Source organism: Methylorubrum extorquens, assembly GCF_024169925.1.
Classification (GTDB): Bacteria; Pseudomonadota; Alphaproteobacteria; order Rhizobiales; family Beijerinckiaceae; genus Methylobacterium; species Methylobacterium extorquens_A.
The window spans coordinates 4,398,562-4,454,727 of sequence record NZ_JALJXF010000001.1 but is presented as its reverse complement, the minus strand read 5'-3'; the positions used below and the strand labels follow the sequence as shown (position 1 = coordinate 4,454,727).

The window sequence follows — 56,166 nt, the reverse complement described above, 5'->3', positions numbered from 1 at the left end:
AGCATCGACCGGACGGCGGCGCTGGCGGTGCCCGGCGTGGTCGCGGTGCTCACCCACGAGGACGCGCCGCGCCGCCGCTTCTCGACCGGGCGGCACGAGAACCCCCTGGACGACGCCGCCGACACGGGCGTGCTCGATTCCGTGATCCGATTCCACGGCCAGCGTGTCGCGGCGGTGGTCGCCGAGAGTGCGGCGGCGGCCGCCATGGGCGTGCGGGCGCTGCGGGTGGCGTACGACGTGCGGCCCGCCGTCTTCGACCCGGAGGCGGCTTTGCGCCCGGACGCGCCCCTCGTTCACGATCCGGCCGACCGCGACCCGCCGCGGCCCGGCGACGATGCGCCGCCGCTCCTCGCGCACCCGAACCTCGCCGCCGAGGCGCACGGGGCGATCGGCGATGTCGAGGCGGGCTTTGGCCAAGCTGACCTGATCCACGAGGCGGAGTACGTCTCGCAGCGGGTGCAGCACGTGCATCTCGAAACGCACGGCGCGCTCGGCTGGCTCGACGCTGAGGGCCGGCTGACCCTGCGCTCCTCGACGCAGGTGCCCTTCCTGACCCGCGATGCCCTGTGCCGCCTGTTCGATCTCGACCGGGACCGGGTGCGCGTGCTCTGCGGCCGGGTCGGCGGCGGCTTCGGCGGCAAGCAGGAGATGCTGACCGAGGATCTCGTGGCGCTCGCCGTGCTGCGGACCGGTCGCCCGGTCTCCTACGAGATGACCCGCGAGGAGAACTTTTGCGCGGCGACGACGCGCCATCCGATGCGGGTGCGGGTCAAGGTCGGCGCGCGGGCCGACGGGCGTCTCACCGCGCTCTCGCTGAACGTGCTCTCGAACACCGGCGCCTACGGCAACCATGCCGGCGGCGTGCTGCACCACGGCTGCAACGAGAGCATCGCCGCCTATGCCTGTCCGAACAAGCGGGTGGAGGGCTACGCCGCCTACACCCACACCCTGCCGTCCGGGGCCTTTCGCGGGTACGGCCTGAGCCAGACCATCTTTGCCGTGGAATCGGCGCTGGACGAACTCGCCCGCGATCTTGGCATCGACCCGTTCGCGATGCGCCGCCTCAACGCGGTGCGGCCCGGCGACCCGATGGTATCGACGAGCCTGGAGCCGCACGACGTCGTCTACGGCTCCTACGGCCTCGACCAGTGTCTCGACCGCGTCCAGGCCGCCCTGGCGGACGGCGGCGGCGAGGCGGTGCCGGGACCGGACTGGCGCGTCGGCGAGGGCATGGCGATGGCCATGATCGACACGATTCCGCCGCGTGGCCACGTCGCCCATGCCCGCATCCGCCTCGAGCCGGACGGAACCTATGCCCTTGCGGTCGGCACCGCCGAGTTCGGCAACGGCACCAGCACCGTGCACGGGCAGATCGCCGCCGAGGTGCTCGGCACCACGCCCGAACGCATCCGCCTGACCCAGGCCGACACCGACGCCGTCCGGCACGATACCGGTGCCTACGGCAGCACGGGCACCGTGGTCGCGGGCCAAGCGAATTTCCGCGCGGCCACGGCGCTTGCAGATCGGCTTCGCACGGCCGCCGCCGAGCGGGCCGGCGTCGCCCCGGCCGATTGCCGCCTGACGCCCGACGGCGTCGAGACACCCGCCGGCCGCATCGCCCTCACCACCCTCGCGCAAGGCGCCGCTTTTGAGGCCGCGGGGGAGGCGGACGGGACGCCGCGCTCGGTCGCCTTCAACGTCCAGGCCTTTCGCGTGGCGGTGCATCCGCAGACCGGCGAGATCCGCATTCTCAGAAGCGTCCAGGCGGCGGATGCCGGCCGGGTCATCAACCCGATGCAGTGCCGCGGGCAGATCGAGGGCGGGGTGGCGCAGGCGCTCGGCGCGGCCCTCTACGAGGACTATCGCTTCGACGCGGCGGGCGCGGTCGTCACGCGGACCTTGCGCAACTACCACATCCCGGCGATGGCAGACGTTCCGGTGACCGAGGTTCTGTTCGCCGACACCCACGACACGGTCGGGCCGCTGGGCGCCAAATCGATGAGCGAGGCCCCCTACAACCCCGTCGCCGCCGCCCTGGGCAACGCGATCCGCGACGCTACCGGCGTGCGGCTGACCGCGACGCCGTTCGCCCCCGACCGAATTTTCCGACAGGTCATGGCGGCAACGGAGGATGCGGAACGGGAGACCGAAGACGCATGACGGCGGCACCGGCCCGGATGCGGGCGATCCGCGGACAGGCGGTGAGCCTGACCGGCAACCCCTTCCTGAGCGAGGGCTGTCTCCAGCACGTGGCCGATGCCCTGATCCTGATCGAGGACGGGCGTATCACCGCCTTCGGCGACTTTTCCGACCTGTCGGACCGCATCCCGGCGGGCGTCGCGGTCACGACCTACGAGAACGCCCTGATCCTGCCCGGCCTGATCGATACCCACGTCCATTATCCGCAGCTGCAGATGATCGCCTCCTACGGCGAGCAGCTGCTGGCCTGGCTCGAGAAATACACCTTCCCCGCCGAGTTGCAGTTCGCGGATCAGGCCCATGCCGAGCGGGTGGCCAAGCTGTTCTTCCGCGAGATCCTGGGCGCGGGCACCACCACGGCGGTGGTCTACTGCACGGTCCATCCCGGCTCGGTCGAGGCGTTCTTCGCTGAATCGGCCCGCTTCAACACCCGGATGATCGCCGGCAAGGTCCTGATGGACCGCAACGCCCCGGCCGGGCTCCTCGACACGGCGCAGCGGGGTTACGACGAGAGCCGGGCCCTGATCGCCCGCTGGCACGGGCGCGGGCGCCAGCATTACTGCGTCACGCCGCGCTTTGCCCCCTCCTGCACGCAGGCCCAGCTCGATGCCGCCGGCACCTTGATGCGGGAGCACGACGACCTCTTCCTCCAGACCCATCTGTGCGAGAACACTGACGAGATCGCCTGGGTGCGCGAGCTGTTCCCCGACCGGGCGAGCTATCTCGACGTCTACGTGCAGTCCGGCCTCGTCGGCCCGCGCACGGTGCTCGGCCATGCGATCCACCTCTCGGAGGAGGATTTCTGCACCTGCCACGCCAGCGGCGCGGCGATCGCCCATTGCCCGACCTCGAACGGCTTCCTCGGCAGCGGCCTGTTCCGGCTGTTCGACGCCCTCGATCCGCGCCGCCCGGTGCGGGTCGGGCTCGGCACCGATGTCGGCGCCGGCACCACCCTGTCGCTGCTGAAGACGCTCGGCGAGTCCTACAAGGTCGCCGCGTTGCGCGGCACCCGGCTCGACGCGGTCCGGGCGTTCTGGCTCGCGACGCTCGGCGGCGCCGAAGCGCTGCGGTTGGACGACCGGATCGGGCGGATCGCGCCGGGGCACGATGCGGATCTCTGCGTCCTCGACCTCGCCGCGACGCCGCTCCTGGGCTTTCGCACCGGCACCTGCTCCAGCATCGAGGAGTTGCTGTTCGTGCTGATGACGCTCGGCGACCACCGCACGGTGCGCGCGACCTGGATCGCGGGCGAGGCCGTCTACGACAACCGGCGCGCGGGTGACCCGCTGGTCTATCCGGCGACGGATGGGGCGGTCCGCTCGGGCGCCTGAACCTCTTCGCTCGTCAGGCCGCCCGCGCCGCGGCCTCGCGCTCCGCCTGCTCGACGAAGCGGCGGATCAGCCAGCGCCCGGCCGGTCCCGGGGGATGGCCGGTGCGGTAGATCACCGTGAGCGGCAGCCGGCGGCGCCGGACGTCGGGTAGATCCAGCTCGACGAGGCGGCCGGCGGCGATGTCCGCCTCGACCATGTGCGCGGGCATGCTGCCCCATCCGATTCCGGCGAGCAGCAGCGTGTGCTTGGTGCTGAGGTCCGACAGCCGCCATGTGCGGTTGGCGACCACCCCGAATTCCTGATCCTGCGACAGCGGCGAGCGGTCGGTGATGACGAGCTGGACATGATCGCGCGCCGCCCCCGGCATCAGGCCGGCCGCCCCGGCAAGCGGATGGTTCGGCGCAGCGACGGGCAGCATCTCGACCTCGCCCACGGAGATCAGTTCGAGCGGATCGCTGTCGCGGGTCCACAGTTCCACGGTGATCCCGAGATCGGCCCGGCCATCCGTGACGAGTTGCTGGGCTGCCCCGAGCGCCTCGACGTTGAGGCGCAAGGACACGGTCGGGAAGGCTACCTGGAACGCGGTGAGCGCATCGACGAGCCGGGCGCCGGGCATCAGCACGCTCGACACGAAGCCGAGTTCGGCTTCGAGACCGCCGAGCAGGCCGCTCACCTTGGCTCGCAGCGTGTCGATGCCGTGGGCGACGGTGCGGGCCTCCGCCAGCACGGCCCGGCCGCCTTCGGTGAGCTGGGGCCGGCGCGTCGCCTCGCGATCGAACAGCGGCAGACCGAGCTGAAGCTCCAGATTGGCGATCGCGTAGCTGATGACCGAAGTCGCGCGGTTGAGACGGCGCCCGGCCGCGGCGAAGCTGCCGGTCTCGACCACGGTGAGGAACACCCGGAGCTGGTCGAGTGTCGGCGTCCCCGGTCCCTGCATGCGCTTATGCCCCCAACCCGGCCTCCCGCCGCGGCGAGAACACCCGACAAGCAAGCGCGAAGCCGCAGCCGAAAACGACCGAAAGCCGGCCCCCTCGCGAGGGCCGGCTTCGGGATGCGCGCGGATTTTGGGACCGTCAGCGCGCGTGATGCGTCCGCCCCACCGAGCCGGTGGTCAGGTTGGCGTCCGCCGGCAGGGTTCCGAGGCGGGTGTCGCGCACCGTCGGGCGCTGCACGCCGCCGACATCGTCGACGAGGCCGCCCGGGGCGGTGACGGTGGGGATGCCGGCCGGGGCGTTGTAGCTCTGGGCCGAGGCGGCGGTGGTGAGGGCAAGGGCGAGGACGGAAGCGGCGAAGATGCGGGACATGGGACACTCCATCAATGGGCGGCGGTGACGGCCGGTTCGTCCGTCATCTGATGAAGCGAAGATGGACCTGCACGAGCTTTCCGAAAACTGGAATAAGATCGAACGAAACGTTCGAGAAAGTCGAAAAGCTGGAGATGAGCTTCCGGCCGGCATGAGGCAGGGCCCGTTCGTGCCCTGGCCTGGATTCCATGGAAAAGGGCCGGCTGCGGTAATGCGCGGCCAGCCCTTCGGACCCTTGAAACGGCGGTTGTCGGACCATCCGGATGCGTCATGCCAAATCCGGTTGATCCCTTCGGGATGACGGATTTGGGCCTCGGCGGGATCCCCTCGCGCTGGCGCGATGGGGACTCTCCTCAGGCGCCGCGTGGGCTGAGCGATACGGTCCCCGCTTGGATCAAGCGGAAACCGGATCAGCGCCCGCGAACGGTGTGGGTGCCCCGGACAGTGGAGCCGGTGGTGTAGACGCCATCGACGGACACGGTGCCGTGGCGGCCGTCACGGTCCAGGTAGCGCTCGACATTGCCCGGACCGGCGATGCCGACGAGGCCGCCCGGAGCGGTGACGGCGGGGATGCCGGCCGGGGCGTTGTAGCTCTGGGCCGAGGCGGCGGTGGTGAGGGCGAGGGTAAGGGCCGCGCCTGCAACGATGCGTGAGATCATGTCGTCAATCTCCGAGATTGGTTTCGGCGTCGCGATCAGACCAAGCGACGTCGCATGTCCCACAAACTGAGCACCGATGCCTTGTAAAACAACATGAACTGCTTTGGGCTTGTGCACATAGATACGGCACAGCCGAGATGAAGGCTCAACGCCGTTTGGTCGATCTCGCCCGAAAAGACCAGTTTCGACTGAGTGTTAGCATGAGATTGCAGATTTTTTTGACAGAGTGCGTCTTCTGGCACGCCTCTTTCTCCGCGAGTGCTGTTGCGCACCAATCCCCGCTTCCCGCGCCCGTCTACGAGGGCGCGGCGGCCTCATCGGTCAGGGCGTCGTAGGGCAGCAGATGCGTCGCGACGGGCTAAACCCCCATTGTCGAGACGCACGAGGCGCGCGGCGTCTCGTGCGCCAACCCACATATCGACACGCTGGAGGACGGCCCCCGGCACAAGCGGGCAGAGACCGACCAACTCGGCTTCGAGCGACTCATCGATCCCGTCGGCCCGATGAACCCGTGAAAGGCGCGGACCTTCACGCCCATCGACGCTGCGACCTGAGCGGCTTGTTTCACGTGAAACGCATTCTTTACCTTTGCTGCCGCCCTCAATCCGGAGACGGGGGGCGACCGCGGCGATGCAGGCGCAGGGGATCGGGTGCGCCTTCCGCAACGGCACCGAGCGACCGTTGCGGCAACTGCTGCCGGTGCTCGGGCGAGCCGTTCGATCGGTCCCGGCGGCACGGCCCTTGCTGAAGCCAGCCGTGCAAACGGTGGCCGGCACGGCCCGACGGGAGCCTCGACGATGCGCGCGAAACGGGCCTTTCTCGGCCTCAGCCTACCTCTCCTCGCTTGGTTCGTCGCAGCCTTCTGCCTCGGCAGCGGCGTCGCCACGGCTCCCGGCGCCCGTGCGCAGGGCACGGTGACGCCGCCGGCCGGCCAATCGCGCGTCACCGCTCCGGGCGGACGGCGCGGCAAGGCCGCCCGTTCGCACCGGAAGCGTCATCGGTGAGACGCAAGCCAGGATCCCTGCCGCCCGGCGACATCGCGCGCCCTCTTCTCCGCAACCGGAAAGTCCGTCCCATGCGTCTCATCACGACAGCCACGCTCGCTCTGAGCGTCCTCGCGGGCCTGGGCGGTGCGGCCTTGGCCCAAGGGTCGACCGGCGCCCCGGCCGGCAGCCCAGGGGCGACCGCGCCAGGCGGCACGGAGGGAGCGGCGGCCCTCCCGAACGAGCGGGAGGCGTTCCGTTCGGGCGAGGCGATCCCGGCAGCGCCCGGCACAGGCGTGCCGGTGGAGACCGCCCCGCACCCGGCCGGAGAGCGCCGCCTGCCGCCCCCGCCACGTCCCTGACCGGCATCGAAACGCGAAGAGGCGCCGCCGGATCGCTCCGGCGGCGCCTCCATTTCCGGGGTGCCCACCCCTACTGCGTCAGCCGGTCGTCGATCCCCTTCACGTACCAATTCATGCCGAGGATCATCGGATCGGGGGCGTGCTCGCCCTCCTTTACCGCGACCGAGCCGTCCTGCTTGAGCACCGGCCCCTGGAACGGGTGGATCCTGCCCTCGACGATCCCTTTTTTCGTCTCCTCGGCCAGCGCCTTCACGTCGTCGGGCATGTTGGTGAAGGGTGCCAGCACGACCATGCCGTCCTTGATGCCGGCCCAGGTGTCCCCGCTCTTCCAGGTGCCATCGAGAACGGCCTTGGCCTCCGCGATGACGTAGCCGTTCCAATCGTCGACGATCGAGGTGAGCTGCGCCTTCGGGGCGAAGCGGTACTGGTCGGAGGATTGGCCGAAGGCGAGCTTGCCGGCCTTCTCCGCTTCCTGAAGCGGCGCGGCGGAATCGGTGTGCTGGGTCAGGATGTCGGCGCCCTGCGCCAGCAATGCCTTGGCGGCCTCCGCCTCCTTGCCGGGGTCGAACCACGTGTTCACCCAGACGATCTTGATCTTGATGTCCGGGTTGACCGATTGCGCGCCGAGCATGAAGGCGTTGATGCCGCTCACGACTTCGGGGATCGGAAAGGAGGCGATGTAGCCGACGGTGCCCGATTTCGACAGCTTGCCGGCAATCTTCCCGCAGATGTAGCGGCCCTCGTAGAAGCGGGCCGAGTAGGTGGAAACGTTGTCGGCCCGCTTGTAGCCGGTGGCATGGGCGAACTTCACCTTGGGGAATTTCCTGGCGACCTTCAGGGTCGGCTCCATGAAGCCGAAGGAGGTCGTGAAGATCAGGCTGGCGCCCGAGCGGGCGAGCTTCTCGATCGAGCGCTCGCTGTCGGCTTCGGGCACGTTTTCGAGGAAGGTCGTCTCGACTTGGCCGGGCAACGCCTCGGCCAGCGCCTTCCGGCTCAGATCGTGCTGGTAGGAATAGCCGTAATCGGCGACCGGGCCGACATAGACGAAGCCCACCTTGAGCTTGTCCGCCGCCCGCGCCGGAGCCGCCGCGACGGCCGCGCACAGGAGTGCCGCGGCCACGCGCGTGACGATGTTGCCCATCATGAGTGTCTGCCCCTTTTCGACGGCGTTGTCCGCCGCGGCTTGCCGACGCCGCGCATGGGCGCCCGAGGGGATTTCAGAGCAAGACCAGGGCCAGGAGGGCCGCGGGAGCAGGAAGCGTCAGACCGGTTCTGGGTTCGGAACCTGACCAGATCGACCATGTGACAGGTTGCTGAGCGTGGAAGGCGGCAGTTCCCTCATCGCTCAAGAGAGGCCGTTCGATTGCGCAGCCTTCCTGGTCGACCGCGATTCGAGATATCGCTGGCGTGGCTCACGTCACGGCGTCCGCTTCGGCGGGCATCATGGCCAGGACGATCAAGCTGATGAGGACCATGATCGGCAGCGTGATACAGCCGAAGGCCAGATAGGCGATCCCGAAGGCTCCGCACAGGGCACCCGCGGCGAAGGTCAGAATGGCAGGCAGCACACGCAGCAGACGCGCGCGCGTCTGAGCGGGGTTGCCGGATGTTCTGAGGGCGAGATCCGTTGCATCGATGACGGCCTGGCTTACGCTCACGGTCATCACCGTGGTCGGGGCGAGATGGCCGAGCGAGAGACGACCGATCGCGTTCTGCACACCCATGGCCGCGACGGCGAGCATGCCGACGACCAGAGCCGGGGCACCGTCCGGCGCATCCAGCGGCGACAACAGAGACCCGCACAGGCCGAAACCCACGAGGAAGGCCGCCTCAACGGCGAGCAGCCAGGGCAGCGGGTCGGCATCCCCTTGCTCCAAGAGCAGCACGAGGATGCGGGCCCCTGCGACCGCCCCCATGAAGACGGGCAGCGCAAGAAGCTTCGCCAGCACACCCGTCGAACTCGCAACCAATTCGGCACCGATCAGGACGAAGTTTCCGGTGACATGCGCCGTGAACAGACCTGTCAGCGCGATGAAGGCCGCGGCATCGACGAAGCCTGCGACAAAGGCGAGGGCGTTTCCAGCGGACGTACCGCCCCTTGTGATCTTCAGCTTCACGAGGCTTTCTCTAGGTTGGTGGCGAGTAGGTTGCTGCGATGCATCAATTTTCGGGCGATGTTTCAGTCATGGCGATCGATATTTGGGGGCTGGTGTAGTAATCTGGCCAGTGATCGCAAAGGAACATGATCCCAGTGACCAGCAGCAGGGTCGTCAGAAGGAAGACGAGCCCTTCCGTGATCTGATGCGCCCATCTCCCGAATGTCGGGATCGCGACGAAGCCGCTGATGAAGATCATGGCTATGGCAACGGGAGCGGTCATCGGGAAAGCTCGACGAAAAGGCTCGTGAGGAGGGTCGGCCTGAACCCTAGGCCTGCCGGGCTCCAGAACGGGAAGGATATCGGCTATCACGAAGCATGATGAGCAGCCTGAGCGTCGATCAAATCCGCTCCTTCCTAGTCGTGCTCGAGAGCGGCAGCTTCACGGCCGCAGCGCAGACGCTCGGCGTGCGGCAATCCACGATCAGCGGACACATCGCGCGGCTGGAACAGGCGCTCGACCGTTCCCTCCTCATGCGGGATACTCATAGGGTCGCCCCGACGCCGGACGGCCAAGCCATGATCGGCTTTGCGCGCGACGTGCTGGAGGCGCACGACCGGCTTCGCGCCTTCTTCTCGCCCAGTGGCCTACGCGGCCGCATCCGCCTCGGCGTCTCCGAAGACTACACCCTGACAGCCCTGGCACAGGTTCTGGCGCGTTTCGCGGATCGCCACCCGTCCGTGGATCTGCAACTGACCGTCGGGCTCAGCCGGGTCCTCTACCAGGGCTACGACGCGGGCGAACTGGACGTGATCTTCTGCAAACGCCGACGCGGCGATCCGCGCGGCGAGCTGGCATGGGCCGAAGAGCTGATCTGGGCGGGCCGGCCCGGCTTCGTTCCCGATCCGGCGCTGCCGTTGCCGTTGGTCCTCTATCCGCCACCGTCGATGACGCGCACCCTGGCGCTCGATGCCCTCGAAGCGGCGGGCCGCTCTTGGCGGATCGCCTGCACCAGCGGCAGCCTGATGGGGCTGCGCGCAGCCGTCGAAGCGGGCCTGGGCATCGCGCCGCACTCGGCCAGAGTGATGCCGCCGGGACTGACCCCTGTCCCGAAGACGGCCGGATTGCCTGCGATCGGCGATGTCGAGTTCGTGGTGCTCGGCTCAGGCCGCCAGCATCCCGTTGCGATGGCGTTACAGGAGACGATCCTGGGCAGCACGGCGGAGCTTCGAACCGTCTCCGTCAGGTGAGCGCTTTGCTGTCGAGCACCGCCCCGAACATCCACAGTCGGCAAGCACGGATCGCCGGAGCTGTCGTCGGGTTTCCGGCCAGGATCCACCACGACGCGAGGTAGGATGCCCCCCGACCTCGAGCATCATCCCGAAAGCTGATTGCCGGCTTTCGGAAAAGACGATGCAAAGATAAGAGTTCAAAGCATCGTCCTGGATCCGATGTCCAGGACGATGCTCTAGTGATGCCCAGCCATGTGGCGGCCGATCACCCCGGCCTCCGCCGCGGCGGCCGGGGTCTCGTAGACGAGCCGCCCGTCCGACATCACGCAGATGCGGTCGGACAACTCCAAAATCTCGTCGAGATCCTCGCTAATCAACAGCACGGCGGCGCCGCTGTTGCGCGCCGCCACGATGCGGGAGCGGATCTCGGCGACCGCCGCGAAATCGAGGCCGAAACAGGGATTGACGACGATCAGGAGATCGACCGGGTCGGTGAGTTCGCGCGCGAGCACGGCGCGCTGCACGTTGCCGCCCGAGAGCGTGGCGATCGGCGCCTCCGAGGAGGCGGTCTTGACCTTGAAGCGGGCGATCAGATCCTTGGCTCGCCGGCTCATGGCGCCCCGGTCGAGCCAGAGGGTCGGCGGGGCGGCAGGATCGTCGCCGCGCCGGTCGAAAGCGCGGAAGGCGAGGTTCTCGGCCACCGACATCCGCGGCGCGCAGGCGTTGCGCAGGGGCTCCTCGGGGATGAAGCGCACCCGGTGCCGGCGGCTCTGCGCCCGCGTGCCGGCGTAGGGCTGGCCCTGCACCGCGACCCGCCCGCCCGTCGCGCGGATCTGGCCTCCGAGCACGTCGGCGAGTTCCTTCTGCCCGTTGCCGGAGACGCCGGCGATGCCGACGATCTCATGGGCGCGCACCCGCAGATCCGCGACATCGATCCGCCGCAGGCCGGAGACGTCGGTGGCGGTCAGGCCCTCCACTCGCAGGATCTCGCGCGCCGGGTCGGGCTCGCCGACCCGCGCGGCGACCGTCCGCACCGTGCGCTCGCCTACCATCATCGCTGCCATGTCGTCCCGCGACAGCGCGCCGACCGCGCCGCCGCCGACGAGCCGCCCGCGCCGCAGGACGCTGAGGCTGTGGGCGAAGGCTTCGACCTCGCGGAACTTGTGGCTGATCATCAGCACCGTGAGCGCACCCGCATCGGCCATGTCCCGCAACAGGCCCAACATCTCCTCGGCCTCGGCCGGGGTCAGCACGGAGGTTGGCTCGTCGAGGATCAGGAAGCGGGCCTTGAGGTAGAGCTGCTTGACGATCTCGAGCTTCTGCCGCTCGCCCGCCGCGAGTTCCGCCACCGGCCGATCGAGGTTCAGCCGGAACGGCATCCGCGCCATGAAGTCGGCGAGCGCCGCCCGCTCGGCCTTCCAATCGAGGATCGCGGGCGCGTCGGCCCGGCCGATGACGAGGTTCTCGGCGCCGGTCAGCGAAGGCACCAGGGTGAAGTGCTGGTAGACCATGCCGAGGCCGCGTCCTTGCGCGCCCTTCGGCCCGATGATCTCGGCCTCGCGTCCGTCGATGAGGACCGAGCCGGCGGTGGGGGCGTAGAAGCCCATCACGCATTTGACGAAGGTCGACTTGCCCGCCCCGTTCTCGCCGAGCAGGGCGTGGAAGCCGCCGGCCTCGATCTTCATCGAGACGTCGTCGAGGGCGGTGAAGCCGCCGAAGCGCTTCGTCATGCCGATGGTCTCGACAGCGAGGGCGCCGGAACGGGCGTCGGACAGGACAGCGTGCGCGGAAGCCGCCATGATGATCTCAGCCCATCGCCGCCAGGATCGCCTCGGACGCGGCGACCGCGCCGAACACGCCGCCCTGCATCGTCACCATCTTCAACGCCGCCTCGTGGTTGCCGGGATCGGTGGCGGCGGTGCCGTCGGAGACGATCACGCATTCGAAGCCGCGGTCGTTGGCCTCGCGCATGGTGGTGTGGACGCAGACATCCGTGGTGATGCCGGTGAGGATCAGGTTGCGGATGCCCCGCGTCGTCAGGATCAGTTCGAGGTCGGTGGCGCAAAACGAGCCCTTGCCCGGCTTGTCGATCACCGGCTCGTCTGGACGCGGCGCCAGCTCGGGGATGATCTCCCAGCCCGGCTCGCCGCGCACCAGCACCCGCCCGCAGGGACCGGGATCGCCGATGCCCGCCCCGATCCGGCGCGAGCGCCAGCGCTTGTTGGCGGGGAGATCCGCGAGATCCGGCCGATGGCCCTCGCGGGTGTGGATCACGGCGTAGCCGCCCGTCCGCGCGGCGGCGAGAAGCCGCGCGATCGGTTCAATCGGCGCGCGGGTGAGGGCAAGGTCGTAGCCCATGGCATCGACGTAGCCGCCCTTGCCGCAGAAGTCGGTCTGCATGTCGATGATGACGAGCGCCGTGGTCTTCGGGTCGAGCGAGCCGTCGTAGGGCCAGGGATAGGGCTCGGCGGCGACGAAGCGCCCGCCCCCGGCCGACTCGGCCGAGGGGAAGGGGATGACGCTCACTCCGCCGCCTCCCGAACCGCCGACGTCTGGCCCTCGCCATAGGCGCGGGTCGGGGCCGGAAAGCCGCACGAGGTGCCGTCCGTCACCTTCACCGTCTCCTCCCACGGCAGGCGGTAACGGCCCGCGGCGAGGTCGTGCATGTAGGTGTAGGGGCAGTCCCCCGCGCCGCCCTTCACCGCCGTGTAGCCGCGGTGACCGAGCTGGTAGATGTTGTTCTCGACGCCCCAATGCGCCCGCGCCTCGCGCACGAGGTCCGGCCGCACCTCGGCGGTGATGATCTCGTCGACGCGGCCGGTGGTGCCGTGGGCGATGATGGTGCCGTCGAAGTTGACGATCATGCCTTCGCCCATCGAGTCGAAGGTGCCGTCCGAGCCGCACATGCAGACGTTGGCGGTCACCATCAGGTTGCAGAAGGCGTTTCCCTGGTTGGTGAAGCGCCAGGATTCGCGGATCGGCGCGGTGTAGCCGGCCGTGCGGATCATGATCTCGGCGCCCTTGTAGGCGCATTCGCGCGCCATCTCCGGGAACATGCCGTCGTGGCAGATGATGAGGCCGATCTTGGCTCCCTTCGGCCCCTCGATCACCGGGATGCCGAGATCGCCCGGTTCCCAGGGCTCGACCGGTACCCAGGGGTGCATCTTGCGATAGTAGAGCTTGAGTTCGCCGGTCTCGTCGATGATGAGACCGGAATTGAACGGGTTGCCGTTCGGGTTGGCCTCCATGATCGAGAAGCAGCCCCAGATCCGGTTGTCGCGGCAGGCCTGTTTGAAGGCCGCGACCTCCGGGCCGTCGAGGGTGCACAGGATCTCGGGACGCGTGTCCATCGACAGGCCGTGCAGGGCGTATTCGGGGAAGACGACCAGATCCATGCTCGCCATGTTGGCGCGCGCCTTGGCGACCATCGCGACGATGCGCTCGGTCTGCGCGGCCACGTCGGCCCGCGTGGCGATGGTCGGCAATTGAAGCTGGACGAGGCCGATGACGACGCCGTTCGGGGATTTGTTCAGCCCACCGAGACCATTCATGAAGCGACCTTACTTGAGGGACAATTCGCCCGGCGCGCCGGTCAGCGCCCGGTCCGGCGAGGAGGTGGCGATCAGAAGCGCCAGGGTGAGGACGTAGGGCGCGGCGTAGAACAGGTAGTAGCCCTGAGAGATGCCGACGGATTGCAGGGCGGGTCCGAGTGCCCCGGCGCCCCCGAACAGCAGGGCCGCCCCGAAGCAGGCGAGCGGGTTCCAGCGGGCGAAGATGACGAGCGCCACCGCCATCAGACCCTGTCCGGACGAGATGCCCTCGTTCCACGAGCCGGGATAGTAGAGCGAGAGATAGGCGCCGCCGATCCCGGCGAGCACGCCGCCCGCGGCGGTCGCCAGGAGCCGCACGCGGTCGACGTCGTAGCCCATGGCGCGCGCCGCCTCCGCGCTGTCGCCGACCACGCGCACGATCAGACCCGCCTTGGTGTTGCGGAACGCCCACCACAGGAACAGCGCCAGCGCCGCGCCGGCCAGGAACAGCACGTTGACGCGGAGCGCCGCCTGGACCTGTGGCAGGTCGGACCAGAAGCCGAGAGGGATCGCCGGCAGCGGCGGGGCCGAGGGTTGGATGAAGGGCTTGCCGAGAAAGAAGGCGAGGCCCGATCCGAACAGCATCAGTGCGATGCCGATCGCCACGTCGTTGACCCGGGGGAAGCGGCAGATGAAGCCGTGCAGCCCGCCGAAGGCGCCGCCCGCGAGCCCCGCGACCGCCACGCCGGCCCAGGGACTGCCCGTCTGCACGGCGGTGGCGTAGGCCGACATCGCCCCGAAGACGAGGGTACCCTCCAGCCCGAGATTGATCCGCCCCGAGCGCTCGGTGATGGTCTCGCCGAGGCTCACGAACAGGAACGGCGTCGAGACGCGGATCGCCCCGCCGATCACGGCGAGCAGCACGGTTCCCAGTCCGAGATCGTCGCTCATCGCCCGTCCTCGATACCGGCTCTCACGGGGCCACCCCGCGCTTTCCCGCCCAGAGATGCGGGCTGAAGGGCTTGAAGCGCCCGTAGAGCGTCTCGCTGACGAGCACGACGAGGAAGAGCAGTCCTTCGAGCACGAGGACCGTGGCGTCGGGCAGCTGCATCCGGCGCTGGATCAGCCCGTTGGAGGCTTCGATGCCGCCGAGCAGGAAGGCCACCGGCAGGATCGCCAGGGGATTGTGGCGGGCGAGGAAGGCGACGAGGATGCCGGTATAGCCGAAGCCCGCATTGAGCGAGGCGTTGGCGTTGCCGTGCACCGCCGCGACCTCGAAGAAGCCGGCCAGCGCCGCGCAGGCGCCGCCGAGCGCCGTGAAGCCGACGACGAGCCGCCCGACCGGCAATCCCTGGATCTGCGCGGCCCGCACATTGCCGCCCGCGATGCGCGCAGCGAAGCCGATCGTCGTGCGCTCGGTGAGCCCGTAGGCGGCCAGGCAGGCGAGAATGCCGATGCCGAGGCCCCAGTGAACCTCCAGGCCCGGTAGGAGGCCGACCGCGAACGCCTCGCCGATCGGCCATGTGGAGGGCTTGTTGAGGCTGCCCGGATCGCGCAGCAGACCCTCGATCAGGTGGTTCGAGAGCGCGATGGCGATGTAGGACATCAGCAGGCTGGCGATAGTCTCGTTGACGCCGCGATAGGCGCGCAGCGCGCCGACGGCGCCGATCCAGGCCGCTCCGGCCCCTGCTGCGGCAAGCGCCATCAGCGGCACCGCGAGCATCGGGGAGAAGCCCTGGAGCGGCTGCGCTGCGGCCGCCGCGGCTACGCCTCCCAGCACGATCGCGCCCTCGCCGCCGATCACCACGAGGCCGAGCCGGGCGGGCAGAGCCACGCAGAGCGCGGCGAGCAGCAGGGGCGCGGCGCGCTGCAGGCTGTTCTGGATGGCGAAGGGCGAGCCGAAGCCGCCGCGCCAGACGAGGTCGAGGAAGGCGAGCGGGCTCTTTCCGAGGGCGAGCAGGAAGAGGGAGAACAGCAGGAAGCCGGCAATGACCGCACCGGCCGGGATCGCCAGGGCCTCGGCCCGGCGCGCGAGCCAGGCCCGGGCCTGGAGCGAGGCCGGCGGATGGTCCGGGCCGATCACGGCGCTCTCCACGAGCGGCCGTGCGGGGGCAGTGGTGTCAGCGGCCATCGCTCAGTCCTCGCCCGCCGAGCGGCAGAAACCGTGCCAAGCCGTCCCTCACCGCCCCGCCCCGAAGCGCAGGCCCGCCCGCGCCGTGCGACGGCAGGGCGGATGGTGCGCGGCAGCCGCTCTCGGGTGGAGCCCAGGATCCGCCGGCATCCGGCGGGATGGCGGGGGCCGCATCAGGCCGAGCCTTTCACGCCCTCGACGAGGTAGTTGGTCTTCTCCAGCTCGATCGCGTTCTCGGCGAACGCCTTGCCGGGGCCGGCGATCTCGTTGCCCTTGTTGTCCTTGAGCGGCCCCTTGATGATGGCAAAGCCCCCCTTCATCATCTCCGCCTTGACCGCGTCGGCGTTCTTGCGCGCCGCCTCGGACACGGCGGGTCCGTAGGGGCTCATCTTCACGAACCCGTCCGGCAAGCCGCCGCGCACGAAGTTCGGGGGCGCCTTGCCCGCCTGCATGTCGGCGACGAAGCCCTTGTAGATCGAGGCCCAGTTCCACTCGGCGCCGGTGAGGTACTTGTCCTTGGCCAGCGCCGACTGGTCGGCGTGGTAGCCGCAGACGAAGGCCCCGCGCCGCGCGGCGGTCTCGACCACGACCTTGGGGCCGTCGACGTGGCAGGTGATCACGTCGGCCCCGGCGTCGATGAGTGCGTTGGTCGCCTCCGCCTCCTTGACCGCGAGCGACCACTCGCCGGTGAAGATCACCTGCAGGGTGATGGACGGGTCGACGCTGCGCGCGCCGAGCAGGAAGCCGTTGACGTTGTTGAGCACCTGGGGGACCGGCTTGGCCGCGACGAAGCCGAGCCGCTTCGACTTCGAGGCGTGGGCGGCGACGATGCCGTTCAGGTACTGTCCCTGCGCGATGTAGCCGAAATACGAGCCGGCGTTCTTCGGGTTCGCCTCGGTCCAGAGGCCGCCGCAATGGCGGAACTGCACCTTCGGGTTCTTCTTGGCCTCGATCAGGACATGCGGATCGAAGTAGCCGAACGAGGTCGGGAAGACGAGGCTCGCGCCGTCCAGGTTGATCATGCTCTCCATGGTCTTCTGGACGTCGGTGGTCTCGCGGACGTTCTCCTCCTCGACGACCTGGAGGCCGGGGAGCGCCTTGAGGGCGGCCGCCCCTTGGGCGTGGGCTTGGTTGTAGCCGTAATCGTCCTTCGGCCCGACATAGATGAAGCCGATGGTGAGCGGGCCGGCGGCCCGGGCGCGGCCGAAGGGCAGCGCGCCGAGCGAGAGGGCGGCCGCTCCGCCGAGCAGATGTCTGCGGGAGAAAGGATGGGCTGACACGAGGCGCGATCCGTCTTTCCAGGCCGTCTGCACAAGCTTGGCAAGCATCGATCCTGTTCCGTGCAGAGAAAAGAGCAAAGTTTCAGCATCGGAACGCTGGTCAGCTGGCAGGGAAAACCCTGTCGAATTGGATGGCACGCCTAAAAACATATCTGCGGATGCTTGCTTTCGCGCCAGCCTTCCTCCGGAGACGCCTCATCGACTCGGGGCGAAGACGCGGCCGAGCGCCGCCGGTGCCAGCGAGCCGCCCCGACGCCGGCCGAGCGACAGCAGGACGAGGGCCAGGATGGTGGCGAGATAGGGGGCCGCCGAGAGCAACTGGCCCGGCAGGCCGAGACCCGCGGCCTGGGCGTGGAGTTGGAGCACGGTCGCCCCGCCGAAGAGCAGTGCCCCCGCGGCCACCCGCAGCGGCTGCCAGGAGGCGAAAACCACGAGTGCCAGGGCGATCCAGCCCCGTCCGGCCGTCATCGCCGGCGCCCAGAACGGCGTGTAGGCCAGCGACAGGTAGGCGCCCGCCAGCCCCGCGCAGGCACCGCCGAACAGCACCGCGAGGAAGCGGACCTTGCGCACCTTGAGCCCGAGGGCGTGGGTCGCGGTGTGATCGTCGCCGATGGCGCGCAGGGTCAACCCGGCGCGGGTGCGCCAGAGAAACCACCACACCCCCGCAACAATGAGGAGGGCTGCGTAGACGAAGGCGTCGTGTCCGAACAGCAGCCGGCCGATCCCGGGGAGGTCGGTGAGGCCGGGCAGATGAAGATGGGGCGCCGGATCGCGCTTCATCCCGACATAGCCGGCGCCGACGAGGCCGGAGAGCCCCAACCCGAGGATCGTCAGCGCCAGTCCCGAGGCGACTTGATTGGCCGCCAGCCCCACGGTGAGAATGCCGAAGAGCGCGGCAAGCAGCAGGCCCGCCCCGGCCCCGCCAAGGGCACCGAGCCCGGTCGATCCGGTCTCGGTCGCGACGGCGAAGCCGGCGGCCGCGCCCAGCACCATCATGCCCTCGACGCCGAGGTTGAGCACGCCGGCGCGCTCCACGACGAGTTCACCGATGGCGGCCAGGATCAACGGGGTCGCCGCCGTCAGCACCGTGACGAGCACCATCTGGACGATGTCGAGGCTCATGGTGTCACCCGTGTGCTCGCGCCGCCCGGCACGATCCGAACGTGGTAGCGCGTAAGCACGTCGGCCCCGAGCACGAGGCAGAGCAGCAGCCCCTGGAAGGCGCGAGTCAGGTCAAGCGGCAGTTTCAGGTCGATCTGAGCCCCCTCCCCGCCGATCGTCGTCAGGGCGATGACGAGCGCTGCGAGCAGGATGCCCGGCGGGCTGAGACGCCCCAGGAAGGCGACGATGATGGCGGTGAAGCCGTAGCCCGGTGAGATCTCCGGCTGAAGCTGGCCGATCCGTCCGGCCACCTCGCAGATGCCGGCGAGCCCCGCCGCGCCGCCGGAGATCGCGAAGACCGAGAGCGTCAGCCGCGCGTCCGAGAAGCCGGCAAAGCGGGCTGCCCGCGGACTCGCGCCGACGGCGCGCACCTCGAAGCCGAACAGGGTCCGCGCCAGGACGAGGGCCGCCAGCACGATTCCCAGAAGCCCGATGAGCACGCCCGCGTGGAGCGACTCGCCCTCCATCAGCAGAGGCAACCGGGCGGCGTCGGCGAAGCTGACGCTCTGCGGGAAGTTGTAGCCCTGCGGATCGCGCAAGGGCCCGCGCACCATGTAGTCGAGCAGCAACTGCGCGACGTAGACGAGCATCAGGCTGGTCAGGATCTCCGAGACGCCGAGCCTGACCCGCAGCAGCGCCGGTATCATCGCGTAGGCGATGCCGGCACACGTGCCGGCGATCAGCATCGCGGGCAGGATCCAGACGGTGGGCCCCTGGAAACCGTGCGCGGCAACCGCGACCCAGCCCCCCGCGAGGCCGCCGGCTACGTACTGGCCCTCCGCCCCGATGTTCCACAGGTTGGCGCGGTAGCAGAAGGCGAGACCGGTCGCGATCAGGGCGAGCGGCGCGGCCTTCAGCGCGACCTCCTGCAGCGACCAGACCTCGCTCAGGGGCGCGACGAAGTAGGTGAGGAAGGCCTGTTCCGGCGCCACGCCGAGGGCCGCGACCGCGATCCCGCCGATCAGGACCGCGGCGAGGAAGGCGAGCGCGGGCGCGACCAGGTCGAGCCAGGGCGACCGGCGCGCGCGGGGGAGGAGATCAAGGCGCATCGCGCATCCCGTTCATTCCTGGCTGGCTTCTCACGCTTGCGGGGCGGATCAGGGTGGGTTCAGGACACGGGCGCGACGGCTCGGGCCGCGGGCACCGCCGGAGGCTCGCCGGTCTGCGGCTCCGGCTCGCCGGCCCCGCCCATCAGCAGCCCCAGGGCCGCGCGGCTGGTCGCAGCGGCCGGGACGGGCCGCGAGAGCGCGCCGGCATGCAGCACGGCGATGGAATCGGCGATCTCGAACAACTCGTCGAGATCCTGGCTGATCACGATCACCGCGCACCCTCGGCCGGCGAGATCGAGCACGGCCTGCCGGATATGGGCGGCGGCGGCGGCATCGACGCCCCAGGTCGGCTGGTTGATGACGAGGATGCCCGGCTCGGCCAGGATCTCGCGCCCGACCACGAATTTCTGCAGGTTGCCGCCCGAGAGCGTGCCGGCCGCCGGGTCCGGTCCGGCCCCGCGGACGTCGAAGGCGTCGATCACCCGCCGGGCGAGCGCCCGCGCCGCGACGAGTCGCAGCAGGCCCAGCCAAGTGAGCGACGCCGTGGCGTGGCGGGAGAGCAGCGCGTTCTCCGACAGTGTCATCGACGGGACGGCGGCGTGGCCGTTGCGCTCCTCGGGCACGAAGGCGGCCCCGAGCCGGCGCCGGGCATTGATGCCGAGATGACCCGCCGCCCGGCCGTCGAGGCGCACGGCCCCGGCCGCCGGGGCCCGGCTCTCGCCGGACAGGGCGTCGAACAGCTCCGCCTGCCCGTTGCCGGCGATCCCGGCGATGCCGAGGATCTCGCCGCCCGCGACGCGGAGCGCGATGTCCCGCAGCGGCGTCCCGTGCAGGCCGGGCGCGGGCAGTGACAGGCGCTCCAGCACCAGGCGCTCGGGGCGGCCCGCGCGGGCCGCCTTCGGCCGCACCTCGCTCACCCCCGCGCCGACCATCATCGCGGCAAGCGAGCGGGCGGTCTCCGCCTGCGGATTGCAGGTGCCGACGACCCGGCCACCCCGCAGGATCGTGGCCCGGGTGCAGAGGCGGCGCACCTCGTCGAGCCGGTGGGAGATGTAGAGCAGGGCGCGACCCTCGTCGCGCAGGCGTTCCAGCACCGAGAACAGCACCTCCGCCTCGCCCGGTGTCAGCACCGAGGTCGGCTCGTCGAGGATCACGAGCTTCGGGTTCTGGAGCAGGCAGCGCACGATCTCGATGCGCTGGCGCTCGCCCGCCGAGAGCGACCAGACCGGCCGCGCGGGATCGAGATGCAGGCCGTAATCCGCCCCGAGCCGGGCGATCCGCTCCGCCAGCGCCCGGCCCGTCAGCCCGGCGGGCATGACGAGGGCGATGTTCTCGGCGACCGTCAGGTTCTCGCACAGCGAGAAGTGCTGGAACACCATGCCGATGCCGAGCGCCCGCGCGGCCTCGGGGTTCGCCAGCCGCACGATGTCGCCCTGATGCGTGACGACGCCCTCGCTCGGCTCCAGGAGGCCGTAAAGGATCTTCATCAGGGTCGATTTGCCGGCGCCGTTCTCGCCGAGCAGGGCGTGGATTTCGCCGGCGCGAATCTCCAGATCGATGCCGTCATTGGCGGTGAAGGCGCCGAAGCGCTTGACGATGCCGTAGGCCCCGAAGAGCGGGGTTGGGCCTCCCCGCGGACCCGGCGCAGCGGATGCGGTAGCCATCACGCCGTCCCGAACAGGCTGCGGGCCAGCCGCGAATGTTCCTCGCGCAGGCGCCTGGTCTCGAGGCCGAGCGGCTGCCCGTCGATCACCCGCCATGCGCCCGCGACCATGACCCGGTCGGCCCGGTGGGCGCCGCAAAGGACCAGCGCCGCGAGCGGGTCGTGGGCGCCGGAGAAGCGCAGTTCGTCGAGGGTGAACAGCGCCAGATCCGCCTCCCGGCCCGGCTCGATCCGGCCGATGTCGTCGCGCCCGAGGCAGGCGGCGGAGCCTTCCGTTGCCCAGCGCAGGGCGTCGAGATGGGTCACGGCCTCCGCGCCGTAGGTGAGCCTATTCATCATCAGGGCGTGGCGCACGCCCTCGATCAGGTTGGAATTGTCGTTGGAGGCCGAGCCGTCGACGCCGAGGCCCACGGGCGAGCCCGCCGCCTCCAGCTCGCAGGTCCGGCACTGGCCCGAGGCCAGCACCATGTTCGAGGTCGGGCAGTGGCACACGCCGACGCCGGCCGCGCCGAGGCGCCTCACCTCGTCGTCGTTGAAATGGATTCCGTGGGCGAGCCAGGCCCGCGAGGTCATCCAGCCGACCTCTTCGAGATAGTCCACCGGGCGCTGTCCGAAGGCCTCCAGGCAGAAGGCGTTCTCGTCGAGCGTCTCGCCGAGATGGGTGTGCAGGCGGCAATCGTGGCGCTCGGCGAGCGCCGCGCTCTCGCGCATCAGGCGCTTGGTGACGTTGAACGGCGAGCACGGCGCGAGCCCGATCTGCACCATCGCGCCGGGCGCGGGATCGTGGAACAGGCGCAGCACCCGCTCGCTGTCGGCCAGGATCGTGTCGTCGTCCTGCACCAGCGACTCGGGCGGCAGGCCGCCGTCCTTCTCCGACAGGCTCATCGAGCCGCGGGTGACGAAGGCGCGGATGCCGAGGGAGCGCGCCTCCTCGACTTGGATGTCGACGGCGCTCTCCAAGCCCTTCGGGAACAAGTAGTGATGGTCGCCCGCCGTGGTGCAGCCCGAGAGCAGCAGTTCCGTGTAAGCGAGCCGCGTCGCCAGCCGGAAGGCGTCCGGGGTCAGCCTCGGCCAGACCGTCGAGAGCGCCTTGAGCCAGGGGAAGAGCGGCTTGTTGATCGCGACCGGATGGGCGCGTGTCAGCGTCTGGAAGAAGTGGTGGTGCGTGTTGACGAGGCCGGGGATGACGACGTGGCGCGAGGCATCGACGATCTCGTCGACCGGGCTCGCGGGCCGGGCGCCCGCGGCCACGACTTCGGCGATGCGGGTGCCCTCCACCACGAGCCCGCCGCCGGCCCCTGTTGCGAGGATCGCCAGCGGATCGCGCAGCCAGAGACGGCGGGGGCGAGGGCTCGATTCCATCATCCGGCTTCGCTTCCTGTCGGAGATCAGAAGATGTGGAAGGCGACGCCGGCGAGGAAGCTCTTCTCCTCGGTGCCCTTGAAGGTCGCCGTCTCCTGGTTGCCGAACTTGTTCAGCCAGTACTGGAAGCCGATGAAGACATCGACCTTGTTGGGCTGATCGTAAACGAGCTTGCCGAGATCGAGCACGAGGTTGGTGCGCGACAGGAATTCCAGCCCGCGCGGCGGGTTGAAGGCGAAGGCGGCGGGGTTGTTGCTGATTCCGCGGCCCTTGGGCAGGACGATGTTGTTGAATCCGGCCAGCGTCAGCGGCAGGCCGGTGAAGGTCAGCGGCAGGTTATAGACGATCTCGAATTCGGGGACCGTGTTGAAGCTCTGGTCGCGGTCGGGCTGGGTGTTGAAGCCGTTGCGGTTCCATTCCTTGTAGGCGTGGACCGACAGGTTCAGGAAGCCGGCCGGCACGTCGAAGGCGAAGTTCAGGCCGCCGACGACGTCGCGCTTCTTCGAGCCGAAGGCGTCGTTCTGCGAATTGGCGTCGAAGCCGAAGGAGAGCGAGACTTCCTTGACGATGCCTGGGAAGGCGAAGGCCTTGGTGCCGGTCAGGGCGTTCAGGCTGAGCGTGCCGCGGTAGAGGCCGTAGGCTTCGGTGTTGCCGTAATCGGCGAAGGTCGGAACGCCACCGGGGGTGTTGGTCGTGCCGGCGGGGAACTGCGACCCGGACTTGAGGATGTCGAGGGAGAAGAAGTTCGTGCCGTAGGCCCAGGCATCGGCGTGCGAGATGTTGAGGATGTGCTTGGGCGCCTCGCGCGAGCGGAAACTGCCGTCGGGGCGCTGGATCTGGATGCCGGGCGTGACGGTCGGGAATTGCCAGCGGTAACTGACCTGCGTGTCCGCGAAGAGGAAGAACGGCACTTCCTTCGCGGCCACCGCCTCGGGGGCCCGCTTCTCCCCGAGATCCGCCGCGACCGCCGTACCGACCGTGAAGAGCGACAGCGCAACGGCCGCGAACCCCCGAACCGACATTCTTGTTCTCCTCGTCCTTCCGTTGGTCGGACGGCAGCAACGGGGGTGCCAACGCTCAACAGACTGCGTCCTCCGGGTGCCTGCGCGGCGGCATAAGTCACAAATACGCAACACTTTCGCGCGGCCGCCGGCCGGATCGCCCGTGTATGGCGGGAGCAAGGCTCCTTTTGAGATCGGCAGACGTGGGAGGGCGCGCCTTCGTCGCTCCGAGGTGAGGAGTGGAAACCGTATCCCGTCGGCTTGCCGCCCGGTCATCCTGCGCACGGAATGGACATGATGCCGGCAAGAACCCGGTGCGGGAGAAGTTTGCGGGCCTAGCGGCTCGCGCCGCGCGACCGACGCCGGCTGCGTGCCACCGCCGGATGCCCAGGCCGGCGCCAGCCTGACGACACTTCGTGCATCGAAGACGATGATCGGGCACGATTTTTCGGAAGCCGGCCGCCATCATCGCGGCGGCCCGGACGCTCTCCGGGCTCCGGCCCCGTGCGATCGCTTCGAGGTAGCCCATGCCCGCCCCGCAGCCCCTTCTCGACGCCGAGCCTGCGCCCCTGCCGTTCGATCCGGCCCGGACGGCCCTCGTCGTCATCGACATGCAGCGCGACTTCCTCGAACCCGGCGGCTTCGGCGAGAGCCTGGGCAACGACGTCTCGCTCCTCGCCGCCGCGGTGCCGGCCGCCCGCGCCCTGCTGGCCGCCGCGCGTGCGGCCGGCCTCCTCGTCGTCCACACCCGCGAGGGACACGCACCCGATCTCTCGGACGCCCCGCCGGCCAAGCTGGAGCGCGGCGCGCCGACGGCGCGCATCGGCGAGCCGGGCCCCATGGGCCGCATCCTGATCCGTGGCGAGCCCGGCCACGACATCGTTCCCGAACTCGCCCCCCTCCACGGCGAGCCGGTGATCGACAAGCCGGGCAAGGGCGCCTTCTACGCGACCGGCCTCGCGGCCCTGCTGGAGGCGCGCGCCATCGAGACCCTGATCGTCTGCGGTGTGACGACGGAGGTCTGCGTTCACACCACCGTGCGCGAGGCCAACGACCGCGGCTATCGCTGCGTCGTCGTCGGCGATGCCTGCGGCTCGTACATCCCGGCCTTCCACGAGGCGGGCCTTGCCATGATCAAGGCCCAGGGCGGCATCTTCGGCTGGGTCTCGCACTCCGCCGCGGTGATCGCTGCCCTCGGTCGGGCGTGAGGCGCGCCTGAAGGGCGGAACGGCCGCGGGCGGGCCGGCCGTGGCGCGGCCATTGCAGCGGCTGCCAAGCGCCCGATCCTCAGGGGGGAACCGATGACCGATCACGCTGCGCCCACGCCGATGCCCGATCTCGACGCCTATGCCGCGGCGGCGGCCGCCCTGCTGGGCCTCGCCCTCGATCCGGCCTGGACCGGGGCGATCGTCGCCAACCTTCGGGTGCTCCACGCGGCGGCAGCCCTCGTCGGCGGGTTCCCGCTGCCCGACACCGCCGAGGCGGCCCCGGTCTACACGGCGTGAGCGCGACGACGGATTGGAGCCTCGCCTCGGCCTCCGACATCGCCGGGGCCGTTTCGACGGGGAGGGTGGGCGCCCGCGACGTGGTCGCCGCCGCGTTCGACCGCATCGCCCGCATCGATCCGGCGGTGAACAGCTTCACCGACCGCCTGGCCGCCCGCGCCATCGCCCGCGCCACGGACCTCGACGCCGCGCGGGCCCGCGGGGACGCTCTCGGCCCCCTCGCCGGAGTGCCGTTCGCGGTCAAGAACCTGTTCGACGTCGCCGGGCTTCCGACGCGGGCGGGCTCGCGGATCAACCGCGAGCGGGCGCCGGCCACCCGCGACGCCGCCCTGGTCCGGCGGCTGGAGGCGGCGGGCGCCGTCCTGGTCGGGACCCTCGGCATGGGTGAGTACGCCTACGATTTCACCGGAGAGAACATTCACGACGGCAACACCCGCAACCCGCACGCCCTCGACCACATGTCCGGCGGCTCGTCCGGCGGGTCGGGTGCGGCGGTGACGGCGGGGCTGGTGCCGGTCGCGTTGGCTTCGGACACCAACGGCTCGATCCGCGTGCCCGCCGCCTTCTGCGGCTGCTTCGGGCTCAAGCCCACCTATGGCCGGTTGAGCCGGGCCGGGAGCTTCCCCTTCGTCGGCAGCCTCGACCATCTCGGCCCGATGGCACGCTCGAGCCACGATCTCGCCCTGGCCTACGACGCCATGCAGGGGCCCGATCCCGAGGACCCCGCCGTGGCGCCTCGCCCGGTCGAACCCGCGGTTCCGGACCTCGACCGGGGCGTCGCGGATCTGCGCATCGCGGTGGCCGGCGACTACTTCGCGCAAGGGGGCGACCCGGAGGCCTTCGCCGCCGTCGCGCATGTCGCCCGTGCCCTGGGCGTGACCCGCAGCGTCACGATCCCGGAGGCGGCCCGGGCGCGGGCGGCGGCGTACCTCATCACCGCGGCCGAGGGCGCCGCGCTGCATCTCGACCGGCTGCGTGCCCGCGCCGGCGACTTCGATCCGGCGGTGCGCGACCGGCTCATCGCCGGGGCGATGCTGCCCGCCCCCTTCGTGGAACGGGCGCAGATTTTCCGCCGCTGGTATCGCGACGCCGTGCTGGAACTCTTCCGCGGGGTCGACGTGATCCTCGCGCCGAGCACGCCGGTCCGGGCGCCGCGCTCCGGCCAGACGACCTTTGTGCTGGACGGCGTCGCGTTGCCGGTGCGGCCCAATATCGGCGTGTTCACGCAGCCGATCTCCTTCATCGGCCTGCCCGTGGCCGCGGTGCCGGTCTGGCTCGACGGCGGCCTGCCGCTCGGCGTGCAGGTCATCGCCGCGCCCTGGAACGAGGCGCTCTGCCTGCGGGTGGCGCATCACCTCGAACGCGAGGGCGCGGTCCGGGCGCCGGTCGCGACCTTGAAGGACACGTGATGTTCATCGACGATCCCGCGGTGAAGGCCGAGGTCGAGCAGGTCTTCGCGACCTACGAGGCGGCGCTCGTCAACAACGACGTCGCGACGCTCGAACGCCTGTTCCACGACGATCCCCGCACGATCCGCTACGGTGCGGCGGAGAACCTCTACGGCATGGACGCGATCCGCGCCTTCCGCCGGGTGCGGCCCGCGCAGGGCCTCGCCCGCGACCTCTCGGGCACCGTTATCACCACCTTCGGCCGCGACTGCGCCGTGGCGATGACGCTGTTCCGGCGCGAGGGCGCCCCCGGCCGAGTCGGACGCCAGAGCCAGACCTGGCTGCGCTTTCCCGACGGTTGGAAAGTGGTGGCGGCCCATGTCAGCGTCATCGACGACGCTCCCGGTGAGGGCGCGAGCGGCGCCTGACGCGTCACCGCGCGCGGTGCAGGCCGGGCGGCCGTTTCAGGCCCTCCGATCCATGCCGGCGACAGGCGGCTCGGCCCCCGCGCGGCGGTCAGGGGTCTGACGGCTCGCCGCCGGCCCGCGGTGACGTCAGTGGGCCTGCGCGACCTCGGCCTGACGGATCGCCGCCTCACGGGATGCCGCCTTGTCGCCGAATCCGTTGAAGAACAGGTTCAGCCCCACCGCCGCGATCGCGGCGAGCAGGATGCCTGATTCCAGCAGCGGATGCAGCGCATGCGGCATCTGCTTGAAAAAGTTCGGCGCGACGAGCGGGATCAGGCCGAAACCGACCGAGACCGCGACGACGAACAGATTGTTGCGGTTGCGCGCGAAATCGACGCCGCCGAGGATGCGCGTGCCGGTCGCGCCGACCATGCCGAACATCACGAGGCCGGCCCCGCCGAGAACGCATTGCGGCACGGCCTCGACCAGAGCCGCGAGCTTCGGCACCAGACCGAGGCCGAGCATGATGAAGCCTGCGGCCACCGTCACCCAGCGCGAGCGGACGCCGGTGACGCCGACGAGCCCGATGTTCTGCGAGAACGAGGTGTAGGGAAATGTGTTGAAGATGCCGCCGATGACGGTGCCGAGCCCGTCCGCGCGCAGGCCTCGCGTCAGCCGCCGCTCATCGACCGGATCGGCGGTGATCTGCGACAGCGCCAGGAACATGCCGGTCGATTCGATCATCACGACGATCATCACGAGGCACAGGGTGACGATCGAGACCGGGTCGAAGCTCGGCCAGCCGAAGGCGAAGGGGCGCACGAGGTCGAACCAGGGTGCCGCGGCGACGCGGTCGAGTTCCACCAGACCGGCAAAACCGGCCAGGACCATGCCGAGCGCAATCCCGATCAGCACCGAGGCCGAGGCGACGAAACCCGTGGCGTAGCGGGTGATGGCGAGGATCGCGCAGAGCACGAAGGCGGCGATGCCGAGATAGACGGGGGCGCCGTAATTCGGGTTGCCGACGCCGCCGGCGGCCCAGTTCACCCCGACCCGCATCAGCGAGATGCCGATGACGAGGATGATGGTGCCGGTCACGACCGGCGGGAACAGCGGCAGGAGACGCCCGATCAGCGGGGCGACGACGAGGCCGAACAGGCCGGAGGCGATGACGGCGCCGTAGATGCCGGTGAGGCCGATCGCCGGATTCGCCCCCATGGAGAGCATCGGGCCGACGGCCGCGAACGTCACGCCCATCATCACCGGCATGCGGATGCCGATGCCGGGCAGGCCCCAGCTCTGGATCAGCGTAACGATCCCGCAGGCGAACAGGTCGGCGCTGACCAGCATGGCCACCTGCTCGGGCGGCAGCTTGAGCGCGCGGCCGATGATGAGCGGGATCGCCACGGCGCCCGCATACATCACGAGCACATGCTGCAAACCGAGCAGACCGAGGGCCGCGCGGGGAACCCGTTCCTCGGGCTCAAGGGGCACGCGATGCTCGGTCCCGGCCGCGGAAGCCGGCGGGGAAGACGCCATTGACACCATGGGAGACCGGCTCCGAATATCCGGTCACGCCTGCAGGTGTCATGCCAAAAGCGATCACGGCCGGTGCCTCCTTCGACGGGCGGAAGACCTCCTTTCGTAGACACTCGTCGTGCCGTGCGAGGTTGAAGCTCTCGCAAGACCCGCTCTCCCGCGGCAAGCCCGGCGCGGTGTCGTGGATCTGCGGCCGAGTCTGAGCGGCCGACTTGCGCAGCGCCTTCGCGATCGTCTCAGGATCATCGTCGCAGCGGATGTGCTCGGGGATGCCGCCCAGGCACATCGCGTCAGCCAGCGCCTCGATCACGCCGCGACCATTGATGCGCCGTGCCACCTTCAGTCTGTTTCGTCAGGAAGGAAGGGGTGCTCCAGCCGACGCCTCGACGGCCAAGTGCCGGGCCGCGTCCTCGACGGAGTGGCTAGAGCGCATTCCGGCGAAGTGGAAACCGGTTCCAAAGGTGAAAGCAAGGGAACGCAGCCGGTCAGCTCGCGGGAGACGTCCGGGTCCCAGGTGCCAGACCGTGCCGGGCTTCGGCTTCCGCCAGTGAAAGCTCGATGTACTCGACCTGGGCAGGGGGAAGAGTCCGCCACCACGCATCAGGCGCGTTGAAGGCGTCGTAGGCGAACCGCAGCACGGCCTCGGGCTGCAGGTGCGACGGGTCGACAGCGCCGCGCGCCGCGTTCCGAGCGAGAAGCACCTCCCAGGGCACGTCGAACACCTTCCACTCGACGGCAAGGCCGTGTCGTTCGACGACATCAAGCTCGTCCTCGAACACGGAGCGGGTCAGGTGGGTGTCCGCCATCACCACGCTGAAGCCCTGAGCGAGGGCGGTGTCGAGAGCGGCGACCTTCACCGCATGGAGGAGCCGCTGGGCCTGCCGGTCCCGGCCGCCGCCGCGCACCGCCCAGTAGACCTGTCGGTCCGGTGGCCAGAGCGCCTGCCGAAGGTCGTCCAGCGTCAGGTGCACCCAGCCATCCAGCGGGTCGAACCGACGCGCGTAGGTCGTCTTGCCCGCTCCGGGACAGCCGATCAGTCCGACCACCCGCTGACGGCCAGGGTCAGGCATGGTCGGCGGCGGCCTCGTCCTCATCGGCCTCGTCCTCATCGGCCTCGGGATCGGCCTCGATGACCTCGCCGCGGAGGAAGCGGGCCTGGATCTCGGCCACGCGACGGGCCGCTTGGGCGTGACGGCTCGACACTTGGCTGTCCGGATGATGCTCCCCGCCACGCTTGACCGCGAGCAGGTCCGGATCGCCCCAGCGGTCGAGCAACTCCTGGAAGTCCGCATGCCGGCTGGCGTCGAAGGCGATCCGCTGGCCCATCATGTCCTTGTAGGGGTGGGCTGGGTGGAGGGCAGCGCAGGGCACCCAGCCCGCCGGGATCGGCGTCGTCGCCGCATGCGTGCGCCCGCTGCGCAGGAGCTTGGGCAGGACGTGGGTGTGCGGACCCTCCGGGCTCGTGCCGCCAGGTCCCGGGATCGGGGCGTAGACCTCGATGCGCCCGAGCCGCGCGAGGAAAACGCGATGCGGACTCATGGCGACGAGATGCCGACCGATGGGGTTGGCGGGATCGAACAGGGGCCGCCCGGCCCCCGACCGAAGGCAGGAGATGGCCTCCGGGTCGCTCGTGCGCACGCAGGCGTCGACCGCGAGCAAATCCAGGCCCAGGTCGAACAGGATGGCATTCCGGTCCGTTTCGCGGGCGGCCTCCCGGTCGGGACCGAGCTCCGTCACCACGCCGCGCCGGGTCATGGCGCAGGTCGCCTCCGGCAGACATAGAGCGACGGCGTGGTTCCAGCCGGACGCGACCGAGGTCTCGTAGGCGACGGGGCGCAGGTCGGGACAGGCGCTCAAGGCGATGGCGCCGCGTTCGGTCGCCATGCCGAGACGGTCGTCCGGCAGGGCCGAGACCGCCTCGTCCGGATCGCGCATGAACTCGGCGATGGCGCCGAAGCTGCCGAGGCTCCAGGCGGTGCCGGGGGCCGCCAAGGCTTCACGCAGCAGGTCCGTGACCGCATCAGCCTGGGATGATGGCGCCATCGCTCTTCTCCTTCGTCGCCCCGGAACGCGCCCAGGGCAGGATGTATCGGGTTCCGTCCGCGGCCTCGCCCCGCTCCGCCGTGACGCCGAACACGCGGGCAAGCAAGGAATCGGTCAACGCCTCCTCCGGCCGCCCGTCCGCGACCAGCCGGCCGCCGGACAGCACGACGATCCGGTCGCAGAACCGGGCCGCGAGGGCGAGGTCGTGTAAGACGGCGACGACCCCGACGCCGTCGCGCGACGCAGCGCGCAGCAGGGCCATGGCGTCGAGCTGGTGGGCGGGGTCGAGGGCCGTGACCGGTTCGTCGGCCAGCAACCAATCGGCCTCGACCGCGAGCGCCCGGGCGAGCAGCGCGCGCATGCGCTCGCCCGACGACAGGGTCGGCTCGGTCCGGTCGGCGAGGTGCCCGATGTCGGTACGCTCCATCGCCCGCGCAACGGCGACCGCGTCGGCGTCCGAGAACCCCGCGAAGGCACGGCGGTGCGGCAGGCGGCCGAGCGCCACGATCTCGCGCACGCGCATCGGCCAGCCGATGCCGGCACCCTGGAACAGGGCGGCGACGCGGCGGGCCCGTTCGTCGCGGTTCAGGCTGGACAGCGCTCGGCCTTCGAGGATGACGCGGCCTCGGGCCGGCGCGACCAGCGCCGCCAGGACGCGCAGGAGCGTGGTCTTGCCGGCGCCGTTCGGCCCGACCAGCCCGACGAAGCGGCCGCGCTCCAGCACAAGGTCGATGTCCGACAGGATCGTCCGGCCATCCAGCGTGACCCGGACGTCGTGGAGACCGAGGCTCATGCCGGCCTCCCGCGGTTGCGCAGCAGAAGGACGATCAGGAATGGCGCCCCGACGAGCGCGGTCACCACGCCGAGCTTCAGCTCGGGCCGGGTGGCGAGCAGGCGCACGCCGATGTCGGCGGCGAGCACGAGGACAGCGCCGGCGAGGCCGCTCGGCAACAGGTTGGCGCCGGGCCGGGCCCCGACGAGCGGACGCATCAGGTGCGGCACGACGAGGCCGACGAAGCCGATGGCGCCGGAGACCGCCACCCCGCTGCCGACGGCGAGCGCCGCGCCGGTGACGAGGCGCAGGCGGACTGAGACGAGGCCGATCCCGAGGCTCGCCGCGGTGTCCTCCCCGAGCGTGAGAGCGTCGAGTGCGGAACCGGTCGAGAGCATCAGGCCCCAGCCCACCACCATCAGCGGCAGGCAGAGGAGGACGTGGTCGAGGCTGCGGTCGGCAAGCGAGCCCATCAGCCAGAACACGATCTCCAGGGCCGCGTAGGGGTTCGGCGACAGGTTGAGCGCCAGCGCGGTCAGGGCGCCTGCCAGGCTCGACAAGCCGACGCCGGCCAGGATCAGCCCGAGCGTGGAACTGCCGCGGGCGGCGAGCACGTTGAGGAGCAGCGCCGCCACTGCCGCGCCGGCAATGCCGCCGAGCGGCAGGGCCAGGCTCAGCGAGGCGGCAAGCCCGCTGTAGAAGACCAGCACGGCCCCCAAGGCGGCAGCCGAGGAGATCCCGAGGATGCCGGGGTCGGCCAGCGGGTTGCGCAGGTAGCCCTGCATCGCCGCGCCGGTCAGGCCGAGGCTGAACCCGACGAGGCCACCGAGAAGCGCTCGCGGGACACGCAATTCCCACAGCACCATCGCGGGCAGTGTGGTCTGACCGGCAACGAGGTCCGCGAACGCGGCCGGCACGTCGAAGGGTGCATAGCCGATCGCGACCGAGGCGAGCGTCAGGGTGAGGATCGCGACGCCGAGGACGGCGACGACGGCACCGCGGACGCGCAGCGTGTCCGGGCGTCGCGAGACGGGATCGGCGATGGTCCGAACGGGCGCGTTCATGGCCGAGGCGCCCGCGCGTTCGCGGCGGCCGCCAGCTGCGCCACGACCTCGGCGACCTGAGGGCCCGGACAGGTCCAGAAGCGGTTCGGGATGGAGACGGTCCGACCCCTGCGCGCGAGAGCCCGGAAGACGGGATGGTGCAGAAGCGTGTCGGCGAGCGAAGGCATGCCCGGCGTTCCCTCGTCGGTCACGATCAGGTCGGCGTTCGCGAGCGCGGCGGCTTCGAGCGGCACCTGCCCGAACCGGTCGCGGCCCATCTCGGCAGCCATGTTCACGAGGCCGGCGGCGCGGATGAGCGCGTCGCCAAGGCCGCCGGGCGCGACCGTGAAGGCGTTCGGGCGCATGACGAGGGCCCGCAACGGCCGTGTCGATGGGGTAACCGACGCGAGCCTGGCATCGAGGTCTGCGACCAAGGCCTCCCCCCGCTCGGGGTGCCCGAGCGCTCGCGCGACCTGCCGGATCTGGGAACGCACGCCGTCGAGGTCGGTCGGCACGCCGAGTTCGAGCACGGGCGAGCCGACGCGCTTGAGCATGCCGACGGTCGCGCGCGTCGTGAAGGCGCCCGCGATGACGAGGTCTGGCCGGAGCGCGACAACCTCCTCGGTAAGGCCGCGCGTCACCGGAACTCCGGCGGCCTCGGCTGAGACCGTCGATCCGCGTGGGTCGCCGGCGAGATAGGTGACGGCCAGCACCTGGTCGCGGTCGGCGAGCCGCAGGACGAGCTCGTCCGCGCACAGGTTCATCGAGACCACGCGCACCGGCGCCTCGGCCATGCCGGCGGCCTGGGCCGCGGGCACGGCGGCCAGGACCGCCGACAGAAAGGTCACGGCTCGTGACGGCATCGTCACCTCAGAAGCTGGTCAGGCGCACGCCGCCGTAGACGGCGAGCCCCGGCCCGAGGAACCCCGTCGGATTCTCGTAGCGACGGTCGAACAGGTTATCGATGCGCCCGAACACGCTGACCGTCTCGCTGACATCGTAGTTGACCGCGAGGTTGACGAGGGTGAAGCCAGGGTTCTTCAGGCGTGGAACGGAGAAGTCCCGGTTGCCGTCGACGAAGGAACCGAGCACGATCACCGTGCCGCTGAAGCTCAGGCCCGGCGAAGGGTTCCAGAACGCCGTGGCGCTGCCCTTGTGTCGCGGTCGGCGCAGAAGCTCCTGGTTGGTGATCTCGTTCTTGGTGACCGTGTTGGTGTAATCGACGCGGCCCGACAGCGTCTCCGTGAACCGGACCGAGGCGAACGCCTCCGCACCGTAGGATACGGCCTTGCCGACGTTCTCGTTCGAGGTGAAGCTCGCGTTGGTGTTGATGAGGTTGGTGAAGTCGTTGCGGTAATAGGTGGCTCCGACCAGAACCCGGTCGCCGAGCGGCTGCTCGAAGCCCGCATCGTAGCCGAGGCTCTCCTCGGGCTTGAGGTTCGGGTTGGCGAAGAAGTTGAACGCCGGGAAGCTCTGGTAGAGTTGGCTCAGCGTCGGCGCCTTGAAGCCCGTCCCGACGCTGCCCTTCAGGCGCGTGTCCGTGAACGGCAAGATGTAACTCGGTGCGACCCGGAATGTGGTGGCCGGGCCGAACTGGTCGTTCTCGTCATGGCGGAGATTGGCGACGAGGAAGGCGCGGTTGAACGGCGTGAGCTGCACCTCGCCGTAACCCGCGGTGTTGCCGTTCCTCGCCCGCAAGGAGTCGGGAACGGAGCCCGGCGAGGTCGTGAACAGGCTCTCCTCGTCCCGCTGGGCGCCGAACAACACGATGTTGCCGGGTGAGAGCAGATAGTCGCCGCGATACTCAAAGCGTGTCCGTTCGCCCAAGCCCGTGGTCCCGTCGGGTGTCGCCAGCGGATCGAGAGGCCCCTGCTGCCGGTTGAACAGGTTCGAGTAGTTGATGGCGAGGATGTTGTGGAAGCCGGCGAACGGCGTCCACTCGGCCTCGTTGCGGGTGAAGATTTGCTGGACCGCCGCCTCGCTGCGGAAGGCCGCGGGTGCCGCCGGGAAGGTGCTGAAGTCGTCGCCGGTCAGCAGCAGCCGTGAGTTGATGAAGCGCGTGACCGAGTTGATGCGGAACGTGTCGGTGAACTGGTAGCCGAACTTCGCCGAGACGGTCTCGTTGTCGTAGAAGTTCGGATGGATCGGGCGCCCGAACGGCACGAGGTCGGGCGGCGTGACGGGGGTTGCGGCCGCCCGGAAATGGGCGACCGAGACCGAGTAGTCGAAGCCGTTCTCGGCACCGCTGATCCGACCCGACTGGTTGAAGGTCCCGAACGAGCCGCCCTCCAGGCGCAGCGACGCCCGCGCCGGCCCCTCGCCGCGCTTGGTCGTGAAGGAAATCACGCCGCCGATGGCGTCCGAGCCGTAGAGGCCGCTCTGGGGGCCGCGCAGCACCTCGATGCGCGCGAGGTCGTCCGTCAGGAGTTGGCCGAAGTCGAACGACCCGTTGCCGTTCGACGGGTCGGTCGCGTCGATGCCATCGATCAGCACCTTGGTGTGGTTGGAGTTGGCGCCTCGGATGAAGACGGAGGTCTGGCCGCCGGGACCACCCGTCTGAACGACGTTGAGGCCCGGCACCTGCTGGAGCGCGTCCGGCACGGTGCGGCGCTGCTGCTGTTCGAGTGTCCGCTCGGTCAGCACGGTCACGCTCGATCCCACCTGGGCGGTCGGTGTCGGCACGCCGGTCGCCGCGACCGAGATTTCGTCGAGGGTGGTCTCGACGCCGGCCGGGGCGGCAGCGAAGGGGGCGGCGGTTTGCTGGGCCGCGGCGGGAGCGCAGGCGAGGATGGGAAGGGCGCAGGACAAAGCCAGCGCTCCGCGAAGCGCGGATCGGCAGAGATGGGGCACGGCGACAGGGCCTCGGGCAACGGCAGTGGCACGTCACCGCGAACGAGGCCTCGGCGCTCGCGTCCCGATGGGATCACGCCGCTTCGACACCCGCCAGGACACCCCGCCCGACGCGTTTCGCGTGTGACCACGACTGACGGCAGGTCTCCTGGCTCGCGGGTCGCTGCCCTCTCACCGTCTTCCCGGGCGAGGCTGCCCAGTGACATGGTGGCGGAAGGCTCGCCGCTTACAGTTGCGGGGGCAGCCGCGGCATTGAGCTTTCGCCCTCACCGCGTTCCCTTTTGATCCCCGAGGGGAACCGTCAAGCGAGTGTTATTTCAGGGCCGCGCGTCGAGTCAATGAAATCGAAGCCCGGACTTCCTCCGTCTTCGTGCCGAACAGCATCCACCCGCTGAACGACGGCTTCGCGCCATTGGCGGACCTCTGCATCCGATCTCACGAAGGTCTGCTTACACAAGAAGAGTAGCCGCACGCATCGAAAGCTGCTGCCGCGGTGGATGGCGGCGCACACCACCCGGTCGCAGGAAGCGGTGCGAGACTCCTGGAGTTTGGCAACAGGCTTCGGGTGGGCAGCGGGGTTTAAGCGGCATCCACCGCCGCTCTCAAACCACCATCGATTGCTGGGCGAAGATGCCCGCCATCGCACCTTGCGATGATGCCTGGGTGACTGAGGGCATTCCGGGGGTGGCGAGGTCACCGGCGGCGTAGATGCCGGGCACGTTGGTTTCGCGGCGCTCGTCGACCTTGAGGGCGATGCCGCCGGGCGTGTCGACCGTGGCGAGGCCCAGTGTTTCATGCAGGCGTGCCGAGGGCTTGTTGCGAGGATGCGCGAACAGGATGTCGACCGGGACATGGAGGCCGGTGTCGACAATGACGCCGGCAGCATCGCCCCCGTGATTCACGACCTCGACGATCCGGCCATCCACGACAGGTACGTTGCGGCTCGCCAGACTGGCGCGGATGTCGGGCTTGATGTCGTGACCGTCGGCGAAGAGCGTCAACGTGTCGGTCCAATCGCGATACAGCTTGGCAAAGTTGTTCGACTGGGGCCCGGACCAGACAAGGCCCCAGTGCCGGCCCGCGACCTCGAAGCCGTCGCAATAGGGGCATGGCACGATGGACTTGCCCCAGCCTTCGGCAAAGCCCGGGACAGCGGGCATTTGATCGGCGACGCCATAGCTCAGGATCAGGCGGCGCGCCCCGAGGCTTTCGCCATCGCCGGTCAGGACGGAAAAATCGTCGATGGCTCCGGAAACGCTGTCGGCCCGCGCGCTGACCAGCCTGATCGTGGGGTAGCGCGCCAACTGCCGGCGCGCCTCGGCCAGGATGTCCGATGGTGGCTTGTGGTCGTGGCCGAGCAGGCCGTGCGAATGGCCAGCGAAGCGGTTACGCGGCAGGCCGGTGTCGAGAACGGTGACCTTGCGGCGGGCACGGCCGAGCTGCAGGGCGCCGGCGAGGCCGGCAAAGCTGCCGCCGATGATGATCACATCATCCATGGTGATGAGCTCCGCGTCGCGAATGGCGGGGGGGCCAAGTCTGGCGCGCGACCGCTTCGGCGGCCTTCCCCTTTGGCTTGCGTTCGCCGACTTTATAAGAATATAAATTTTGAACGCAATTTATTTTTCGAGAAGGGTTTGACATGGCGGAGCGAGATGCCGTTCAGGCCGCCGATTGGAAGGGTCAGGACGGGGGGCGCTGGGTCGCTTACCAAGCCCGGCTCGAAGCCATGCTGGCTCCGTTCGGTAAGGCCGCTCTCGAAGCCGCCGCGCCCGCGGCGGGCGAGCACGTGCTCGACGTCGGCTGCGGCGCTGGCGCATCGAGTTTCGCTCTGGCCGCCCGTGTCGGCGCGAAGGGGCACGTGCTGGGCGTGGACATATCCGAACCGCTGATCGGCAGAGCTCGCGCCCTCGCGCCAAGGGATATGCCGGCCATGTTCCAGCTGGCCGACGCCGGCAGCGTCGCGCTGCCCGAGGGCGCGTTCGACATCCTGTTCTCGCGGTTCGGGGTGATGTTCTTCGACGATCCGATAGGGACGTTCGAGCATCTGCGCCGCGCGCTCCGGCCGGGCGGCCGGGTCGCCTTCGTCTGTTGGCGCGGCGCGGCCGAGAACGATTGGGTGCGCCTCCCGATGAGCGCGATCAACGACATCGTCCCGCCGACTGCGCGGCCCGATCCCGAGGCACCTAGCCCTTTCGCGTTCGGCGACCGCGGGCGGGTGGAGCGCATCCTGTCGGCGGCCGGCTTCACCGATATCGATATCGCGCCCTTCGATGCTTCCGTCCCGTTCGGCGAGGGCGAGACGCGGGACGCGGCAATCGACGACGCGGTGGAGATGACGTTCGAGGTCGGCCCGCTGGCACGCGCACTCGCTGATCAGCCCGACGACATCCGCGCCCGCGCCTTGGCCGCGGTTCGTGCCGCCTTCGCGGGCCGCGCCAGCGAGCGGTCAGTGATGATGGACGCCGCCGCGTGGATCGTCACGGCGCGCAATCCGGCAAGCTGACTGGGGGGCACCAGGGAAGACGCCCCTCTCGATGGCTCGGCGTCAGCTATGGGAACGGGGTGGGCACGGTCAGTCCGTCGTTCACCCCGTTCGCGCTTGCCCTGCGCCAGGACCAGCGTTCCTCGGCAGGCATCGATCCCCTGCGTTGAGGTGGTCGGGCCGGACGCCTCGTACAGACGCACGTTCATCCGCACCTGAATCGGCTTGATCTGGAGTTTCCGAGCGCCTCAGTGGCACTGAGCTTCGTTTCGACCACGAACAAGAGGCGCCGCAGAGGCAATTCAAGTCCGAGGACGGGTGCCCGCCTGTCGAACGTGAGCCTGACCGTTGCGAGTATTCAGGACATCGGCGGAAGCTGCATTTCCTTACGAAGGGCCTTGTCGAAGGCGCCCGCCGGGACGAACCGGCGCAGGAGGCTGACCTGCCGCGCCTTCGGTCCCGCCGCGTAACGGCGCTTCGGCGCCTCCGCGGTCGCGGCCTTCAGGATGACCTTCGCCACGACCTCGGGCGCATCGGCGGTCTTCATGACCTCGCTCCAGAACTTGCCGCGCCCGGCCCGGTCCGCCTCGTAGATGGCCAGGGGCTTATCGGGCCGGACCAGGTTCTCGTCGAAGGCAGTCCGCGTGAAGGCGGGCTCGACGAGCACGACCCGGATGCCCTGGCCGCGAACCTCGTGGTCGAGCGACTCCGAGTAGCCCTCGACCGCGTGCTTGCTGGCGCCGTACAGCGCCATGTAGGGGGCCGGTATGAAGCCCTGCACCGAGCTGACGTTGACGATGCGACCGCCTCTCTGGGCGCGCATCAGGGGCAGAACCGCCTGGGTCGTCCGGATGACGCCGAACAGGTTCACGTCGAACATGGCCTGGGCTTGCGCGACTGAGGTCTCCTCGGCAGGGCCGCTGATACCGAAGCCGGCATTGTTCACCAGGAGATCGATGCGTCCGGTCTCGCCGAAGACCGTCTCGACCATGTCGGCGACGGATGCCTCGTCGGTGACGTCGCACACCAGCATCCTGGTCCCGCCGCCCCCATTCGGAGCGGGCTTCCGGCTCGTCCCGAACACACGATAGCCCGCGGCCTGCAAGGCCGTTGCGGTCGATAACCCGATGCCACCGGCTGCGCCGGTGACGATTGCGGTCTTGATGCTTCCCTGAGCCACGATGCCCTCCCGTTGTCGCGACAGGCCACCCGCCGCACGGCTTAATAAATTACGTGCATAATTTTAATTGGCAAGCCGCTGCGACGGTGTCGTGGCGGCTTGCCGCATCGGGAATGGAGAATGGCCCGTAGAGCCGCGTACCGGTTCGTGGTTCAGCCCCGTCGAGGTAGAAGCTCACCTCGCCGGGCGAAGGCGAGGCCGCACAGAAGCACCAGCAGCCCCAGCGCCGGAGCGGCCATCACGACCGGGTCACCGGCGCGAAGGTGACTGAAGACACCGCCGGCCATCAGCGCGGCCAGCAACAGCGCCCCGTAGGCGACGGAACCCCGGACCCAGAGCGAGCCCGCGCCGAGCAACTGGGCGATGCCGACCGCGTACATGAACCAGGACGGGTAGCCGAAGCGCCCGAAATTCGAGACCTCGAACTCGGACGCCGTGAGCTTCATCCCGGCCGCGACGACGAAGACCACCGTGAGCAGGAGTCGGAGCGCCCACTCGCCGAGGCGTCGCCCATTGGATGTGACAATCATCGGGGGCGTCTCCTCAAGACGGGACGGTCAGCGCCTGGCGACCGCAGCCGCGGCGGGCAAGGGCGTCACGGACGGGAGGTCGGTGGGATCGCGCGAGAACATGCGGCCCGTCGCGAAGGCCGCTGCGTTGACGAGGCCCATGACGACGAACCCGGCCGAGACGGCGAGGAAGGTGCCACCCGACCCGAACCCGAGCGCCGAGGCAGTCCAGGCTCCGCCCAGCGCCACCCCCATCCGGAGCAGGCTGGCAGCGAGCGGCCAGCCGACGCGACCCGCGCCCTGGGCTGCGAAGTAGAGGGCCAGCCCGAACCCGAAGAACCCGTAGAACGGGCCGACCACACGCAGATAGAGCGAGCCCGTGTCGAGCATCGCCGGGTCGTCCCCGAACAGGCCAAGCCAGGCGACCGGATGCAGGGCGGCCGCGATCCCGATGCATTCCGTCAGGACGCCGGCGGCGGCTGCGCCGGTCAGGGCTGCCCGACGGGCGCGGGCATGGTCCCCGGCTCCCAAGGCCGTACCGACGATGGCCGCGATGGGCGAGCCCAGACCGAAGACGAGGGGAACCAAGAGATATTCCAGCCGCGCACCGGTGCCGTACCCGGCCACGGCCGCCGGCCCGGCTGCCCCTACGAAGACAGTGGCGGCGATGACCGTGACGTTGGAGGTCACGCTGGCGATGCCCGAGAGCACCCCGATGCGGAGGATCTCCCGGGACGGGGCCCAGGTCAGTTTCGGCAAGCGCCGGCTCGGGCGCAACACGCCGCGGCCCGACCAGATGTAGGCGGCGAAGACCGCGGACCCCACGGCGTAGTAGGCCGCGAACGCCACGCCGCCGCCCGCGACCCCAAGCTCGGGGAACGGTCCCCAGCCGAAGATCAGCGCGGGCGAGAGCGGCACCAGCACGACGGCCCCGACGCAGGTGACGATGGCCGGGAGCGCCATGTTGCCGGTGCCGCGGATCACCGCCGACAGCGCGTTGAACAGCCAAATCAGGACTGCCCCGCCCAAAACGATGCTCGCGTAGGTGGTCGCGGCCCGGAGCGAGCCTCCGGCCCCACCCATCAGTGCGTAGAGAGTGGGCCCCAGGGGAAGGGCAACGACGCTCGTCGCGATGCCGAGCCCCAGGCCGAGCGCCGTCGCGTGCCAAGCCAGGATTCCCGCATCCGCCCGTCGGTCCGCACCCAGCGTGCGGGAGACCGCCGACTGGATGGCGCCCCCCATCCCGCCGGCGGAGAGCATCTGGACCAGCATCACCACCGGGAAGACGATGGCCATGCCGGCCAACGCGTCGGTCCCGAGCATCGACACGAAATACGTCTCGATCAGGCCGACGGAGGTCTGGACCGCCATCACCAGAATGTTGGGCGCGGCCATCCGGGCCAGGGTCGGCACGAGAGGCGCTTCCAGCAGGCGGCGCGTGCGTGTGTCCATGGCGGAACCCTCACGAAGTCATGGATTGCGAGCCCAGACGCCTGGAATCGGCGGGATCCCCGCCGAGCGCTCCGGCTCAGGCGGCCTCGACGGCGAGGGCGATGCCCTGGCCGCCGCCGATGCAGAGCGTGACCAGCCCGCGCCGGATGCCGTCCCGGCGCATGGAATGGAGCAGGCGGGTCGTCAGGACCGCGCCGGTCGCCCCGATCGGATGGCCGTGCGCGATGGCTCCGCCCTCGACGTTGACGATGTCCTCGGGCAGGCCAAGCTCCTTGGCCACGGCGAGCGGCACCACCGCGAAGGCCTCGTTGATCTCGACGCGCTCCAGGTCGCCGAGCGACCATCCGGCCCGTTCCAGCGCCTGGCGCACGGCCGGTATCGGACCAAGGCCGAACAGGCCCGGCTCGCAGGCGCCGACGCCGTACGCGACGAGGCGACCGAACGCGTCGAGGCCCTTGGTTTCCGCGAAGGCCCGTTCGGCCACGATCATCGCGGAAGCGCCCGAGTTCAGGCCCGGCGCGTTGCCGGCCGTGATGGTGCCGTCCTTCCGGAACGCCGGCTTCAGCCTCGCCAGCGTCTCGACGTTGGTCTCGGGACGGGGAGCCTCGTCGCGCGTGAAGATCTCTACGCCTCTGCGGCCCTTGATCTCGACTGGAACGATCTCCCCGTCGAAGGCGCCCGCGGACCGAGCCCTCTCGAACCGCTGCTGGGAGCGGGCCGCCCAGGCGTCCTGCGCCTCCCGGCCGATCTCCGAGTGGGCGGCCACGGCCTCGGTGTGCCAGCCGGAATGCTCGCCCGAGAAGGCATCGACGAGGCCGTCGGCGAGCATGCTGTCGAGGAGCTGGGCGTGGCCCATCCGATGACCCCAGCGCCCACTCCCCATCAGGTACGGCGCCCGGTCCATGTTCTCCATGCCGCCCGCGACCGCGACGTCGTGATGGCCGAGCCGGATCTCGTCGGCCGCCGTGGCGATGGCCTGGGCTCCCGAGCCGCAGACGCGGTTGACGGTCAGCGCCGGCACGGAAACGGGCACACCGCCGTTCACTGCGGCCTGTCGGGCCGGGTTCATGCGGTTGCCGGCCTGCACGACGTTGCCCATCGTCACGCTGCCGAGCCGGCTGGCGTCGAGGCCGGCGCGGCGCAGGGTCTCACGGACCGCGACCGCGCCGAGTTCGGTCGCTGCGACGTCCTTGAGGCTGCCGCCGTAACCGCCGATGGCGGTGCGGACAGGATGGCAAAGCACGATCTGGCGGGTCGACATCGGCGAAACTCGGGTCAGCAGGGGGGGCGGCGAAATTCCTGCGCGGTCAGCCGACGGCGGGATGCGTCCCGGCGGTAGGCAGATCGAACAGGAGGCAGGTCGTGCTTGCGGTCGCGACGAGGCGGCCGGACTCGTCGCTGAGGCGACCTTCGGCCACGGCTTGTTGCCGACCGGCGTGGATGACTTGCCCGACGGCCGTCAGAAGGCCGGACCGATCGGTGGCCGCGCGCAGGAAATTCAACTTGAACTCGAGCGTCGTGTAGCCGCGTCCGACCGGCAAGGTGGAGTGCACGGCACACCCCATGACGCTGTCGAGAAGCGTGGCAAGGGATCCGCCATGGACGGAGCCCAACGGATTGAAGAGGTACTCCGCGGCCGGCATGCGCATGGTGGCCGTGCCAGGATCGGCGGACACGAACTCGATACCGAGCAATTGGATCACGGGCGGTGGCGCGATCTCCCCCGCTAGGAGCGCGCGCAGGAAGTCGATCCCTGCCAGGGCTTGTCCCGCCGCGGCGATGGAACGAGGATCGGCCCACTCGACGACCCTGCGCCGCGAAGGTGCGTGCGTTTCAGGATGCGCTTCGCCCGTCATCGATGAACCTTCGTGGGGATCTGCCGGTCTTGGAGCCGCGGCTCCACGACCGAGGAGCGAGACCGTCGGCCCAAGGGCGAGCCATGTCGGCGGCCCGCTTCCGATGGGCTGCCGGAACCGAACTCTGGCTTTGAGACCGGGGCGAGCCTTCTTGGTGGCCGTCGGTCGCCGCGTTATTGGACGTTCACGGAGCGGAGATGGAAGCTCGGTGCGTCACCTCCGGCCTCGGGCGGCTTGGACATGAGCCCCAATTGGCCCTCGCAGACCCAGATCCTGTCGCCGGAAACCGCTACGCCGGTGGGGCCCGCGAACTGCCCGATCGGCTCGATCCTGGCACTGTTTCCGGAGACCGTGACACGGCTCAGGGCGCCGCTGCCCTCGACCATCAGGAACCCGTCCTTGAAGGCCCGCAGCCCGTCCGGGAACTTCAGCGGACGCGGCGTTTCGAGCTGCGTGACCTGACCGGCCGCGCCCTGCTTCACCTCGATGCGAAACAGCTCGCCGCCCATGAAGGTGTTGACGTAGAGGTTCCCGTCGGGGCCGAAGGCAATGCCGTCGAGCCCCTTGCTCAGGGCCGGGTCCTCGATGAAGACCTCGAACTCCGTGGCGCCGGGTTTGAGCCGCAGGATCTGGGGCGCGAACGTGTTGGTGACGTAGAGCGAGCCGTCGCCGTCGAGGGCGAAGTCGTTCGCGAGCGCCTTGGCGCCGGGCAGCCTGACACTCGTCTTCATGGCCCCCGTCGCGACATCGAAGGCCTTGACCCACGCGCCTTCCGTGCCGGTCGGCCCCTTCGCTCCGAGGGCCGTGGCGTCGTTCGAGGCGACCCAAAGCACGCCACGCTGGGGATCGGCGAGCAGGCCGAAGGTCGACCGGGTGCCATGGTCGCCCGGCTTCAGGAACTGCGACGTGACGGCCCCGTCCGCGGCGAGCTTGAGAACCCCGCCATCCGCGATGCTGCTCACAAAGATCGTGCCGTTCGCGTCCGACGTCACGCTCTCCGGGAAACGAGTGCTCTCCGGCAGCCGCACGCTCGTCGAACCGTCGGAGGCGAGGGCAGGAAAGCTCAAGGAGGCGACGGCGAGCGAAAGCCTCACTGCGCGCCTGAAATGCCCTCTGCGACGCGCCGAGCGACTTGGGTTCATCATCGTCAGCTCCTCTGAGGTGACCGAGACGGGCCATCGTCCCGTGACGGCCCGATCCACCTGGGAATCAGCATCAGTAAAAATTATGATATTAATCTATTTGACCGCGTTGAACCGGTCAACGCGGATTCCGCTTTGGTTGGGATGACCCGCTTCGAAAAGCGGGGTCCCGGAACGCTTCAGCCGGTGACGGTGGTGCGCGCCGCCTTGAGCAACTCGTCGGCCAACGCCTCGTCGTCGACGCCTCGCGCCAGCACTACCGCCCCGACCATGGTCGACAGCGCCACGAGGGAGCGCTGCCGACGACGCTCCTTGGAGCTCTTGGGCAGCCTGTCCGCGATGAGGCCGGCGAGCCCCTTGACCGCATGGGTGAACCGCGACCGTAAGGCGCTGCCGGCAGGCTCGCGCCCCACGTCGTTCACCAGGGCCGCGACGGGGCAGCCTTTCCCGGGTGTCCGGACGTGTCCGAGGGAGAGGTAGTTCTCGATGAAGGTGTCGAGGTTCGCCCGGTATTCGTTGCCGATCGCCGCGTCGAACGCCTCGGCCGCAAGGGCTTCCTTGTTGGCGAACTGGCCGTAGAAGCCGCCATGGGTCAGGCCGGCGGCCGCCATGATGTCCACGACGCCGATCCCGTGCAGGCCACGCTCCCGGAACAGGGCGGACGCGACCTCGACGACACGCTCTCGGTTGAGCTTGGCTTGCTCCTGCGAGACCCTGGGCATCCTACCGTCCTTCGCCGTTGAAGATGATCATATAGATGCAATGAGTCATGTATTGAAGTGGCGATGGGTGTTGAGCTTCCCCGGAGCGCTCCAATGCTGTGAAGAAAGCTGATCGACCGGCCTACGCGAGGTGAGCGGAAGCGCAGGCCGGTCGACGCATCGCACGCTCGACGGACGAACGCGCGATCTCGGGATGCCCCGAAGACGGGGCATCGAAGGGGGCGGCCCGTATCAGGGTTTGGCGGGCATCGGCACCGAGCCTGCGCGAGAGGCAGCCTCGTCCCTGCGCGGTTCCCGCACGACGCGGAACCAGAGGGCGTAAAGCGCGGGCAGGAACAGCAGGGTCAGCAGCGTGCCGACGCCGACGCCGCCGATCAGCACGTAGGCGAGCGCTCCCCAGAACACCGAGTGGGTGAGCGGGATGAAGGCCAGCATCGCGGCCGCCGCCGTCAGGATGACGGGGCGCGCCCGCCGCACGGTCGATTCGACGATGGCGTCGTAGTCCGACAGCCCCGCGGCCTGATCGTGGTGGATCTGGTCCACGAGGATCAGGGTGTTGCGCATCAGGATGCCCGACAGCGCGATCAGGCCGAGGATCGCGTTGAAGCCGAAGGGTTGCCCGAAGATCAGCAGCGTCGGCGCGGCCCCCACCAGCCCGAGCGGGGCGGTCGCGAACACCATGAACATGGCGGAGAACGACCGGACCTGGATCATGATGACCGTCAGCGTGACGAACAGCATGACCGGGAATACGGCTGCCAGCGACAGTTGCGCCTTCACGCTCTCCTCGACCGAGCCGGCCGTGTCGATGCGATACCCCGGCGGCAGCTTGGCCTTGATCGGGTCGAGCAGTGGGAAGACCTGGGCGTGAATGTCCGGCGGCTGCTTGCCGTCGAGCACGTCGCCCTGCACGCGGATGTAGGTCTCGCGGTTGTAGCGCTTGAGCACTGCGTCCTCGTAGCGGCTTTCCAGCCGGGCAACCTGCGAGACCGGCACCTGGCGCCCGTCCTTCGTCGCAAGCGTCAGGTCGCCGATGTCGCCGAGTGAGCGCCGCTCGGGTCCGGGGCTGCGCAGGAGTACGTCGACCGAGCGCAGGTTCTCGCGCACCTGGGTGGCGGGCGTGCCGTTGAGGTAGTTCTGCAACTGCTGGCCGGCCTCCTTGGGGGTCAGGCCGATCAGGCGCAGGCGCTCCTGGTCGAGGGCGAGGCGCAGGCTCGGAGTCTTGTCGCCCCAATCGAGGTGGACCATCCGCATGTTCGGGTTGGAGGCCATCGCCTCGGACACCTCGGCGGCGATGCCGCGGATCACATCGAGGTCGGGTCCGACCACCCGGAAGGCGACGGGGAAGCGCACCGGCGGCCCGAACACGATCTGCAGTACCCGCACCCGCGCCTCGGGGAAGCGGCCCGCGTCGACGAGCCCGCGCACCTTGACCCGCAGGGCGTCGCGGGCCGCCGCGTCGGCGGTCTGCACCACGATCTGCGCGAAGGCGGGATCGGGCAGTTCGGGGTCGAACGAGAGCACGAAGCGCGGCATGCCCTGCCCGATGTAGCTCGTGATCTCCCTGGCCTCGGGAAGCTCGCGTACGGCCGCCTCGACCCGCTTGACGCTGGCTTCCGTCGTGGCGAAGGCCGAGCCCGCCGGAAGGGTGACCTCGACGATGAGTTCGGGGCGCTCGGAGTTCGGGAAGAACTGCTGCTCGACCTTGCCCATGGCGACCACCGCACCCGCGAACAGCGCCACGGTGATGCCGGCGGCCCACCATTTATGGTCGACCGACATCCGCACGATCCGGCGCAGGCGCTCGTAGTTCTTCGTGGCGTAGATCGCGTCGTGGCCGCCCTCGACTCGTCTGATGTTGGGCAGGAGCTTGACGCCGAGATAGGGCGTGAAGGTCACCGCCACGATCCACGAGATGATGAGCGAGAACGAGACCACCCAGAAGATGTTGCCGGCATACTCGCCCGCCGTCGAGGCGGCGAAGCCCACGGGCAGGAAGCCGGCGATGGTGACCAGCGTGCCGGTGAGCATCGGCGCGGCGGTCGAGCTCCAGGCATAGGTCGCCGCCTCGATGCGGTCGTAGCCCTCCTCCATGCGCACCACCATCATCTCGATGGCGATGATGGCGTCGTCGACGAGGAGGCCGAGCGAGATGATGAGGGCGCCGAGCGTGATGCGGTCGAAGTCGCGGCCGGTGAGCATCATCACGACGAACACCGCCGAGAGCGTCAGCGGCACGGCCAGCGCCACAACGATGCCGACCCGGAAGCCCAGCGCCACCAGGGACACGAGGATCACCACGCCGAGCGCGGTGAAGAACTTCACCATGAACTCATGGATGGCGTCGTCGATGACCTTCGCTTGGTCGGTGATCTTGGTGAAGGTGATGCCGACGGGTGTCTCGTGGTGGATGGCGACTTCCTCGGCGTTCAGGGCCTGGCCGAGGGTCAAGCCGTTGAAGCCGGGCTTCATTACGAGGCCGAGCATCAGCGCCGGCTCGCCGTCGTTGCGGATCTCGAAGGTCCTGGGGTCCTCGTAGCCGCGCTTGACCTCGGCGATATCGCCGAGCTTGAGGCTGCGGTCGCCCGCCGCCACCGGCAGGTTGCGGACCGCCTCGATCCCATCGATGGCCCCGTCGAGCCGCAGGTAGACGCGCGGGCCCTCGGCCTCGACGAAGCCCGCGGGCGTCACGTCGTTCTGGTTGGCCAGCGCGGCCAGGACCTGCTGGCCGTTGATGCCCAGCGTCGCGAGGCGCTGGTAGGAAATCTCGACGAAGATCTTCTGGGCCTGCTCGCCGAGAATGTTGATCTTCTCGACGCCCGGCACCCGCAGCAGGCGCTGGCGCAGGTCCTCTGCGCGCAGCACGAGCTGGCGGTGCGGCAGGCCCTTGGCCTGCACGGCGTAGAGGGCGAAGTAGATGTCCGAGAACTCGTCGTTGAACAGCGGGCCCATCACGCCGCGGGGTAGGCTGGCGGCTTGGTCGGAAAGCTTCTTGCGGGTCTGGTAGAACTCCGATTGCAGCTTGGCCGGAGGCATGTTGTCCTTGAAGATGACCTTGGTCACCATCAGGCCCGGGCGCACCGTAGTCTCGGCCCGGTCGTAGTAGACGAGTTCCTGCAGTCGCTTCTCCAGCGGGTCGGCGACCTGGCGCTGCATCTCCTCCGCCGTGGCTCCGGGCCAAGCGGCCGAGACCGTCATGACCTTGACGGTGAAGGCCGGGTCCTCTGCGCGTCCAAGCTTCTCGAAGGCGAAGAAGCCCGCGCCTGTGAGAGCGATCAAAAGAAATAAGGTGACGGCCCGCTCGCGGACGGCGAGCGCCGAGAGGTTGAAGCCGCTCATCGCACCACCCCGGTCATGCTGGCGGGCGCAGGGCGCACCTTCTGGTCGGCCTTCAGGAGGTGGGCTCCGAGGGCCACGATCCGGTCACCCGGATTGAGGCCGGTCGCGAGTTCGGCACGCTCCTCGCCCATGCGGGCGACCTGCACGGCCTGCGGCTTCACCGTCTGACTTTCGGCATCGTAGCGCCAGACCGAGGTGCCGCGTCCCTGGTTGAAGAGGGCGGTGAGGGGCACCTCGACCGTCGCGGCACGGGCGGCTTCGCGGGACTTGAGCTGCAGGGTCACGGTAGCGCCGAGCGGCGCGTCCTCGCCGCCCCCCGACAGGATGTAGCGCGCCCGGTAGGTGCGCGTGGCCGGATCGGCGATGGCGGAGAGCTCGCGCAGGCGGGCCTGATAGGTTGCCTCGCCCTCGGCATAGAGCGTCGCCGAAGCCTCGCCCTTGGCCAGACGCCGGCTCGCCTCGGGCAGGAAAATCTCCGCCTCGCGCGACCCGTCACGCGCCAGCTTGACCACGGTCTGGCCGGCGGCGACCACCTCGCCCGGATAGGAGGGCACCTCCATGACCACGCCGTCGGCATCGGCCTTGAGCTCGGCGTAAGCCGCTTGGTTCTCGATCTGGCTGGCCTGGGCCTCGGCGTTGGCGAACTGGGCGATGGCGGAATCGGCCGCGCCCTTGTTCTGGTCGTAGGTCTGCTTGGAGGTCCAGCCGTCCGAGACGAGCTTGCGGCTACGCTCCTCGTCCGCCTTGGCCTTGATCATCTGCGCGCGTGCCGCCTCGACGGAGGCACGCGCCGCGTTGAGCGCGAGGGTGAAGTCGGTGCGGTCGAGACGCATCAGCGGCTGCCCGAGATGCACCCGGTCCCCCGGATCGACGAGACGCTCGAAGATCTTGCCCCCGACGCGGAAGCCGAGGTTGCTCTCGGTTCGAGCCCGGATCACGCCGGTGTAGCGCGAGACCCCGCCGACCGCCGGAGCGACCTCGGCGACTTGGACCAGGGGCGGCTCCGGCGTCACGGCCGTCTCGGCCGGCGAGCAGGCCGCAAGGGCCAAACCGGTCAGGCCGATCATCCATCTCGCATCCATAGCCGGTTCCCCATGACCAACTGAGTGTTTGAAATTAAGCCCATCATCTATTACGGCCGTCATCTATCGTCAATGGCTTTCGCGCCCGCCGGTCTACGGCTTCGGAAAAAGTCGAGGTCCGATGCTCGGACGGGGAGCCGGCGAGGTCCGGACCGACGAGACGTCCAGGAAATTCAGGGTGTTGCGAATGTCAGTGCCACTGTCCCGACCGTCGCGACGCGCGGTCGTCATGTCTTCCCTGGCGGGGGGGCGCGTCTGGCCTGCTTGCCGAGGGTGGGCCCGCCAAAGGCTCGCAACCCACGGAAGGGCGTATAGAAGGCCCAGGCGAGCCGCCGGCAGGCCGTAAGGTCACGGTCGAGCGACGGAGCGGGATCTGCCTGATCGGCCTCAACAGGCCCCACGTTCACAACCGGGTCGATCCCGAGGCGTTCGGCGCCATGGCACGGGCTTACGCCGCGTACGATGCCGATGACGACCTTCGCGCCGCCGTGTTGTTCGGGCACGGCGAGAACTTCACGCGTGGCATCGACGTCGATGCCTTCGCCGAGGTGTTGAGGACGGGCAAGGCGCGCGCGCCCGATGCCGACGGGATCGACCCGTTGGGACGGCGCGCCCTCCTGAGCAAGCCGCTCGTCGTGGTCGTGCATGGCGACACTTGGAACATGGGCCACGAACTCTTCCTCGTGGCCGACATCCGCATCGCATCGGCCGAGACACGCTTCGCCCAGGACGAGAACACCCACGGACGCTTTCCAGGGGGAGGCGCAACGGTGCGGTTTCCGCGCGAGGCCGGCTGGAGCAACGCGATGCGATACATGCTGACCGGCGACCACTGGGGAGCCGAGGAGGCGCGGCGCATGGGGCTGGTGCAGGAGATCGCCCCGAACCCTCGCTCCGCCCTGGAACGGGGGCTGGACATAGCCGCTCGGATCGCCCGCTGCGGCCCGCTGGGCATCAAGGCCACCCTGGGGTCGGCCCGCGTCGCGGTCGGCCAGTCGGAAGGCGTGGCGTTCTCCAACCTCGCCGAGCAATACCGGGCGCTCTACGCCACCGAGGATTTCCTCGAAGGCCGCAAGGCCGAGGCCGAGGGGCGGGAGCCGGTCTATCGCGGCCGATGAGCGCCTCCGCGCGACTGGGCGTAGCGGCATCGGGTGCATCGCCAAAGATGTGACGAGCCCGACCGGTTGCGCACACGGGGACGCAGCAATATAGATTTATATCAAAATATATTTTCAGGGCGATCAGCGCTGGGAAGCCCGTTTCGCAAAATCCTGGCATCCCGGCCATCAGTTCGCCCCAGGCCGACGATCCGTACTCCATGAAGCTCGAAGATCATCCTACCGTGAGGCGTCTGCCCGCGGCGGGACTGGCAGACGGCACACCGCCCACACACAAGCCTCGACGACGGCGCGCTACTCGCGCGGCGCGGTCGGAAAATCACGCAAGGTGGCGACGCTACGCATCGCTCACCGAAGCGTGAAGAACGGGGCCTGAACAGGCCATAACAAACGCGGTGGCAAACGTGACAAGCGCGAGGTCAGCGGTGGAGCGTTAAAAATGCTGACGCTTCAGCTCGTTAGTTGGAGCGGGCGATCGGGATCGAACCGACGACATTCAGCTTGGGAAGCTGACGTTCTACCACTGAACTACGCCCGCATCCGGCCGCTCACGGAGCAATGAGGCGCTCTTGAGCCGGAGGGTGGTTCCGAGCACGGGGCTTCGGACGCACCCCATTTTCATAAGCGATGGCGGACGCCTGTCCACCCCTAAAATGCGTCGCCGCCGCGCCGCCGGGTCCGGTTGCCGATGCTGCGGCCGGCGATCAGCCAGTAGACCAGACCCGAGACGGCGCCCGTCACGAGGAGGATCGCGGCCAGCCGCGCTTCCGCGGCCGACGCCACCGATCCGGCGGCCGGGGGCGGGCCGCTGCGGGCGAGCCAGGGCAGAAGCGCCGTGAGGCCGCCCGACGCGCCGCCGTACCAGAATGGGGAGCGCAGCCCGAGCGTCTCGCCGACGAGCGCGGCCAGCGTCGGCGGCAGGCTCAGCAGGAGGCTGAGCGCTTGGGCGAAGAGGATCACGGCCATCACCGCCATATCCGGCGGAACGCCTTGCGCGAGATCCGACAGGCCGGCGAGGAGACCGACAAGGCCGAGTTCGCCCAATGCCTCACGGAAGCCCGGATCGAGCAACACCCCGGAGCCGAGTGTCAGGGCGCCGGCCGGGATGGCCACGATCAAGGCGAAGGCAGCCAGAAGGAGGCGTCCGAGCCACGCCATCGGGGATCGGGTCTCCCTGTCGCTCCGTCGGGGCGACGGCGGCTGGGCGATCGATAGTCCGACGGAGCCGGATCGAGCAACCGACCTCACGCCGCCCTGCCCGGGGCTCGTTCGGGCCCTCTCGGAGAAGCCGACGGCGCGTTCGGCCTCATCGCGTCCGCCCGCCGCACGCGATACCGCATCGGACCGAAGGGATCGGCCGGGTGCCGGAGGATCGCTCAGCAATCGAGCGTGGTGTCGCGCTCCCATTGCGTCAGGTGGCGGCAGTAATCGTCCCATTCCGAGCGCTTGAGCTTGAGGTAGCTCGGCACGAAGGCACCGAGCGCCTCGTTGAGGACGGGGCTCGCTTCGAGGGCGCGGAGCGCATCGAGCAGGTTGAGCGGCAGGCGCTTGACGCCCTCCACGGTGTGGCCATCGGTGTACATGTTGATGTCGAGGCGCTGCCCCGGATCGCGCCCCTGGCGAATGCCGTCGAGGCCGGCGGCGAGGAGGCCCGCCTGGAGCAGGTAGGGGTTGGCTGCCCCATCCGCGAGGCGGAACTCGAAGCGCCCGCCGTCGGGGATGCGGATCATGTGGGTGCGGTTGTTGCCCGTGTAGGTCACGGTGTTGGGCGCCCAGGTTGCGCCGGAGGTGGTGCGCGGCGCGTTGATACGCTTGTAGGAGTTCACGCAAGGGTTGGTGAGCGCGGCGAGCGCATCCGCCGAGTGGATCAGGCCGCCGATGAAGTGGTAGCCGAGCTTCGACAGGCCGATCTCGTCCGAGCGGTCGGAAAAGACGTTCTGGCCGTCGCGCCAGAGCGAGACGTGGGCGTGGCAGCCCGAGCCCGTCAGGTCCATGAAGGGCTTGGGCATGAAGGTCGCGCGGAAGCCGTGCTTCTCGGCGATCGAGCGGGTCATGTACTTGAAGAAGGCGTGCCGGTCGGCGGTGATCAGCGCGTCATCGTAGTCCCAGTTCATCTCGAACTGGCCGTTCGCGTCCTCGTGGTCGTTCTGGTAGGGCTTCCAGCCGAGCGCCAGCATCGCGTCGCAGATCTCGGTGATCACCTCGTAGCGGCGCATCAGGGCGGATTGGTCGTAACAGGGCTTGGTCTGCCGGTCGGCGGTGTCGGCGGGCTCCGAGCCGCAGGGCGTGATCAGGAAGAACTCGCACTCGACACCGCTCTTCATCTGAAGCCCCTCGCGGGCCGCTTCCTTGATCAGGCGCTTGAGGATGTTGCGCGGCCCCTGCTCGACGGCCTTGCCGTCCATGACGAGGTCGGCGGGCAGCCAGCCGACTTCCGGCTTCCAGGGAAGCTGGATCAGCCCCTCGGGGTCGGGCATGGCCAGCAGGTCGGCATCCGCCGGGCTCATGTCGAGCCAGGTGGCGAAGCCGGCAAACCCCGCGCCGTTGCGGCAGGTGCTGGCGATCGCGGCGGCCGGCACCAGCTTGGCGCGCTGGGTGCCGAACAGGTCGGTGTAGGAGATGAGGAAGTACTTGATGCCGCGTTCCCGGGCGGCGGCTTCGAGTTCGTGCGTCATTGCAAGAATCCTCCCGGCTTGGTGGTTCGGCCCCATCGTCACAAAAGAAAAAGGGCCGCCCTCGAAGCCTCGGGAGCGGCCCACGCAGATCACATGCCGGACGCCGTCGGGTTCTTGCCGGGAATCCAGCCGGTTCCGGCGAGCGGCACCTGTGCCATCGCCGCGGCCTCGATGGTGAGCGCCACCAGATCCTCGGGTTCGAGGTTGTGCAGGTGGCTCTTGCCGCAGGCCCGCGCGATGGTCTGGGCCTCCAGCGTCATCACCGCGAGGTAGTTGGCGAGCCGGCGGCCGGCGAGTTCCGGGTCGAGGCGCTTGGCCAGTTCCGGATCCTGGGTCGTGATGCCGGCGGGGTCGCGGCCCTCGTGCCAGTCGTCGTAGGCGCCGGCCGTGGTGCCGAGTGCTTCGTACTCGGCCTGCCAACGCGGGTCGTTGTCGCCGAGCGCGATCAGCGCAGCGGTGCCGATGGCGACCGCGTCGGCGCCGAGCGCCAGCACCTTGGCCACGTCCGCGCCGGAGCGGATGCCGCCCGACACCACGAGCTGCACCTTGCGGTGGAGCCCCAGATCCTGAAGCGCCTGAACCGCCGGGCGGATCGCGGCGAGTGTCGGGATGCCGACATGCTCGATGAACACGTCCTGCGTCGCGGCGGTGCCGCCCTGCATGCCGTCGAGCACCACCACGTCGGCGCCCGACTTCGCCGCGAGCGCGGTGTCGTAGTAGGGGCGCGAGGCGCCGACCTTGACGTAGATCGGCTTCTCCCAATCGGTGATCTCGCGCAGTTCCTCGATCTTGATGGCGAGGTCGTCCGGCCCTGTCCAGTCCGGGTGGCGGCAGGCGGAGCGCTGATCGACGCCGGGCGGCAGGCAGCGCATCCCGGCGACGCGCTCGGTGATCTTCTGGCCGAGCAGCATGCCGCCGCCGCCGGGCTTGGCGCCCTGGCCGATGACGACCTCAATGGCGTCGGCCTTGCGCAGGTCGTCCGGGTTCATGCCGTAGCGCGACGGCAGGTACTGGTAGACCAGGGTCTTGGAATGGCCCCGCTCCTCCGGCGTCATGCCGCCGTCGCCGGTGGTGGTGGAGGTGCCGGCGATGGTGGCACCGCGTCCGAGCGCCTCCTTGGCGTTGGCCGAGAGCGAGCCGAAGCTCATCCCGGCGATGGTGACCGGCGTCTTCAGGTGGATCGGCTTGCTCGCGAAGCGCGCGCCCAGCACCACCTCGGTGCCGCAGCGCTCGCGGTAGCCTTCCAGCGGATAGCGGCTGATCGAGGCGCCGAGGAACAGGAGGTCGTCGAAATGCGGCAGCGCGCGCTTCGCCCCCGCGCCACGGATGTCGTAGATGCCGGTGGCCGCCGCGCGGCGGATCTCGGACATCACGTCGGGGGTGAAGGTCGCCGACAGACGCGGCTTGGTGCGCGGAGGCTGGCGATGATCCGTCATCAGTAGGCTCCGGCGTTGTCGACGTGGAAGTGGTAGAGGGTGCGAGCCGAGCCGTAGCGGCGGAATTCGCTCGGGCTCACTTCCCCGGCGAGGCCGGCGGCGGCGAGCTTCTCGGCGAGTTCCCTGAGATGCTCGTCGCGCATCGCCTTCTCGACGCAGTCCGCGCCGAGGCTTTTGACCGAGCCGCGCACGTAGAGCTTGGCCTCGTAGAGGGAGTCGCCCAAGGCCTCGCCGGCGTCCCCCAGCACTGTGAGCGTGCCGGCTTGTGCCATGAAGGCCGACATGTGGCCGATCGAGCCCTTCACGACGATATCGACGCCCTTCATCGAGATGCCGCAGCGGGCGCCCGCATTGCCGTCGATGATGAGCGTGCCGCCATGGGCCGTGGCGCCGGCCGACTGGCTGGCATCGCCCCGCACGTGGACGAGGCCGGAGATCATGTTCTCGGCCACCCCCACGCCCGCATTGCCGTTGACGAGAACGGTGGCGAGCTTGTTCATGCCGGCGCAATAGTAGCCGACATTGCCCTCGATCTCGACGGAGACCGGCGCGTCGAGCCCGGCGGCGATGGCGTGGCGCCCGTCCGGACCGGTGACGGTCCAGTGAGTCTCGTTGGTGTCGGGCCGCAGGGCGTGGAGCGCCCGGTTCAGCTCGCGCAGAGGGGCGGATCGCAGGTCGAAGCTCGGCATCACTGGCGCTCCCCGGAGGCGTGGTGGCTGACGCGCTCCCACGCGTAGACCTTGGCCGGCTCGGGCTCGAACACGCGGGCGGTGTCGATGCCGGGCAGGCCCACCAGCGCCCGGTACTCGGAGCCGAAGGCGACGTAGTCGTCGGTCTCGGCCATTACGGCGGGCTTGCAGGCGATGGGGTCGCGCACCACGGCAAAGCCGTTCTCGGTGCCGACCACGAAGGTGAAGAAGCCGTCGAGATCGGTCAGGCTCGATTCCAGCGCCTGCTTCAGCGAGGCGCCCTCGCGCATGCGCCAGCTCAGGTAGCCGGCGGCGACCTCGGTGTCGTTCAGCGTCGCGAAGCTCAGGCCCTCGTGCCGGAGGCGGCGGCGCAGGTCGTTGTGGTTCGACAGCGAGCCGTTATGGACGAGGCACTCGTCGGTGCCGGTCGAGAACGGATGGGCGCCGTTGGTCGTCACCGCGCTCTCGGTGGCCATGCGGGTGTGGCCGATGCCGTGGGTGCCGGCCATGCCCTCCAGGGCGAAGCGCTCGGCGACAGATGCCGGCAGGCCGACCTCCTTGTAGATCTCCATGCGCCGGCCCGCGCTCACCACATCGATGCCCGGCGCGTTGTCCTTGAGCCAGGCGCGGATCTCCGCCTCGCGCTCCGCCGGGACGGACAGGACCGTGTGGGTGTCGCGCTCGGTCGCCTCGGTGGAGAGTGACAGCGCCCCTTCCATCTTCGAGACAGCCTCGCGCAGGGCCGAAGCGCGGGGACCGCGCAGAGTCAGCTTCACGCTGCCTGCATCCGAGATGCCGTCCGAGCCGTAGACCGCAAAGCCCGCGCTGTCGGGACCGCGATCCGTCATCGTCTCCAGCATCTTGGAGAGCATCGCGCCGAGCTGCGGTTCAAGCTTCGGATTCTTGAGGAATAGTCCGACAATACCGCACATCGGCGTCGCCCCGTCCGTTCGATCAGTGTCGAGAGGGATCGCACGGTGCCGCGGTTACGTCAACTTTCAGGCACGAAAATTTCCTCTCATGAAACTGACGACGCGACTATCATTCGCGCTGCCGCCTCCCTTGCCGGTTTGAGGAAGCAGTACTCCGATGAAACCTGCATCCCCTCTCCCCGCCCGGCGGGGAGAGGGTGAAACCCAGCTTCAAGCGAAAGGATGATGGCCCGTTCGCTGGGAGGTTACCGCGTCAGGACTCAGCCCCCTGCTGCCCGCGCCGCCGCTCGGCCCGCGACAGCTCGTCCGCGCTCGCAAAACCCGTCGCTGTCGCGATCTCGGCGCGGCTCAACGCGCTCTCCCGGCCGAGTTGGTGTGCCCGGTCGAGGCGCAGGTGCAGGTAATGCCGGTGCAGCCCGCGCCCGAGGCCGTCGCGAAACAGCCGCTCCAACTGCCGCACCGAGACGTGGGCCAGTTCCGCCAAGGCTTCGCGCGGGAGCGGCGCCTCGACGTTCGCCTCCATCGCCGCGAGCACCCGCAGCAGGCGCGGGTCGCGCACGCCGAAGCGCTGGCGCAGATCCATCCGCTGCGGGCTCAGGCCCTCGCGGATCTGGTTGTGCAGGAACCAGTCGCTGACGCCCGCCGCGAGGCCGGCGCCGTG

General features: G+C 69.5%; 51 protein-coding genes, 1 tRNA gene, 1 pseudogene and 1 riboswitch (2 of these 54 cut by a window edge). Of the genes and pseudogenes, 11 read left to right on the top strand and 42 right to left on the bottom strand.

What is annotated here, in order from left to right; genetic code table 11:
- Together J2W78_RS20780 and guaD are read left to right on the top strand one after the other, a co-directional pair.
- Positions 1-2,160: the 3' portion of a molybdopterin-dependent oxidoreductase gene (locus J2W78_RS20780; RefSeq protein ID WP_253373494.1), read on the top strand. Its footprint begins 615 nt before the window's first position; 2,160 of the gene's 2,775 nt are visible here — the last part of the coding sequence; the start codon falls outside the window, past its left edge; its stop codon occupies positions 2,158-2,160.
- Positions 2,157-3,530, top strand: a complete 1,374-nt coding sequence (gene guaD, locus J2W78_RS20775; protein WP_253373493.1) for a guanine deaminase — start codon at positions 2,157-2,159, stop codon at positions 3,528-3,530. Before J2W78_RS20780 ends, guaD begins: the two co-directional genes overlap by 4 nt.
- A 13-nt stretch (positions 3,531-3,543) precedes the next feature.
- Here the strand turns inward: guaD and J2W78_RS20770 are convergent, their stop codons facing one another.
- From J2W78_RS20770 to J2W78_RS20760, 3 genes are all read right to left on the bottom strand, one after another.
- Complete coding sequence (locus J2W78_RS20770; RefSeq protein ID WP_253373492.1) at positions 3,544-4,467, bottom strand: LysR family transcriptional regulator; 924 nt, start codon at positions 4,465-4,467, stop codon at positions 3,544-3,546.
- Between the two features lie 136 nt (positions 4,468-4,603).
- Positions 4,604-4,834 carry a hypothetical protein gene (locus J2W78_RS20765; RefSeq protein WP_253373491.1) on the bottom strand — a complete coding sequence of 77 codons (231 nt, stop codon included), beginning with the start codon at positions 4,832-4,834 and terminating at the stop codon, positions 4,604-4,606.
- A 410-nt stretch (positions 4,835-5,244) separates the two neighbouring features.
- A complete protein-coding gene (locus J2W78_RS20760) occupies positions 5,245-5,493 on the bottom strand; it encodes a hypothetical protein (RefSeq protein ID WP_253373490.1) in 249 nt (82 codons plus the stop codon).
- Between the two features lie 797 nt (positions 5,494-6,290).
- Here J2W78_RS20760 and J2W78_RS20755 point away from each other — a divergent pair.
- Together J2W78_RS20755 and J2W78_RS20750 are read left to right on the top strand one after the other, a co-directional pair.
- A complete protein-coding gene (locus J2W78_RS20755; protein WP_253373489.1) occupies positions 6,291-6,497 on the top strand; it encodes a hypothetical protein in 207 nt (68 codons plus the stop codon).
- A 71-nt stretch (positions 6,498-6,568) separates the two neighbouring features.
- Positions 6,569-6,838 (top strand): hypothetical protein, encoded by a 270-nt coding sequence (locus J2W78_RS20750; protein WP_253373488.1) that lies wholly within the window; start codon positions 6,569-6,571, stop codon positions 6,836-6,838.
- A 70-nt stretch (positions 6,839-6,908) separates the two neighbouring features.
- Here J2W78_RS20750 and J2W78_RS20745 read toward each other — a convergent pair whose 3' ends face one another.
- From J2W78_RS20745 to J2W78_RS20735, 3 genes are all read right to left on the bottom strand, one after another.
- Positions 6,909-7,982 carry a BMP family ABC transporter substrate-binding protein gene (locus J2W78_RS20745; RefSeq protein ID WP_253373487.1) on the bottom strand — a complete coding sequence of 358 codons (1,074 nt, stop codon included), beginning with the start codon at positions 7,980-7,982 and terminating at the stop codon, positions 6,909-6,911.
- Positions 7,983-8,250: 268 nt separating this feature from the next.
- Positions 8,251-8,955 (bottom strand): YoaK family protein, encoded by a 705-nt coding sequence (locus J2W78_RS20740; RefSeq protein WP_253373486.1) that lies wholly within the window; start codon positions 8,953-8,955, stop codon positions 8,251-8,253.
- 43 nt (positions 8,956-8,998) lie between these two features.
- Positions 8,999-9,217: a hypothetical protein gene (locus J2W78_RS20735; RefSeq protein ID WP_253373485.1), complete on the bottom strand. Its 219-nt coding sequence runs from the start codon at positions 9,215-9,217 to the stop codon at positions 8,999-9,001.
- 98 nt (positions 9,218-9,315) lie between these two features.
- Between J2W78_RS20735 and J2W78_RS20730 the strand changes: the two genes are divergently transcribed.
- Positions 9,316-10,185 carry a LysR family transcriptional regulator gene (locus J2W78_RS20730; protein WP_253373484.1) on the top strand — a complete coding sequence of 290 codons (870 nt, stop codon included), beginning with the start codon at positions 9,316-9,318 and terminating at the stop codon, positions 10,183-10,185.
- Positions 10,186-10,403: 218 nt separating this feature from the next.
- Here J2W78_RS20730 and J2W78_RS20725 read toward each other — a convergent pair whose 3' ends face one another.
- The 11 genes from J2W78_RS20725 to J2W78_RS20675 all read right to left on the bottom strand — a co-directional run bounded on the left by J2W78_RS20725 (position 10,404) and on the right by J2W78_RS20675 (position 23,365).
- Positions 10,404-11,966, bottom strand: a complete 1,563-nt coding sequence (locus J2W78_RS20725) for an ABC transporter ATP-binding protein (protein ID WP_253373483.1) — start codon at positions 11,964-11,966, stop codon at positions 10,404-10,406.
- Between the two features lie 7 nt (positions 11,967-11,973).
- Positions 11,974-12,693 (bottom strand): biuret amidohydrolase, encoded by a 720-nt coding sequence (gene biuH / locus J2W78_RS20720; RefSeq protein WP_253373482.1) that lies wholly within the window; start codon positions 12,691-12,693, stop codon positions 11,974-11,976.
- Positions 12,690-13,718: a formamidase gene (locus J2W78_RS20715; protein ID WP_253373481.1), complete on the bottom strand. Its 1,029-nt coding sequence runs from the start codon at positions 13,716-13,718 to the stop codon at positions 12,690-12,692. Before J2W78_RS20715 ends, biuH begins: the two co-directional genes overlap by 4 nt.
- Before the next feature lie 9 nt (positions 13,719-13,727).
- Positions 13,728-14,648, bottom strand: coding sequence for an ABC transporter permease (locus J2W78_RS20710; protein ID WP_253373480.1), 921 nt, complete (start codon positions 14,646-14,648; stop codon positions 13,728-13,730).
- A gap of 22 nt (positions 14,649-14,670) precedes the next feature.
- Positions 14,671-15,828, bottom strand: coding sequence for an ABC transporter permease (locus J2W78_RS20705; RefSeq protein WP_253373479.1), 1,158 nt, complete (start codon positions 15,826-15,828; stop codon positions 14,671-14,673).
- Positions 15,829-16,001: 173 nt separating this feature from the next.
- Entirely contained in the window at positions 16,002-17,108 is a 1,107-nt protein-coding gene (locus tag J2W78_RS20700; protein ID WP_253373478.1) for a BMP family ABC transporter substrate-binding protein, read from the bottom strand.
- A 195-nt stretch (positions 17,109-17,303) separates the two neighbouring features.
- Positions 17,304-18,230, bottom strand: a complete 927-nt coding sequence (locus J2W78_RS20695; protein ID WP_253373477.1) for an ABC transporter permease — start codon at positions 18,228-18,230, stop codon at positions 17,304-17,306.
- Positions 18,227-19,318 carry an ABC transporter permease gene (locus J2W78_RS20690; RefSeq protein WP_253373476.1) on the bottom strand — a complete coding sequence of 364 codons (1,092 nt, stop codon included), beginning with the start codon at positions 19,316-19,318 and terminating at the stop codon, positions 18,227-18,229. The genes J2W78_RS20695 and J2W78_RS20690 overlap by 4 nt, the downstream gene beginning before the upstream one ends.
- Positions 19,319-19,377: 59 nt before the next feature.
- Complete coding sequence (locus J2W78_RS20685; RefSeq protein WP_253373475.1) at positions 19,378-20,982, bottom strand: ABC transporter ATP-binding protein; 1,605 nt, start codon at positions 20,980-20,982, stop codon at positions 19,378-19,380.
- Entirely contained in the window at positions 20,982-22,346 is a 1,365-nt protein-coding gene (locus J2W78_RS20680; protein WP_253373474.1) for an 8-oxoguanine deaminase, read from the bottom strand. Before J2W78_RS20680 ends, J2W78_RS20685 begins: the two co-directional genes overlap by 1 nt.
- 23 nt (positions 22,347-22,369) lie before the next feature.
- On the bottom strand, positions 22,370-23,365 hold the full coding sequence (locus J2W78_RS20675) for a hypothetical protein (RefSeq protein ID WP_253373473.1): 996 nt from the start codon (positions 23,363-23,365) through the stop codon (positions 22,370-22,372).
- 506 nt (positions 23,366-23,871) lie between these two features.
- Here J2W78_RS20675 and J2W78_RS20670 point away from each other — a divergent pair.
- From J2W78_RS20670 to hpxZ, 4 genes are all read left to right on the top strand, one after another.
- The gene (locus J2W78_RS20670) at positions 23,872-24,552 is read left to right on the top strand and encodes a cysteine hydrolase family protein (RefSeq protein ID WP_253373472.1); all 681 of its coding nucleotides are present in this window, start codon (positions 23,872-23,874) and stop codon (positions 24,550-24,552) included.
- Positions 24,553-24,645: 93 nt separating this feature from the next.
- Positions 24,646-24,849: a DUF4089 domain-containing protein gene (locus J2W78_RS20665; protein WP_253373471.1), complete on the top strand. Its 204-nt coding sequence runs from the start codon at positions 24,646-24,648 to the stop codon at positions 24,847-24,849.
- Positions 24,846-26,258: an AtzE family amidohydrolase gene (locus J2W78_RS20660; protein ID WP_253373470.1), complete on the top strand. Its 1,413-nt coding sequence runs from the start codon at positions 24,846-24,848 to the stop codon at positions 26,256-26,258. The genes J2W78_RS20665 and J2W78_RS20660 overlap by 4 nt, the downstream gene beginning before the upstream one ends.
- Positions 26,258-26,665 carry an oxalurate catabolism protein HpxZ gene (gene hpxZ, locus J2W78_RS20655; protein WP_253373469.1) on the top strand — a complete coding sequence of 136 codons (408 nt, stop codon included), beginning with the start codon at positions 26,258-26,260 and terminating at the stop codon, positions 26,663-26,665. The genes J2W78_RS20660 and hpxZ overlap by 1 nt, the downstream gene beginning before the upstream one ends.
- Before the next feature lie 126 nt (positions 26,666-26,791).
- On the opposite strand, the gene J2W78_RS20650 is transcribed toward hpxZ, so the two are convergent.
- The 9 genes and pseudogenes from J2W78_RS20650 to J2W78_RS20610 form a co-directional block, all read right to left on the bottom strand.
- Positions 26,792-28,192, bottom strand: a complete 1,401-nt coding sequence (locus J2W78_RS20650; RefSeq protein WP_253373468.1) for a nucleobase:cation symporter-2 family protein — start codon at positions 28,190-28,192, stop codon at positions 26,792-26,794.
- Positions 28,128-28,526: pseudogene (locus tag J2W78_RS20645) on the bottom strand (hypothetical protein); the annotation flags it as partial. The pseudogene J2W78_RS20645 and the gene J2W78_RS20650, both read right to left, overlap by 65 nt.
- A gap of 142 nt (positions 28,527-28,668) precedes the next feature.
- Positions 28,669-29,253: an AAA family ATPase gene (locus J2W78_RS20640; RefSeq protein ID WP_253373467.1), complete on the bottom strand. Its 585-nt coding sequence runs from the start codon at positions 29,251-29,253 to the stop codon at positions 28,669-28,671.
- Positions 29,246-30,226, bottom strand: coding sequence for a DUF6925 family protein (locus J2W78_RS20635; protein ID WP_253373466.1), 981 nt, complete (start codon positions 30,224-30,226; stop codon positions 29,246-29,248). Before J2W78_RS20635 ends, J2W78_RS20640 begins: the two co-directional genes overlap by 8 nt.
- Complete coding sequence (locus J2W78_RS20630) at positions 30,204-31,019, bottom strand: ABC transporter ATP-binding protein (protein WP_253373465.1); 816 nt, start codon at positions 31,017-31,019, stop codon at positions 30,204-30,206. The genes J2W78_RS20635 and J2W78_RS20630 overlap by 23 nt, the downstream gene beginning before the upstream one ends.
- The gene (locus J2W78_RS20625; RefSeq protein ID WP_253373464.1) at positions 31,016-32,062 is read right to left on the bottom strand and encodes a FecCD family ABC transporter permease; all 1,047 of its coding nucleotides are present in this window, start codon (positions 32,060-32,062) and stop codon (positions 31,016-31,018) included. The genes J2W78_RS20630 and J2W78_RS20625 overlap by 4 nt, the downstream gene beginning before the upstream one ends.
- Positions 32,059-32,904, bottom strand: a complete 846-nt coding sequence (locus J2W78_RS20620; protein WP_253373463.1) for an ABC transporter substrate-binding protein — start codon at positions 32,902-32,904, stop codon at positions 32,059-32,061. The genes J2W78_RS20625 and J2W78_RS20620 overlap by 4 nt, the downstream gene beginning before the upstream one ends.
- Before the next feature lie 7 nt (positions 32,905-32,911).
- A complete protein-coding gene (locus J2W78_RS20615; protein ID WP_253373462.1) occupies positions 32,912-34,891 on the bottom strand; it encodes a TonB-dependent receptor plug domain-containing protein in 1,980 nt (659 codons plus the stop codon).
- A 121-nt stretch (positions 34,892-35,012) separates the two neighbouring features.
- Positions 35,013-35,209, bottom strand: a riboswitch (cobalamin riboswitch).
- A gap of 284 nt (positions 35,210-35,493) precedes the next feature.
- Positions 35,494-36,387, bottom strand: a complete 894-nt coding sequence (locus tag J2W78_RS20610) for an NAD(P)/FAD-dependent oxidoreductase (protein ID WP_253373461.1) — start codon at positions 36,385-36,387, stop codon at positions 35,494-35,496.
- 143 nt (positions 36,388-36,530) lie between these two features.
- Between J2W78_RS20610 and J2W78_RS20605 the strand changes: the two genes are divergently transcribed.
- Positions 36,531-37,394 (top strand): class I SAM-dependent methyltransferase, encoded by an 864-nt coding sequence (locus J2W78_RS20605; RefSeq protein ID WP_253373460.1) that lies wholly within the window; start codon positions 36,531-36,533, stop codon positions 37,392-37,394.
- 337 nt (positions 37,395-37,731) lie between these two features.
- Here J2W78_RS20605 and J2W78_RS20600 read toward each other — a convergent pair whose 3' ends face one another.
- The 9 genes from J2W78_RS20600 to J2W78_RS20560 all read right to left on the bottom strand — a co-directional run bounded on the left by J2W78_RS20600 (position 37,732) and on the right by J2W78_RS20560 (position 48,655).
- Positions 37,732-38,553, bottom strand: a complete 822-nt coding sequence (locus J2W78_RS20600) for an oxidoreductase (RefSeq protein ID WP_253373459.1) — start codon at positions 38,551-38,553, stop codon at positions 37,732-37,734.
- A 152-nt stretch (positions 38,554-38,705) separates the two neighbouring features.
- Positions 38,706-39,083 carry a DoxX family protein gene (locus J2W78_RS20595; RefSeq protein ID WP_253373458.1) on the bottom strand — a complete coding sequence of 126 codons (378 nt, stop codon included), beginning with the start codon at positions 39,081-39,083 and terminating at the stop codon, positions 38,706-38,708.
- Positions 39,084-39,110: 27 nt separating this feature from the next.
- Entirely contained in the window at positions 39,111-40,514 is a 1,404-nt protein-coding gene (locus tag J2W78_RS20590) for an MATE family efflux transporter (protein ID WP_253373457.1), read from the bottom strand.
- A gap of 76 nt (positions 40,515-40,590) precedes the next feature.
- Positions 40,591-41,775 carry a thiolase family protein gene (locus J2W78_RS20585; protein WP_253373456.1) on the bottom strand — a complete coding sequence of 395 codons (1,185 nt, stop codon included), beginning with the start codon at positions 41,773-41,775 and terminating at the stop codon, positions 40,591-40,593.
- Between the two features lie 46 nt (positions 41,776-41,821).
- Positions 41,822-42,370, bottom strand: a complete 549-nt coding sequence (locus tag J2W78_RS20580) for a PaaI family thioesterase (protein ID WP_253373455.1) — start codon at positions 42,368-42,370, stop codon at positions 41,822-41,824.
- Between the two features lie 173 nt (positions 42,371-42,543).
- Positions 42,544-43,362 carry a Vgb family protein gene (locus tag J2W78_RS20575; protein ID WP_253373454.1) on the bottom strand — a complete coding sequence of 273 codons (819 nt, stop codon included), beginning with the start codon at positions 43,360-43,362 and terminating at the stop codon, positions 42,544-42,546.
- A 329-nt stretch (positions 43,363-43,691) separates the two neighbouring features.
- Entirely contained in the window at positions 43,692-44,234 is a 543-nt protein-coding gene (locus J2W78_RS20570; protein ID WP_253373453.1) for a TetR/AcrR family transcriptional regulator, read from the bottom strand.
- Between the two features lie 231 nt (positions 44,235-44,465).
- The gene (locus tag J2W78_RS20565) at positions 44,466-47,573 is read right to left on the bottom strand and encodes an efflux RND transporter permease subunit (RefSeq protein WP_253373452.1); all 3,108 of its coding nucleotides are present in this window, start codon (positions 47,571-47,573) and stop codon (positions 44,466-44,468) included.
- Positions 47,570-48,655 carry an efflux RND transporter periplasmic adaptor subunit gene (locus J2W78_RS20560; protein ID WP_253373451.1) on the bottom strand — a complete coding sequence of 362 codons (1,086 nt, stop codon included), beginning with the start codon at positions 48,653-48,655 and terminating at the stop codon, positions 47,570-47,572. The genes J2W78_RS20565 and J2W78_RS20560 overlap by 4 nt, the downstream gene beginning before the upstream one ends.
- A 311-nt stretch (positions 48,656-48,966) precedes the next feature.
- Between J2W78_RS20560 and J2W78_RS20555 the strand changes: the two genes are divergently transcribed.
- Complete coding sequence (locus J2W78_RS20555) at positions 48,967-49,773, top strand: crotonase/enoyl-CoA hydratase family protein (RefSeq protein WP_253374103.1); 807 nt, start codon at positions 48,967-48,969, stop codon at positions 49,771-49,773.
- A 463-nt stretch (positions 49,774-50,236) separates the two neighbouring features.
- On the opposite strand, the gene J2W78_RS20550 is transcribed toward J2W78_RS20555, so the two are convergent.
- From J2W78_RS20550 to J2W78_RS20520, 7 genes are all read right to left on the bottom strand, one after another.
- Positions 50,237-50,311: transfer RNA gene (locus J2W78_RS20550), tRNA-Gly, on the bottom strand.
- Positions 50,312-50,421: 110 nt separating this feature from the next.
- Positions 50,422-50,931 (bottom strand): hypothetical protein, encoded by a 510-nt coding sequence (locus J2W78_RS20545; RefSeq protein WP_253373450.1) that lies wholly within the window; start codon positions 50,929-50,931, stop codon positions 50,422-50,424.
- A 218-nt stretch (positions 50,932-51,149) separates the two neighbouring features.
- Positions 51,150-52,448, bottom strand: a complete 1,299-nt coding sequence (gene glnT, locus J2W78_RS20540; RefSeq protein WP_253373449.1) for a type III glutamate--ammonia ligase — start codon at positions 52,446-52,448, stop codon at positions 51,150-51,152.
- A gap of 89 nt (positions 52,449-52,537) precedes the next feature.
- Positions 52,538-53,884 carry an FMN-binding glutamate synthase family protein gene (locus tag J2W78_RS20535; protein WP_253373448.1) on the bottom strand — a complete coding sequence of 449 codons (1,347 nt, stop codon included), beginning with the start codon at positions 53,882-53,884 and terminating at the stop codon, positions 52,538-52,540.
- Positions 53,884-54,573: a protein glxC gene (locus J2W78_RS20530; RefSeq protein ID WP_253373447.1), complete on the bottom strand. Its 690-nt coding sequence runs from the start codon at positions 54,571-54,573 to the stop codon at positions 53,884-53,886. The genes J2W78_RS20535 and J2W78_RS20530 overlap by 1 nt, the downstream gene beginning before the upstream one ends.
- Complete coding sequence (locus J2W78_RS20525) at positions 54,573-55,505, bottom strand: class II glutamine amidotransferase (RefSeq protein ID WP_253373446.1); 933 nt, start codon at positions 55,503-55,505, stop codon at positions 54,573-54,575. Before J2W78_RS20525 ends, J2W78_RS20530 begins: the two co-directional genes overlap by 1 nt.
- Before the next feature lie 253 nt (positions 55,506-55,758).
- Positions 55,759-56,166: the final stretch of a GlxA family transcriptional regulator gene (locus J2W78_RS20520; RefSeq protein WP_253373445.1), read on the bottom strand. 591 nt of this gene lie beyond the right edge of the window; only the last 408 of its 999 coding nucleotides appear in the window; its start codon lies off the right edge, out of view — the gene reads right to left on this strand; the stop codon is at positions 55,759-55,761.

Excerpts from the sequence above, each read along its gene's own strand:
- guaD (WP_253373493.1), top strand. The coding sequence starts at position 2,157 with ATGACGGCGGCACCGGCCCGGATGCGGGCGATCCGCGGACAGGCGGTG.
- J2W78_RS20770 (WP_253373492.1), bottom strand. The coding sequence starts at position 4,467 with ATGCAGGGACCGGGGACGCCGACACTCGACCAGCTCCGGGTGTTCCTC.
- J2W78_RS20765 (WP_253373491.1), bottom strand. The coding sequence starts at position 4,834 with ATGTCCCGCATCTTCGCCGCTTCCGTCCTCGCCCTTGCCCTCACCACC.
- J2W78_RS20760 (WP_253373490.1), bottom strand. The coding sequence starts at position 5,493 with ATGATCTCACGCATCGTTGCAGGCGCGGCCCTTACCCTCGCCCTCACC.
- J2W78_RS20755 (WP_253373489.1), top strand. The coding sequence starts at position 6,291 with ATGCGCGCGAAACGGGCCTTTCTCGGCCTCAGCCTACCTCTCCTCGCT.
- J2W78_RS20750 (WP_253373488.1), top strand. The coding sequence starts at position 6,569 with ATGCGTCTCATCACGACAGCCACGCTCGCTCTGAGCGTCCTCGCGGGC.
- J2W78_RS20745 (WP_253373487.1), bottom strand. The coding sequence starts at position 7,982 with ATGATGGGCAACATCGTCACGCGCGTGGCCGCGGCACTCCTGTGCGCG.
- J2W78_RS20735 (WP_253373485.1), bottom strand. The coding sequence starts at position 9,217 with ATGACCGCTCCCGTTGCCATAGCCATGATCTTCATCAGCGGCTTCGTC.
- J2W78_RS20730 (WP_253373484.1), top strand. The coding sequence starts at position 9,316 with ATGAGCAGCCTGAGCGTCGATCAAATCCGCTCCTTCCTAGTCGTGCTC.
- J2W78_RS20725 (WP_253373483.1), bottom strand. The coding sequence starts at position 11,966 with ATGGCGGCTTCCGCGCACGCTGTCCTGTCCGACGCCCGTTCCGGCGCC.
- J2W78_RS20715 (WP_253373481.1), bottom strand. The coding sequence starts at position 13,718 with ATGAATGGTCTCGGTGGGCTGAACAAATCCCCGAACGGCGTCGTCATC.
- J2W78_RS20710 (WP_253373480.1), bottom strand. The coding sequence starts at position 14,648 with ATGAGCGACGATCTCGGACTGGGAACCGTGCTGCTCGCCGTGATCGGC.
- J2W78_RS20705 (WP_253373479.1), bottom strand. The coding sequence starts at position 15,828 with ATGGCCGCTGACACCACTGCCCCCGCACGGCCGCTCGTGGAGAGCGCC.
- J2W78_RS20695 (WP_253373477.1), bottom strand. The coding sequence starts at position 18,230 with ATGAGCCTCGACATCGTCCAGATGGTGCTCGTCACGGTGCTGACGGCG.
- J2W78_RS20690 (WP_253373476.1), bottom strand. The coding sequence starts at position 19,318 with ATGCGCCTTGATCTCCTCCCCCGCGCGCGCCGGTCGCCCTGGCTCGAC.
- J2W78_RS20685 (WP_253373475.1), bottom strand. The coding sequence starts at position 20,982 with ATGGCTACCGCATCCGCTGCGCCGGGTCCGCGGGGAGGCCCAACCCCG.
- J2W78_RS20680 (WP_253373474.1), bottom strand. The coding sequence starts at position 22,346 with ATGATGGAATCGAGCCCTCGCCCCCGCCGTCTCTGGCTGCGCGATCCG.
- J2W78_RS20675 (WP_253373473.1), bottom strand. The coding sequence starts at position 23,365 with ATGTCGGTTCGGGGGTTCGCGGCCGTTGCGCTGTCGCTCTTCACGGTC.
- J2W78_RS20670 (WP_253373472.1), top strand. The coding sequence starts at position 23,872 with ATGCCCGCCCCGCAGCCCCTTCTCGACGCCGAGCCTGCGCCCCTGCCG.
- J2W78_RS20665 (WP_253373471.1), top strand. The coding sequence starts at position 24,646 with ATGACCGATCACGCTGCGCCCACGCCGATGCCCGATCTCGACGCCTAT.
- hpxZ (WP_253373469.1), top strand. The coding sequence starts at position 26,258 with ATGTTCATCGACGATCCCGCGGTGAAGGCCGAGGTCGAGCAGGTCTTC.
- J2W78_RS20650 (WP_253373468.1), bottom strand. The coding sequence starts at position 28,192 with ATGGTGTCAATGGCGTCTTCCCCGCCGGCTTCCGCGGCCGGGACCGAG.
- J2W78_RS20640 (WP_253373467.1), bottom strand. The coding sequence starts at position 29,253 with ATGCCTGACCCTGGCCGTCAGCGGGTGGTCGGACTGATCGGCTGTCCC.
- J2W78_RS20635 (WP_253373466.1), bottom strand. The coding sequence starts at position 30,226 with ATGGCGCCATCATCCCAGGCTGATGCGGTCACGGACCTGCTGCGTGAA.
- J2W78_RS20630 (WP_253373465.1), bottom strand. The coding sequence starts at position 31,019 with ATGAGCCTCGGTCTCCACGACGTCCGGGTCACGCTGGATGGCCGGACG.
- J2W78_RS20625 (WP_253373464.1), bottom strand. The coding sequence starts at position 32,062 with ATGAACGCGCCCGTTCGGACCATCGCCGATCCCGTCTCGCGACGCCCG.
- J2W78_RS20620 (WP_253373463.1), bottom strand. The coding sequence starts at position 32,904 with ATGCCGTCACGAGCCGTGACCTTTCTGTCGGCGGTCCTGGCCGCCGTG.
- J2W78_RS20610 (WP_253373461.1), bottom strand. The coding sequence starts at position 36,387 with ATGGATGATGTGATCATCATCGGCGGCAGCTTTGCCGGCCTCGCCGGC.
- J2W78_RS20605 (WP_253373460.1), top strand. The coding sequence starts at position 36,531 with ATGGCGGAGCGAGATGCCGTTCAGGCCGCCGATTGGAAGGGTCAGGAC.
- J2W78_RS20595 (WP_253373458.1), bottom strand. The coding sequence starts at position 39,083 with ATGATTGTCACATCCAATGGGCGACGCCTCGGCGAGTGGGCGCTCCGA.
- J2W78_RS20590 (WP_253373457.1), bottom strand. The coding sequence starts at position 40,514 with ATGGACACACGCACGCGCCGCCTGCTGGAAGCGCCTCTCGTGCCGACC.
- J2W78_RS20585 (WP_253373456.1), bottom strand. The coding sequence starts at position 41,775 with ATGTCGACCCGCCAGATCGTGCTTTGCCATCCTGTCCGCACCGCCATC.
- J2W78_RS20580 (WP_253373455.1), bottom strand. The coding sequence starts at position 42,370 with ATGACGGGCGAAGCGCATCCTGAAACGCACGCACCTTCGCGGCGCAGG.
- J2W78_RS20570 (WP_253373453.1), bottom strand. The coding sequence starts at position 44,234 with ATGCCCAGGGTCTCGCAGGAGCAAGCCAAGCTCAACCGAGAGCGTGTC.
- J2W78_RS20565 (WP_253373452.1), bottom strand. The coding sequence starts at position 47,573 with ATGAGCGGCTTCAACCTCTCGGCGCTCGCCGTCCGCGAGCGGGCCGTC.
- J2W78_RS20560 (WP_253373451.1), bottom strand. The coding sequence starts at position 48,655 with ATGGATGCGAGATGGATGATCGGCCTGACCGGTTTGGCCCTTGCGGCC.
- J2W78_RS20545 (WP_253373450.1), bottom strand. The coding sequence starts at position 50,931 with ATGGCGTGGCTCGGACGCCTCCTTCTGGCTGCCTTCGCCTTGATCGTG.
- glnT (WP_253373449.1), bottom strand. The coding sequence starts at position 52,448 with ATGACGCACGAACTCGAAGCCGCCGCCCGGGAACGCGGCATCAAGTAC.
- J2W78_RS20535 (WP_253373448.1), bottom strand. The coding sequence starts at position 53,884 with ATGACGGATCATCGCCAGCCTCCGCGCACCAAGCCGCGTCTGTCGGCG.
- J2W78_RS20530 (WP_253373447.1), bottom strand. The coding sequence starts at position 54,573 with ATGCCGAGCTTCGACCTGCGATCCGCCCCTCTGCGCGAGCTGAACCGG.
- J2W78_RS20525 (WP_253373446.1), bottom strand. The coding sequence starts at position 55,505 with ATGTGCGGTATTGTCGGACTATTCCTCAAGAATCCGAAGCTTGAACCG.